Genomic DNA, 56,073 nt, shown 5'->3' with positions numbered 1-56,073 from the left:
CACGGCGGCGGTGTCGACGAGGTGGCCCATCCAGCCGTTCATCCGCTCGCCGATGAGGGGGTACAGCGCGCTGCGGACGCCGAGCGGGAGGCCGTGGCGGTAGCCGAAGTAGGCCAGGGAGGCACCGAGCACGGCGTAGACGGCCCACGGGCCGATTCCCCAGTGGTGGAAGGTCAGCACCATGGCGTCCTGGGCCGCCTCGGCGCTGCCGGGATCGGCCCGGGGTGGCTGGGCGAGGTGGGTGAGCGGCTCGGCGACCGCCCAGTAGACGAGGCCGATGCCCATGCCGGCGCTGAAGAGCATGGCGAACCAGGTGGCGTGGCCGTAGTCGGGGGTGGCGTCGTCCGGCCCCAGCCGTACCGATCCGTACGGTCCGACGATGAGCACCAGGCACAGCACCGCGAGGCCGGCCACGGTGGCGATGAGGAACCAGCCGAAGGTGTCGGTGACGAAGCCCAGCACGTCGGTCAACACTCGTTCGGAGGTGTCGCTGAAGGCCATGCTGAGCACCGAGAACACGACGATGAGCCCCGCCGAGAGCGGGAACACCACCGGGTGGATGCGTTGGCGCAGCCCGCTCACGGGTGCGACCGCCGTCGCCCGTGGCTGTCGCGCTGGGCTGGGTCGCCGGAACGGGAGCGCCGGCATCGTGGCGGTGTCGTCATGGGCTCGGCCTGCCTCAGGCTCGTGCGGAAGGGTGGTCCCGGTCCTCTCCGACCCTAGTGGTGCGCCTCCGAGGGCGACTGGGTGGCTCGCCGGAGCAGGAGCCCGGGGCCAGGGGAGAACGCGGTGCGGCGACAGGGGGCGGGCGACCCTCGACCTGCGCCCGCCCGCAGGTCGAGCCCCACATCACACGAGCGCCCTCGGCAGGATTCGAACCTGCGCACACGGCTCCGGAGGCCGATGCTCTATCCCCTGAGCTACGAGGGCTGGTGGGCCAGGAGGCCCGGCCGGCGGCCCGCAGGCCGTCGGGCAACGATAGCGCCTCGTTCGGTCGGCTCCGTCAGTGGTCCTTCGTCAGTGGTCCTCGACGATCTCGTTGCCGAAGGGCCACAGGGCCAGCACCGAGAGCTTGAACGCCTGGATGCCGAACGGGATGCCGATGACGGTCAGGCACAGGAGCAGGCCGCCGAGGATGTGGACGAGGAAGATCTCCCAGCCGAACAGCACCAGCCACACCACGTTGGCCACCGTCTCCAGGCAGCCTCCCCGGCGTTCCCGGGGCACCACGCGGCGGCCGAACGGCCACAGCGAGAACTGGGCGAGCTTGAAGGACTGGATGCCGAACGGGATGCCGATGATGGTCAGGCACATGAGCAGCCCACCGAGGGCGTACCCGAGCGCCAGCCAGAGCCCGGCGAACACGAACCACAAGACGTTGCCGATGGTCTTCACCCACTCAGCATCGCGTCGTCGCGGCCGCTACGGAAGGATCGATGCCATCGGGCGGGCTCGCCGCCGGGCGGGTGCCGAACGGCCTCGGGCCCGGCCGGGAGGCGACGGTAGGATCCCCCTCCGCCACACCCCCCGATCGTCGAAGGACACCCGTGATCCGCGACCACCTCGCCGGCGCCCTGCGAACGGCGCTCTCGACCCTCGAGGTCAATCCCCTTCCCGAGACGATCAACCTCGAACGTCCGGCGCGGCGAGAGCACGGCGACTGGTCGTCCAACGTGGCGCTGGTGGCGGCCAAGAAGGCCGGCTGGAACCCTCGCGACCTGGCCACCCGCCTGGCCCAGGTGCTCGAGGCCGACCCGCCGGCGCACGTCACCGCCGTCGAGGTGGCCGGACCCGGGTTCGTGAACTTCCGCCTGGCTGACTCGTGGCTCCACGACGTGCTCGGCGAGGTTCTCGAGGCCGGGGTCGAGGGCTACGCCCGCAGCGACATGGGTGGTGGCGCCCGGGTGCTGGTGGAGTTCGTGAGCGCCAACCCCACAGGACCGTTGCACGCCGGCCACGGTCGAGGCGCGGCCTACGGCGACTCGCTGGCCCGGGTCCTCGAGCGCACCGGGCACGTGGTGAGCCGCGAGAACTACCTCAACGACCGCGGCACCCAGATGCAGCTCTTCGTCGCCTCCCTGGCCGCTCGCCAGCGGGGCGAGGACGTGCCCGAGGGCGGCTACCAGGGCCAGTACATCGTCGACTGGGCGGCCGAGATCCCCGAAGGGGCCGACCTGCTGGAGTGGGGCGAGGCCCGGGCGGTCGAGGACCACCGCGAGACGCTGCGGCGCATGAACGTGCACTTCGACGTGTGGTTCAGCGAACGGTCGATGGTCGAGTCCGGCGCCATCACCACCACCCTGGCCGACCTGCGTGAGCGGGGGGTGGTGTACGACCACGACGGGGCGGTGTGGCTGCGCTCCACCGACTTCGGCGACGACAAGGACCGCGTCCTGGTCAAGAGCGACGGCGAGTACACCTACCTGCTGCCCGACATCGCCTACCACCGCGACAAGTTCGCCCGGGGCCACGACCTGCTCATCGACGTGTGGGGAGCCGACCACCACGGCTACGTGCCCCGCATGAAGGCGGCCATGCAGGCCCTGGGCCACGACCCCGGTGAGCTCGAGTGCGCCATCATCCAGCTGGTCAACCTGCTCAAGGGCGGGCAACCGGTGCGCTTCTCCAAGCGAGCCGGCGACATCGTGGAGCTGGCCGAGGTCCTCGACGAGGTCGGGGCCGACTCGGCCCGGCTCACCTATCTGCTGCAGTCCATCGACTCCACGCAGACCTTCGACTACGACGTGGTGAAGAGCCGGGCCATGGACAACCCGGTCTTCTACGTCCAGATGGCCTACGCCCGCATCCGCTCCATCCAGCGGGTGGCGGCCGAGCGGGGCGTGGCCACCTCGGCGCTGGCCGGCGTCGACCGCTCGCTGCTGGTGCACGAGCGCGAGCTCGATGTCCTGCGGGCCCTCTCCGAGCTGCCCGACACCGTCGTGGCCGCCGCCAACGACCGGGCCCCGCACCGCATCAGCACGTGGGTGCGCGAGCTGGCCGGCACCGTGCACGGCTTCTACCACGACTGCTACGTGCTGGGAGAGGGCGTCTCCCCGGAGCTCACCCAGGCCCGCCTGGCCCTGGTCGAGGCGGCGGCGGTGGGGTTGGCGATCGGGCTGGACCTGCTCGGCGTGAGCGCACCGGACCAGCTGTGAGCGTCCTGCCGTTCTCGTTGCTGCCCCAGACCGCCTCGGTGGGGGAGCAGGGCCAACTGCTCGTCGGTGGCTGCGACACCCTCGAGCTGGCCCGCGAGTTCGGCACGCCCCTCTTCGTCTACGACGAGGCCCACCTGCGAGCCCGGTGCCGTGAGGCGGTCGCCGCCTTCGGTCCCGGGGTCAACTACGCCACCAAGGCCTTCCTGTGCATGGCCATGGCCCGCCTGGCCAGCGAGGAGGGCTGCAACCTCGACGTCTCCACCGGTGGCGAGTACCACGTCGCCCGCGCCGCGGGGGTCGCGCCGGAGCGCCTCGTCCTGCACGGCAACAACAAGAGCGAGCCGGAGCTGCGACGGGCGCTCGAGGAAGGCGTGGGCCGGGTGGTGGTCGACTCCTTCGACGAGATCGCCCGCATCGAGCGCCTGGTCGCCGAGGGTCTCCCTCCGGCACGGGCGCTGCTGCGCATCACGCCCGGCGTCGAGGCTCACACCCACGAGTTCGTGCGCACCGGCCAGGACGACTCCAAGTTCGGTTTCGGGTTGAAGGTCGGCGACGCCGACCGGGCGGTGGAGGCGGTGCGGGCCTCACCCGCCTTCGACCTGGTCGGGGTGCACGCCCACATCGGGTCCCAGGTGTTCGAGGCCCGCTTCTTCGAGCTGGCGGTCGAGGCGCTGGCCCCGTTCGTGCAGCGCCACGACCTGCCGGAGCTGTCCCTCGGCGGGGGGCTGGGTGTGGCCTACGTGGAGGGCGAGGAGGCCCCTTCCATCACCGAATGGGGGGCCGCGGTGCGGCGCGCCGTGGCCGAGGCCGGCATCACCGCCACGGTGACGGCCGAGCCGGGCCGGGCGCTGGTGGCCCAGGCCGGGATGACGCTCTACCGGGTGGGCACCATCAAGGACATCCCCGGCATCCGCACCTACGTCTCGGTCGACGGGGGCATGAGCGACAACCCCCGCCCGGTGCTCTACGGCAGCGGCTACGAGGCGTTCCTGCCCCGCGCCGTGCAGGCCGAGCGGCCCCGGGTCGTCACCGTGGTGGGCAAGCACTGCGAGAGCGGCGACGTGCTCGTCCGCGACGCCCGGGTGCCGGCCGACCTCGTCGTCGGCGACGTCCTGGCCACGCCCGTCACCGGGGCCTACGGCCACTCGATGGGGTCCACGTACAACAAGGTCCCCCGGCCGGCGGTCGTGTTCGTGGCCGACGGCGACGCCCGGCTGGTGGTGCGTCGGGAGACCGCCGACGACCTCCTCTCCCTCGACGTCGTCTGACGCCCACGGTGACCGGCACCGAGGTCGTCCTCGTCGCCGTGGTGGTGGCCATGGCGGCCGGGGTGCAGACCGTCACCGGTTTCGGCTTCGCCCTGCTGGCCGTGCCGTTCATGTCCCTGGTCGTCCCGCCGGAGACGGCCGTGGTGATCGCGGCGACGCTCGGGGTGCTCACCAGCTCCGGTCAGGCGTGGGCCGAACGCGCCCACGCCGATCGGCGCACCGTGGCGTGGATGCTGGGTGGGGCGGCGGTGGGCGCTCCCTTCGGGTTCCTCGTCCTGGTCGTCACGACCGAGCGCCAACTACGGCTCGTCCTCGTCGGGGTGATCGTCACGTTCCTGGCAGTCGACCTGCTGGGCCGCCGACCGTCACGGGCCAGCCGTGGGGTCGACGCCGCGGCCGGTGCGGTCAGTGGGGCGCTCAACACGGCCCTGGCCACCAACGGCCCCCCGCTGGTCATGGCCCTGCACGCCCGGCACCTCCCCCCGCCGCGCTTTCGCGGCACGCTCACCGCGGTGCTGGCCGGCTCCGGCGTGCTCACCGTCGCGCTGTTCGCCCTCGGGGGGCGCTACGACGCTGACATCTGGTGGGCGCTGGCGGCCGCCCTCCCGGGCCTGGGGCTCGGGTTCGGTCTGGGGTTGCGCCACCGCGGTCGTGTGGGCCCCGAACGGTTCCGCCAGGTGGTCACCGTGCTGTTGGCGGTGACGGCCACCGTCGCCCTGGTGGGCGTCGTCCGCGCCTGACCCGACGGCGCCCACGCGGGACGGGCGGTCCCACCCGCCGGGGTGTCCAGCCCCCCGGCGGGCGGGCCGACCCTCGTCGACGGACCCTCACAGCCGTCGACGCGAGCTGGTCATGGGGGCGGGTACCCCTCGGACTCAGGCGAGCTCGGCCAGGACGTCGGTGTTGAGGCGGTAGGCGAGCAGCACCTCGTCGATGATGCGGGCCTTCTCCGGCTCGGTCCAGGGCGTGGCGTCGAGCCGGAGGCGGTACTGCTGCTTGAACGCCTTGGGGTCGACGCGGTCGAAGACGTAGAAGCTGGTGCCGGCGTGGTCGGCGATGTCGTAGGTGCGCTCGACGACCCGCCGGATGACCTGACCACCGGAGAGGTCGCCCATGTAGCGCACGTAGTGGTGGGCCACATAGGCGCCGGGGTCGGTGGCGGCCACGTCGCGGAGGCGGCCGCAGTAGGCGGCCGTGGCAGGCGTGGGCTCGATGCTGGATCGCCATCCGCGGCCCAAGAGGGCGTCGAGGTCGGCGTGCAGAGCCGGGAGGCGGTACAGCTCCGGGAAGACGAAGCGGGACCCGATGGGATCGTCGGCCATGCGCTGCGAGGCCGCCTCCAGGTCCCGGTAGGCGAAGTACTGCTGGGCGACGAGCCGGGCGTAGGCCGCCCGGTCGAGCCGCCCGGCCATGAGGTCCTGCATGTACCGGGAGTGCTCGGCGTGCTCGTGGACCTCCCAGGAAGCGGCCTTCACCGCCTCGGAGAACGCTGCCGTCGCGCCGTCGGTTCGATCCTGCTCGGTCGTGGACACGGTGTGCTCCTCCCCGCCGCCCGGCGGTGGTCGTCCAGGCCGTGGCGGTGACATCCGACCCGGGGGCCTGCTTGCCACCGCTCACCCATCGCTGGTTAGCTGTGTTGGCATCGGATGTTAGGCAGACCTATTACGAGCTGTCACGTCCGTGTCGCACGGGCAGGAGGAGGACCGGCGATGCGCACCGCACCGCAGAAGTCGACCACGAGACGCGAAGGCGTCGCAGCCCGCCGATCCGCTCTCGCCAGGCGGGGGCTGCTGGGCGTCGCCGTGGTCCTGGTGGCGATCGGGGCCTTCGCCGTCGGACCCTCCGCCGAGCCCGCGTCGGCCCAGGGCTGCGGCCCCGTGCTGACGGTGTCGAAGTCCCAGGGCCTCGACCCGAACGGCGAGACGGTCACCGTCACGGGCTCGTGCTTCGACGTGAACAAGGGGATCTACGTCGCCTTCTGCGTCGTCCCCCCGCCCGGGTCGCCGCCGTCGCCGTGTGGCGGCGGCGTGGCCGTGGAGGGCTCCGGCGGTCTCTCGCACTGGATCTCGTCGAACCCGCCGCCCTATGCGCAGGGGCTGACCGTCCCCTACGGACCGGGCGGATCGTTCTCGGTCACGCTGCGCCCGTCCGCCATGCTCAACCCCGACGTCGACTGCCGGGTGGTGCAGTGCGCCATCTCCACCCGCAACGACCACACCCGGGCCAGCGACCGCGGCCAGGACGGCATCGTGCCGGTGAGCTTCGCCGCCCCGGTCGCCCCTCCGGCGACGGAACCCCCGGCTGCCGTTCCGCCCGAGACCGTGCCGGAGACGGTCCCCGAGACGACGACCACCACGGTGCCGCCGGAGACCACCACGACCACCGAGGCCACCACCACCACCACCGGGGTCGAGGAGCGCTTCGACGAGGAGGCCGAGCTGGCTTCCGCCGACGGTGAGGGCAGCGGCGGACCAGGGGCCGGTGCGTGGGTCGGCATCGTCGTGGTCCTGGTGCTCCTCGCGGGGGGCGGCGCCGCGTTGGTCCTGCGCCGCCGGGACTCGTCGGCAGAGGCGTCCTGAGATGCGCCGCCACCGGTGCCGTCGCCTCTTCGCCGTGGCCGCGCTGCTCCTCGCGGTCACGCTCGGAGCCTCGGCGTGCGGTGCGGCCACCTCGATCGGGACCCCGGAAGGCGACGGGGTGGAGCTCTCGCCGGTCGCCACCGCGCCCACGCCCGTCCTTCCCGCCGAGGTCCGTTCCGCCGATGGCACCATCGTCACCGTCACCGACGCCTCTCGCATCCTGCCGTTGTGGGGCAACCTCTCCGAGATCGTGTTCGCCCTCGGCCTCGGCGACCGCGTCGTGGGGCGAGACGTGTCGGCCACCTTCCCCGGCACGGAGGACCTCCCGATCGTCACCCGGGCCCACGACGTGAGCACCGAATCGGTGCTGTCGCTCGAGCCGACGGTGGTGCTGGCCCAGACCGACACCGGTCCACCCGAAGCCCTCGACCAGATCCGCGCCGCCGGCATCGCAGTGGTGGTGCTCGAGATGCCGATGAGCATCGACGACATCACGCCGCGCATCCGCACCATCGCCGAGGCGCTGGGCGTGCCCGCCGCCGGGGAAGACCTCGTCGACCGGACCGAGCGGGAGATCGCCGACGCCCGCGACACCATCCCGGAAGGCTCCGAGCCCCTGGTCGCCTTCTTGTACCTGCGCGGCCAGGCAGGCGTGTACCTGCTCGGCGGAGAGGGGTCGGGTGCCGATTCGATGATCGCCGCAGCCGGCGGAGAGGACGCCGGCCGCGCCATCGGCCTCGACCGACCGTTCACCCCGATCACCAGCGAGGCCATGGTCGAGGCCGCGCCGGACGTGATCCTGCTCACCGGCAGCGGCCTCGAGTCGGTCGGCGGCATCGACGAGCTCCTGGCCATGCCCGGGATCGCCCAGACACCCGCCGCCGCGAGCCGGCGGGTGGTGACCGTCGAGGACGGCATCCTCTACAGCTTCGGCTCGCGCACCCCGCTCGCCCTCGCCGAGCTCATCGAGGCGATCCACACCGACGGATCGGCATCGTGACCGACCTGGCCGAGGCGCCGCCCGGGACCTCCGCCGAGCTGCCGGGCGGCTCCGACGGCGACGACCTCGAGGACGTCGTCGCCGCGACTCGGCCACTCCTGCACGGCCCCGTCCTCCTCGGCCTCCTGTCGCTGGCTCTCCTCGCCATGTCGGTGGCCGCTGCGGCCATCGGGTCGTTCCCGGTGTCGCCGCTCGAGGTGCTCTCCTCGGTGCTCGACCGCGTGGGACTCCAGGTGGGCACCGCCCCCACGGGCGTCGCCGAGTCGGTGCTCTGGGAGGTCCGCTTCCCGCGTGTCGCCCTCGCCGTGCTCGTGGGCGCCGCCCTGGGCTGTGCCGGCGCGGCCATGCAGGGCACCTTCGCCAACCCCCTCGCCGAGCCCGGCATCGTCGGGGTCTCCTCCGGAGCGGCCATGGGCGCGGTGGCCTCCATCGTGGTGGGCTTCACGGTGTTGGGGAACTGGAGCCTCAGCCTGGCCGCCTTCGTCGGCGGTCTGCTCACCGTCGTGGTGGTCTACCTGGCCTCTCGGGCCAACGGGCGCACCGAGGTGGTCACCCTGATCCTCACCGGCATCGCGGTGAACGCGCTCACCGGTGCGGTCATGGGGCTGCTCACCTACTTCTCCACCGACGCCCAGCTGCGCAGCATCACCTTCTGGCAGCTCGGCAGCGTGGCCCAGGCCACCTGGCCCAAGGTGGCGGCGGTGGCCCCGTTGGCGCTGTTGGGGGTGGTGCTGGCCGTCACCAAGGCCCACCAGCTCGACCTGCTCTCTCTGGGAGAGCGCTCGGCCCGTCACCTCGGCGTCGACGTCGAACGCCTCCGTGTGCAGATGCTGGTGATCGTGGCCGTGCTCACCGCCGCCGCGGTGGCGGTGTCGGGGATCGTCCTCTTCGTCGGCCTGGTCGTCCCCCACCTCGTGCGCATGGTCGCGGGGCCCTCCCACCGGTTGTTGCTGGTGGCGTCGGCCCTGGGTGGCGCCGTCATCGTCGTCGGCGCCGACCTGGCGGCGCGCACGGTGGCCGCCCCGGCTGAGGTGCCGCTCGGCGTGCTGACCGCGCTGGTGGGCAGCCCCTTCTTCTTCTGGCTGCTGCGTCGCACCCGGGCCCGCCAGGGCGGCTGGGCGTGACGGCCCTCCTGGCCCGGCTGGCCGGCGGAGGGCGCGGTCGCCGAGACAGGGACCTGGTGCCCGAGCGGGTGGGCCGGGGCGGGTCCCTGGTGGTGGCCCGATCCCTGCGCGTCGACCTCGGGGGCACCACGATCCTGCACGACGCATCGCTCGACGTCCGGGCCGGAGAGCTGGTGGCGCTGGTGGGCCCCAACGGCGCCGGCAAGTCCACGCTCCTCGGGGCGCTGGCCGGCGACGTGGCCGTGGTCGGTGGGGTCGTCGAGCTCGACGGGCGCGCCATCTCGGCGATGCCGCCGGGTGAGCTGGCCCGGCGTCGGGCGGTGTTGCTCCAGCAGGTGGCGGTCGCCTTCCCGTTCCGGGTCGTGGACGTGGTCCGGATGGGTCGGGCCCCGTGGGCCGGCCTGGGGGACGACGACCGCGACGACGCCGTGGTCCGGGCGGCCTTGGCCACGACCGACACGTCCCATCTGGCGGCGCGCACCTTCCCCACCCTCTCGGGTGGCGAGCGGGCCCGGGTGGCCCTGGCCCGGGTGCTGGCCCAGCAGGCCCAGTTGGTCCTGCTCGACGAACCCACCGCCGCGCTGGACCTGCACCACCAGGAGCTGGTGCTGGAGACGGCACGGCAGCGCGCCGACGCCGGCGACGGGGTGGTGGTGGTGTTGCACGACCTGGGGCTGGCGGCGGCCCACGCCGACCGGGTGGTGGTGGTCGCCGGTGGACACGTGGTGGCCGATGGCCCGCCCGCCGAGGTGCTCACGCCCACGCGCCTGGGGGCGGTGTACGACCACGACATCGAGGTCCTCCGCCACCCCGAGACCGGCGCTCTGCTCGTGCTTCCTCGCCGCGCTCTCCGCTGAGGCGATCGGGCCCGCCACGACGGTGGACCCGTCTTGCGCTCGTCGCCCGTGACTGCGTACCCTGACGCAGCGTAGTAGGCATACCTAATAACCTTGTGAAGGTTGTCCGACCCTCGAGGAGCGACATGGACACCGACGACACCTCCCAGCGGAGGTCCCCCACCAGAACGACGCGGCGAGCACTGTTGGCGTTCGTCGTGCTCGCCGCCGCGGCGATCGTGGCCAGCCCGGTGAGCGCCGACGACACGCCGGTGTGGGAGCCCGCGCTGTCGGTGTCGAAGACGACGGATCTGGACCGTGACGGGGAGACGGTGACGGTGACGGGCGCCGGGTTCGACCCGGCGGCCAACATCGGTTCTCGGCCGCCGGCGAACGGTCAGCCGGCCGGCGTGTACGTGGCGTTCGGCAAGTTCGCCGATGACTGGCGGCCATCGGAAGGGGCCGCCTCGTCGAGCCGTGAGGTGATCGCGCAGAGGTGGGCCGCCCCGGCCGCGCTGGCACCGGTCCTGTCGCCGACCGGGAGCTACGTGGAGCTGGCTCCCGACGGCACGTTCACCGCCCAGCTCCCGGTCGAGATGGCCGACGCCGTGGCCGGCAACTACGGCGTGTACACGTACCCGGCCAGCGGCGCGACCAACCCCGCCCAGGAGCTGTACGTCCCCATGTCGTTCGCGTCGGAGCCGACGCCGACCACGTCGACCACCGTCCCACCGCCCACGTCGACCACCGTCCCGCCGACCACGTCGACCACGTCGACCACCGTCCCGCCGACCACGTCCACCACCGTCCCGCCGACCACCGTCCCGCCGACCACGTCCACCACCGTCGCACCGACCCCGACCACGCCTCCCCCGACCATGCCTCCCACCACCGCCGCACCCACGGGGCCGCTGCAGATCGTGGGTGGCCACCTCGACTGGGGCGTCAAGGCCTCGTTCCACAGCTACGTCACCGGGGGCATCGCCCAGGGCTCGATCGCGACGACCGGCGGCGCCAGCACCAACCCCGACGGCACCTTCCGCTTCCCGGCCCAGCCGGGCGTGGGTGAGGTCGCCCCCGACGGCCAGCGCGTCGACGCCGGCTTCGGCGGAGCCGTGCGCTTCACCGGTCACGGCGGACAGCTCGACCTGCAGCTCTCCGACATCCGGGTCGACGTCGACGGTGTCACCGGTGTGCTCGTGGCCGACGTCGAGAGCACCCCGCTGGCCCCCGGCGCGCTCGGTGCCACGGTGCCCTCGTCGTTCACCTCGCTCCAGGCCGCCGAGGTCCACGACGACGTCGTGCTGGCCACCCTCAGCGTCGCGGGCACGCCCGGTCGGGTGGCCGCCACCGTGACCTGGCCCGCCATCGCCGCCAGCCTCACCGAGGCCGGGGTACCGGCGTTCTCGGACTTCTACGCCGCCGGTGACGCCCTGGATCCGCTCACCGTCGTGCTCGAGCTGAGCTCGGTGCCCGACGTCGCCGAAGGCCGGCCCACGACGGATGGCACCACCGGCGGGGTCACCGGCGTCGGCGGGGGAGCGACTCCCGTCGGTGTCGCCACCGGCACCCTGCCCTACACCGGCTCGGACTCGTCCGCCCTGTGGTGGACCGCCGCCGCCCTGCTGCTCGGGGGTGCCGGCGTGGCCGGTACGGCTGCGATCAGGCGCCGGGCCGAGGTGCGACCCGGCGGGGACGACCGCTAGGGCCCAGCCGGACCCCCAGGGCCCGCAGTACGAACGTGGTCGTGACCTCGATGCTCTCGGTGAGGGCATCGGGGTCACGGTCCTCGGCTGCGCCGCGGTCGATGCACGCGGTCACCAGCGGCATGGCGCCCTCGACGTCGTCGTCGGGCAGGTACCCCTCGGCGACGGCCTCGCGCAGGACCTGGCGCAGGATGCCCTCGAGCACGACCGCGTGCTGCGCGACCCGCTGGTAGGCCGCCGGAGAGATGGCCACGCGCAGGTCACGGCCCGGCGGGAGGTGGTGGCTGGCGAAGTAGCGCAGTTGCGACGCGATGAGCGCGCGCAGCCGGTCGACGGGGTTGTCGATCTCTTCGAGCTCGGCTCGCAGGGCCCCCGCGTAGGCGGTCGACTCGTGGTCGGCATAGGCCACCACCAAGGCGTCCTTGTCCGAGAAGTAGTTGTAGACCGATGTCCGCGACACCCCGGCCCGGGCCGCCACGTCGGCGAGGCTGATGGCGTCGTAGCCCTGCTCGTAGAGGAGCTCGGCGAAGGCGCCGAACAGCGCCTCACGACCCGCCTGGCGGGCGGAGTCCGGCGCGCCTGCCCCGCGTGGCACCTCAGTGCTCTTCGGCGGCGGGTCGCTCGATGCCCAGGGCCGCGCAGGCCCGCTCGTGCAGCTCGACGACGGCCACTCGCACCTGGGGGCGCTCGGTGATCCGTTCGGGCCACTCGATGCGCACCGCCGCGTCGCCGTCGGGGCCGGTGACCACGAAGTCGATGCCGTCGCCGTCGACCCCGGTCATCGTCGCGGTCTCGGCGTCCGGACGTCCGCCGAGACCCTGGCAGATGCGCACGTTGTCGTCGGCGTGGTCGTCGTTCATGTGGCGAGCGATGGCCTCCACGACCTCGGGCGGGAACGTCGGGGTGTCGGCGGTGGGCATGGCGCCCGAGGATAGGACGGCAAGCGGCCCTGCTCGTCGGCGGACGCCACGTCGGGCACCGGCCGGCGGCGCCGGTAGCCTCTCGCCGGTGAACGGACCCGTCGTGAAGGTCGGGGTGCTCGGATGCGGCACCGTCGGCTCATCGCTCATCAACCTCGTGGCCCGTCAGGGCGACTTCATCGAGTCCCGCACCGGCCTGCGCCTGGAGATCGCCCGGGTGGCGGTGCGCGACATGGGCAAGGCTCGCGAAGTCGACCTCCCCCCGGAGGTCTTCACCGGTGAGCCCGCCGCCATCGTGGCCGATCCCGACATCGACGTGATCGTCGAGGTGATGGGCGGTGTGGTGCCGGCCCAAGACCTGGTCCTGTCGGCCATCGCCGCCGGCAAGCCGGTCGTCACCGCCAACAAGGAGCTGTTGGCCGCGGTCGGGCCGGAGGTGTTCGCCGCCGCCGAACACGCCAAGGTCGACCTGTTGTTCGAGGCCGCCGTCGCCGGGGGCATCCCCTTCGTACGGCCGTTGCGCGAGTCGCTGCTGGGCGAGCCGGTGTTCCGGGTGCTCGGCATCATGAACGGCACCACCAACTACATCCTCACTCGGATGACCGAGGCGGGAGCCGACTACACCGAGGCGCTCGCCGAGGCCCAGGAGCTGGGGTTCGCCGAGGCCGATCCCACCGCCGACGTCGACGGCTTCGACGCCGGGGCCAAGATCGCCATCGTGGCCTCGCTGGCCTTCGGGGCCCGGGTGCGGGCCTCCGATGTCGATTGCGAGGGCATCCGCGGCATCACCGCCGATGACATCGCCTTCGCCGGCCGGCACGGCTTCGTCGTGAAGCTCCTCTCGGTGGCCGAGCGCTTCAGCGGCCCCGAAGGCAACCGCATCGTCGCCCGGGTGCACCCGGCCTTCGTGCCCGACACCCACCCGTTGGCCTCGGTGCGCGAGAGCTTCAACGCCATCTTCGTGCAGGGCAAGTCCGTCGGCGACCTCATGTTCTACGGGCGCGGGGCGGGTGGCGGCCCCACCGCCAGCGCCCTGCTCGGCGACCTCATCGACGCCGCGTCCAATCGCCAGCGCAACAACCACGCCAGCCTCGGCAGCTTCAGCGACATGCCCCTGCGGCCGGTCGACGAGCTCACCTCGGCGTTCTACGTGAGCATCGAGACCGCCGACCGGCCGGGCGTGCTGGCCGCCGTCGCCGGGGCCTTCAGCGACCACGGGGTCTCCATCGCCTCCATGGAGCAGGAAGCCCCGACGACCGACCCGACCGCCCCGCCGGTACGAGGGCAGGCCCGACTCGAGTTCGTCACCCATCTGGCCCGCGAGCGCGACCTCACCCAGACCCTGCAGGAGCTGTCCGACCTCGACATCGTGCTCAAGGTGGGCAGCGTGATCCGCGTCCTCAGTGACGAGAGCGGCTTCCGGTGAGCCCTCTGCACTACGTCTCCACCAGAGGGGCGGCACCCGAGCTCGACTTCGCCGATGTCCTCCTCGCCGGGCTGGCCCGCGACGGCGGGCTCTACGTGCCCGCGTCCTGGCCGACGCTGCCCGACGGCTCGCTCGAGCGGTTCGCCTCCATGTCGTACGCCGACGTTGCCGTCGAGGTGATGTGGCCCTTCGTCGAGGGCTCGATCGACGCCGACGTGTTCGCCGACATCGTCGCCGCGGCCTACGCCACCTTCGACGCGGCCGAGGTCGTGCCCCTCACCGACCTGGGCGACGGCCTCTGGCTGGCCGAGCTCTTCCACGGCCCCACGCTGGCCTTCAAGGACGTCGCCCTGCAGCTGGTGGGCCGGTTGTTCGACCACGTGCTGGGCCAGCGGGGCGAGCGCGTCACCATCGTCGGGGCGACATCGGGCGACACCGGTTCGGCGGCCATCGACGCCTGTCGCGACCGGGCCGCCATCGACATCTTCGTCCTGCACCCCCACGAGCGGGTCTCGGAGGTGCAGCGCCGCCAGATGACCACGGTGCTGGCCGACAACGTGCACAACTTGGCGGTGCGGGGCACGTTCGACGACTGCCAGGACCTGGTGAAGGCGTTGTTCGCCGACACCGAATTCCGTGATCGCCGCCACCTCTCCGCGGTGAACTCCATCAACTGGGCCCGGGTGATGGCCCAGATCGTCTACTACGTCACCACTGCCGCTCGCCTCGGGGCGGGCGGCAGCCGGCCGGTGGCGTTCTCGGTGCCCACCGGGAACTTCGGCAACGTGTTCGCCGGGTACGCCGCCCAGCGCATGGGCGTGCCCATCAGCCAGTTCGTGGTGGCCTCCAACCGCAACGACATCCTCACCCAGTTCCTGACCACCGGGGCGATGACCATCGGCGAGGTCCACCCCACCCTCAGCCCGAGCATGGACATCCAGGTCTCGTCCAACCTCGAGCGGCTCCTGTTCGAGCTGTTCGGCCGCGACGGCACGGCGGTGGCCGAGCTCATGTCGCGCTTCCGGGCCGAGGGCACCGTCGCCCTCGAACCAGACCGACTCGACCTGCTGAGCGAGCACTGGACCGGTACCCGGGTCGACGACGAGGGCACCACCAGGACCATCCGCGCGCTCCACGAGCGCACCGGGCTGTTCGTCGATCCCCACACCGCGGTCGGCCTGGCGGCGGCCGAACAGTCCCGCCGCGACGCCGACGTGCCCATGGTGGTGCTGGCCACCGCCCACCCGGCCAAGTTCCCCGACGCCGTCGAGGCGGCCACGGGCGTGCGCCCGCCGTTGCCGACGCACCTGGCCGACCTCTTCGATCGCCCCGAGCGCTACGACGTGGTCGATGACGACGTCGCCGTGGTCCGCGACGTCATCGACGACACGCTCGGCTGAGTCGGCCCCCGTAGGGGCTCACCGGGTTCGATGCCCCGGCCGGAGCGGCGTTGGGCCATCATCGAGGTCATGAAGTACGTGGTCTGCGTCCCCGACGGTTGTGCCGACGAGCCGGTGGCCGAGCTCGGAGGGCGCACGCCCCTCGAAGCGGCCGACCTGCCCAACCTGCGGGCGCTGGCCGCCCGCGGCGAGGTGGGGCGGGCGGCGGTGATCCCGGACGGGTTCCCTCCTGGCTCCGACGTCGGCAACATGTCGATCTTCGGATACGACCCGGCCCGCTACCACACCGGTCGCGCCCCCATCGAGGCGGCCGCCCTCGGCTTGAAGCTCGAGTCCGACCAGGTCGCCTACCGCTGCAACCTCGTGACCATCGGCGACGACGGGACCATGGTCGACTTCGCCGGCGGCCATCCCTCCACCGAGGAGGCCGCGGCGGTCGTCGAGTCGTTGCAGGCCGAGCTGGGGGGCGACGGCGTGTCGTTCCACCCCGGCGTGCAGTACCGCCACATCGTGGTGGCCCCCAAGGACTGGGTGGAGGCGGAGTGCACGCCTCCCCACGACCTCACCGGCCAGGCCGCCGTGTGGCCCACCGGGCCGGCCGCGCCCTCGCTGCAGCGGCTCATGGACGCCTCTCGCGCCATCGTGGGCCCCTCGCCCATCGGGGCCAACCAGATCTGGCTCTGGGGCCAGGGGTTCCAGCCCCAGATGCCCTCCTTCGCCGAGACCTACGGTCTCGACGCCGCCCTCGTGACCGCCGTCGACCTGGTGCGAGGGCTCGGCGTGCTCACCGACGTGCGGGCGGTCGACCTGCCCACGGCGACGGGCTGGTACGACACCGACTACGAGGGCAAGCGCGACTGCGCTCTCGAGGCTCTGGCCGGCGGGGCGGACCTGTTCATCCTCCACGTCGAGGCGAGCGACGAGGCCGGCCATGCCGGGGACGTCGAGGAGAAGGTGAAGGCTCTGGAGAACTGGGATCGTCGCATCCTGGCCGACCTCGTCCCGGGGCTCGACGCCATGGGACCGTGGCGGCTCCTGCTCCTGCCCGACCACGCCACCCCGTTGGCCACCCGCACCCACACCTCCGAGCCGGTGCCGTACCTGCTCGTCGACTCCGCCGTCGACGGAGCAGGCGGCACGTACAGCGAGTCGGGGGTCGAGGGGCTCGAGCCGGTTCCGGGCCACGAGCTCATGGCCCGCCTGATCCGGTCCTGACCGAGGCGGTCGACGCGCGGCAGAGGCCCGGCCGATGGCCGGGCCTCTGCGCGTGCCGGTCGGAGACCGGCGTCGACGGCGGGTGCCGAAGGGGTCAGCCGGTCACCGAGGGGACAGCGGCCACGGGAGCGGCATGGCTCGGAGCCGGGGCGGGCGCCGGGGCCGGAGCCGGAGCCGGGGTGACGGGGACGTCGAGCACCTGCTGGACCAGCCCGAGCGGGAAGTCGACGTTGCTCGCCGATCCCACCGCGTAGACGATGACGTTCTTGGCGGCCGGGATCTCGACGCTGCCAGGGGAGAGGGCGGGCAGCGGCGTGCCGTCGGTGAGCTGGACGGCGATGTCGTAGGTGCCGGCGGGCAGCACGGCCGAGGCCTGGGCGCCGGGGGCCAGGTCGGGGATGGCCACCTCGCCGTTCACCAGGACCTGCACGGCCGGGGCGTCGGCGGTGTGGCGCACGGTCACGCGGGACGAGCCCTCGGCCACCTCGCTCAGGTCGTTGGCGAAGGCCTGGAGGTTCGGGGTGCCTCCCTGGACGTTGGCCACGACCGACAGGTCGGCGCCGCCCGGGACGTCGAGGGTCTGGTCGATCACCTGGTTGGCGGGCACGGTCGGGTCGTCACCGGTGGCCACGACCACGACAGGGAGGGGGCCTTCGGGGATGGGGAGCGGACCGGCGGTGGCGCCCGGCTGGAAGTCGGTGAGGATCCGGTTGGCCTCGGCCGTGCCGCCGGCATAGACGTCGACGGGGACGCCGGGGATGCCGTGCACGATGTACACCTGGGAGTCGACGGCCGAGGCCCGGCCCACCCCGAAGGTGGGGATGGCCACGGCGATGGCGGCGAGGAGGGCGAAGGCGACGACGAGCGGCCTCCGGCGGATCGTGGTCATCGGTGGTGGTTCTCCTTGGGTCCCGTCCGGGAGTCGAGGCCACGGCGGCCTCTGGCGCCCTCCCGGGCAATTACCACTGATCGAGTGGTCGGCGGTTCTACGGCGCCGGGTCCGAGGGTGGATGACGAAGAGGTCCGAGATCGCCGTCGGTCCTCCTCGTCGACGGCCCGAAGGGGCGGGATCCGGCGTCGCCGACCCTCGAGCCGTCCCGGAACGCACCGGGGAGGACGGCAGGGGTTGCCCGGCGCCACCCCCCACCGGTACGGTTGGCCCGCCCGTCGACCGCCGACGGTGCTCCCCGAGCGCCCGACCGGTCGCCTCGGCGACGGCACACCGCACGTCCCGGACCGCTCCACCCGAGCGCACGACCGTGCGGTACCCGGCCCCGGCAGCCGCCGGCGCGGCGCTCCCGACCGACTCGTCGTCTCGACGAGCGCGAGCGGCCCAAGCCCTTCTCCCCACACGAGGTCCACACAGACATGAGCGCGGAGTCCCAGCAGCTCGAACGATCGGCGCTCGCCCGCAAGGACCGAGACGAGCTCATGACCATCGCCACGGCGTTGGGCGGCAAGCCCGGCTCGCGAGCCAAGAAGGCCGACATCGTCGACCTCATCCTCGAGCTGACAGGTGTCACCGAGGACCAGTCCGTCCCCGACGAGGCGAGCGAGACGCCGGCGTCGGTGTCGGCGAAGGACTCGTCCGCGAAGGGGACGTCGCGGGCAGGCTCCGAGAAGGCGGTGCCCGCGACGGACGGCGAGGCGGCCGCCCCCGACGAGGCGACGAGCTCGCAGGAGGCGCAGAGCGAGGACGCGGCGCCGCGGTCGCGTCGTTCGCGCCGTTCCAAGGCGGCCACCGAGGAGGCCGCCGCGTCGTCGGACACGTCGGGGACCTCCGAGAGCCGAGCGGCCTCATCGTCGCGGGGCCGTGGCCAGCAGGCCGGTGCCGGCCGGGCCGCGTCGAGCAGCGAGGACTCGGCCGACACCGCCGGTGGCTCGCGTGATCGCGCCGACGAGACCACCTCCGCCGGTCGTGGCGACACGGCCCGGAGCACCGACGACCAGGCGGGCGACGACCGAGCGGGCAGAGACCGAGCCGGCCCCGACCAGGCGGGCAACGTTCAGGCCGGCCACGATCAGGCCGGCAACGAGGGTGAGTCCGGCAGCCGCCGGCGCCGCCGCCGGGGCCGTGACCGTGGCGGAGACCGTGGTGAGCGAGGCGAGCGCAACGATCGTGGGGATCGGGGCGACGAGCCCTTCTCCGGTGAGCCGCTCGAGGCGGAGGGCTTCCTCGATCTGCGGGACGAGGGCTACGGCTTCATCCGCGTCCGGGGGTATCTCCCCAGCCGCGACGACGTCTACGTGTCGGTCAAGCAGGCCCGTCAGTTCTCGCTGCGGCCCGGTGACCTGATCAAGGGCACCAGCCGTCCGGCGACCCGCAGCGAGAAGAACCCGGCGCTGCTGCGCATCGAGTCGGTCAACGGCGTGGACCTCGACGCGGCCCGCCAGCGTCGCCGCTTCGAGGACCTCACGCCGTTGTTCCCGGACGAGCGGCTCCGCCTCGAACGGACGTCGAGCCCCTACGACATGACGGCCCGCATCATCGACCTCATCTGCCCCATCGGCAAGGGCCAGCGGGGGCTCATCGTGTCGCCGCCCAAGGCGGGCAAGACGACGGTCATGAAGCAGATCGCCAAGGCGATCGAGGCCAATGACCCGGAGGTGCACCTGATGGTGCTCCTCGTGGACGAGCGCCCCGAAGAGGTCACCGACATGCGTCGTTCGGTGAACGGCGAGGTGGTGGCGTCGACCTTCGACCGGCCCGTCGAGGAGCACACGGCCGTCGCCGAGCTCGCCATCGAGCGGGCCAAGCGCCTGGTCGAGGAGGGCAAGGACGTGGTGGTGATCCTCGACGGCATCACTCGCCTGGCCCGCGCCTACAACCTGGCCGCCCCCGGTACCGGTCGGGTGATGAGCGGAGGCATCGACACCGCCGCGCTCTACCCGCCCAAGAAGTTCTTCGGTGCCGCCCGCAACCTCGAAGAGGGTGGGTCCCTCACCATCCTCGCCACGGCGCTGGTCGAGACCGGCTCCAAGATGGACGAGGTCATCTTCGAGGAGTTCAAGGGCACGGGGAACATGGAGCTCCGCCTCGATCGACGCCTGGCCGAGCGGCGGATCTACCCGGCGATCGACGTCGACGGATCCTCGACCCGTCACGAGGAGCTCCTCTTCGAGCGCAAGCAGCTCGACAAGGTCTGGAAGCTGCGTCGGGTGCTGAGCGGCCTCGCCGCGGAGTCCGGCCGCGGTGGCGCCGGCCTCGAGATGCTCGTCGACCGCCTGGGCCAGTTCAAGACCAACGAGGCCTTCCTCGACGAGCTCGGCAAGGCCTGAGACCCGGTCCCCACACCCGTCGGATTGCGATTCCAGCTCGCGACCGGCACACTTGACAGTCCGTTCTTTCCCTCCGGAGTGCGCCATGAAGGCCGACATCCATCCCGACTACGCCGAAGCCACGGTGAAGTGCTCGTGTGGCAACACGTTCACGACGCGATCCACCAGGTCCGAGCTCACCTCGGAGCTCTGCAGTGAGTGCCACCCCTTCTACACGGGCAAGCAGAAGCTGGTGGACACCGGCGGGCGCATCGAGAAGTTCGAGAAGCGCTACGGCAAGCGCCGCGGCAAGTAGCACCGGTCCGCTCGCGGCCACTCGTCCCAAGGGGCCAGCCGTCTCCCTCGACCCGGAACAGCGTTCTCGCCTGCTCGCAGCCAAGTTGCGGGCGCTCATCTCCGACGCCATCGACCCGGCCCCGACGGACGACGTCGTCCCCGGGACCTTCCCCGGGGGGGCGACCCTGCGCGCCGGCGAACGGGGCTGGGTCATGCTCGACGAACGGCCCGGTGCCGGGCTCGGCCGAGCGCTGGTCTGGGCCCGACGGGAGCGACTCGGCGAGCTGCACCTCATCGTCGACGACGTCGAGGCGGCCGGGGTGCTCGCTCGCCGCGCCGAGCTGTTCGGTCGTCCACCTCGGGTGTGGCAGGTGGAGGGACGCTCCATCCGTCCGGCCGAACCGGTCGACCCGCCACCGGCCCTCGAGCCGCCGGCCATCGCCCGCGAGCAGGTGGCGTTGCTGCACGGTGCGGGGGTCGAGGTCGTCGTCGAGCGGGGCGAGATCCGCGGCGAGGTCCTCGGACTCGAGGTGGCTCGGGTCGTCGTCGACGACCGCGACGCCACCGGGGAAACGACGGCTCGCATCGAGGTGGGCGTCGGGCGACACGACCGCGAGGCCTTCGCCATGCTCCACGGCGAGGTCCCGACCGCCGAGGCCCTGGCCGGGGTGGTCGACCAGGTGCGACGCCACCGCGCCAGCGACGCCGAGGCGCACCCGCTCGGACGCCTGGCCGCCGAGCGGTGGCTGCGTTCGATCGTCATGGCCGACCCCGCCGCCGTCGGGGCCCGCCAACTGGCGCCGGCTGAGCCCACCATCGCCCGCGACGGGGTCAAGGACGTGGCGCCCGCCGTCGCGTTCGGCGACGACCCCGACGGCACGCCCGTCGTGGTGGCCTGCTCGGTGGGGATCGACCTCGACCTGGTGCCCGCGGCTGCCGATGCCCGCCAGGCGCTCCAGCCGGAGGCCCGCCTCGTCGTCGTGGTCCCCGAGCGAGACGCCCACCCGGTGACCCGCCGGTTGGTCGACGACCTCGCCCGTCCGGCCGAGCTCCACCCCGTGCCCGGCGACTGGCGCCACGGCCTGCGCGGCCGGCCCCGGCCCCGATGAGCCTCGTCGACCGCCTCGACGGCCTCGAGCGCGAGCTGGCCGAGGTCGAGCGATCTCTCGCCGACCCGGCGATCATCGCCGACCAGCGCCGCTACGCGGAGCTGAGCCGCCGCTATCGGGAGCTCGGCGGTCTCGTCGACCGTCTGCGTGAGCTGCGTCAGGCCTCGGCCGACCTGGCCACGGCCCGGGAGATGTACGGCGACGCCGACGGCGACGACCGAGTCATGCTCCGCGACGAGATCGACGCCGCCGAGGCGGCCATCGCCCGCCTCGACGAAGAGGTGAAGCTCCTGTTGCTGCCGAGCGATCCCAACGCCGGGCGCAACGTCATCGTCGAGGTGCGCGGGGCCGAGGGCGGTGAGGAGGCGAACCTCTTCGCCCGGGACCTGTTCGAGATGTACCGCGCCTTCGCCGCCCGCATGGGCTGGAGGTTCGAGATCATGGACGCCCAGGAGTCGGACCTCGGTGGCTACAGCGACATCACCTTCCGTCTGGCCGGCGACGGCGTCTGGACCCGCATGAAGCACGAGGGCGGCCCCCATCGGGTGCAGCGGGTCCCGGTGACCGAGAGCCAGGGCCGCATCCACACCTCGTCGGCCACCGTCACCGTGCTCCCCGAGGCCGACGAGGTCGACGTCGCCATCGACCCCAACGACCTGCGCATCGACGTCTACCGCTCCTCGGGGCCGGGAGGGCAGTCGGTCAACACCACCGATTCGGCGGTGCGCATCACCCACCTGCCCACGGGCGTGGTGGTGGCCATGCAGGACGAGAAGAGCCAGATCCAGAACCGCGAGAAGGCGCTGCGCGTGCTGCGCAGCCGGTTGCTGCAGGCCGAGCAGGAACGCCAGGCGTCGGAGGCGTCGGGCGCCCGTCGCGCCCAGGTCGGCGGCGGCGGCCGCTCCGAGAAGGTGCGCACCTACAACTTCAAGGAGAACCGGGTCACGGACCACCGCATCGGGCTCACCCTCTACAAGCTCGACAAGGTGCTGGCGGGGGAGCTCGACGAGGTGGTCGACGCGCTCGTGGGCGACGAGCGCGCCGCGCAGCTGGCCGAGCACGACTGAGGGCATCGATGGCCGGGGCCCCCGAGGGAACCGTCTCGTGGCGACAGCTGAGGGCCGAGGCCCGGCGCCGTCTCGCCGACGCCGGGCCGGCCGACAGCGACCCGGTCCTCGACGCCCGGTGCATCGTGGAGCGGGCCTCCGGGTTCGAAGGCGCCGAGCTGGTGCTCGGGCTCGACGAGCCCGCCACCGAACGAGGTGTGCACTTCTTCGACCTCATGCTCGAGCGTCGCCTCCGCGGGGAGCCGTTGCAGTACGTGCTCGGTCGCTGGGGCTTCCGCACCCTCGATCTGTTCGTCGACGCTCGGGTGCTCATCCCCCGGCCGGAGACCGAGACGGTCGTGGACGTGGCGCTGGCCGAGCTCGATCGGTCCATCCCGGCGGCCCGGCACGAGGGCCGGACGCCGTGCGTCGTCGACCTGGGCACCGGCTCGGGGGCCATCGCCTTGTCGGTGGCCGTCGAGCGCCGCACGGTGGAGGTCTGGGCCACCGATGCCTCGTCCGAGGCCCTCGAGGTGGCCCGCGCCAACCTCGCCGGCCTGGGCGCGGCCGCGGCCCGGATCCGGCTGACCGAAGGATCGTGGTTCGAGGCGCTGCCCACTGACCTGGCCGGCACCGTCGACCTCCTCGTGTCGAACCCGCCCTACGTCGCCGACGGCGACGAGTTGCCGGCGGTCGTGCGCGACTGGGAGCCGGCGGGTGCGTTGTTCGCCGGATCCGACGGTCTCGACGACATCCGCCACATCGTGGCCGACGCACCCCGGTGGCTGGCCGCCGAGGGGTCGCTGGTGGTGGAGCTGGCCCCCGACCAGGCCGACGTGGCGCTGGCCCTGGCGTCGGCGGCCGGACTGGTCGAGGCACGGATCGCAGTCGACCTGGCGGGGCGGGCCCGAGCTCTGGTCGCTCGCCGTTCCTGATCGGATCCGCCTCGCGGGACACCGACCCCGACGGCTGTGGGACGATGCCCTGCGGATCTGTCGCACTCGAGCGCCACCGTGAAGGCGGTCGACCGCGACACCTTCGCGGTGAGGGTGCCACCCGTCTCGGCGGGAGGCACCGGCGTTCGGAGAGGTGAGGGGGAAGGTCGATGACGCAGACCGAGGGCCGTACGGCACCGGCGGTCCACGTGCAGGTGCACTCCACGGGTGGCGCCCTCGGCGCCGAGGTCCACGGGCTCGACCTGCGCTCGATCGACGACCGCGGGTTCGAGACGGTGCGATCGTTGTTGCTCGACCACCTGGTGCTGTTCTTCCCCGGCCAGGATCTCACCCCCGACGAGCACGTGGCCTTCGCCACCCGCTTCGGTGAGGCCGAGATCCACCCGTTCATCCCGAAGCTCGACGACGACCACCCCGAGATCGTGGTGCTGCGGGCCGACGACGGCTACGTGGCCGACGTGTGGCACACCGACGTCACCTTCGATGCCTCGCCGCCGCTCTGCTCGGTGCTGCAGGCCCACACCATGCCCCGCTCCGGTGGCGACACGATGTGGTCGAACCAGTACCTGGCGTACGAGCGCCTGGCGGAACCGATGCGGGCGATGCTCGACGGGCTCACCGCGATCCACAGCGCCGCCAACTACGGCCACCCCGAACGACAGGCCGAGCACCCGGTCGTTCGCCGGCACCCCGAGACCGGCCGACCGTGCCTGTTCGTGAACCGACAGTTCACCCGACGCATCCCGCAGCTGGGCCGCGACGAGAGCGAGGCCCTGCTGGCCTTCCTCTTCGACTGGAGCAGCCAACCGCACTTCACCTGCCGGTACTCGTGGGCGCCGGGCACGATCGGGCTGTGGGACAACCGCTGCACCCAGCACCTCGCCGTGAACGACTTCGAGGAGCCGCGCATGATCAGTCGGGTCACGATCCTGGGCGACGTCCCCGAGGCGGCCTTCGGCGCGCCCCGGTGGGAGCCACACCAGCCGCGGCGCACCTCCGCCGCCGCCTCCGGGCTCGACCGGGCCTGATCGTCGAACCGGCGACGCCGGCCGGCCAGCCCGACCGGCGCGCCTACACGAAGGTGAACCCGTTGACCAGGCGGGAGAACTGGGGATGGTCCGGGTAGATCGATCGGCTCTGCAGGATCACGAGCTGCTCCCCCCGGCGGATCAACAGGGCCTCGGCCGTGGCCCGTTCGTCACCCTGGCGCAGGTCGGTGATGGTGACCCGACGAGCCGGGAGCCCCTGGAAGCTGGCCTCCTCGTTGCTCGACGTCGGGCCGCCCACCTGCTGGGCCCAGGCCTCACCGGCCGAGGCCAGTGACTGCTCGATCTGCTCGTCCTCGGGTGCGGGCACGGTGGTCCACAGGATCGAGAGCTCGGTGTCGGGGGTCGTGGACGTGCCGCCCAGGCGGGAGATCCACTGGCGGGCGGAGCCCGTGTCGGCGGTGGGGAAGGCGAGGGACTCCTCCGTGCGGTCGACGGGCAGCTCGCCCTCCCACGAACCCGAGGGCTCCTCGAACGACGTCCAGCCGTCGCTCGGCGACTGCCCGACGAGCGGGAGCTTGTTGCGGGCGTCGGACAGCCACTGAGGCCCTTCGACCACACCGAAGGCGAGGGCCAGCACCCCGAGTCCGACGACGGCGAACACGGCGATGAGGACCAGGCCCGACAGCCGGGCGCTGCGCATGACCTCGCTGCCCGGCTGGGGCATGGTGAGAGGCCGCTCCGAGGTCTCGCGCAGGTCCTGGCCGCAGATGCGGCACTTGCGGGCCTCGCCGTCGTTCTTGGCCCCGCAGGCGGGGCAGCGCACCTTCGTCGTCGCCATGGCTCAATGGTCGGCCGGTCGAGGCCCCGACGTGAGCAAGATCAGAGATTCCCGCCCGGCGAGCGCCATCAGTACATCCAGGGGAACGAGGACCAGTCGGGGTCGCGCTTCTCGAGGAAGCTGTCGCGGCCCTCGGCGGCCTCGTCGGTCCCGTACGCCAGCCGGGTGGCCTCACCGGCGAAGACCTGCTGGCCCATGAGGCCGTCGTCGACGAGGTTGAAGGCGAACTTCAACATGCGCTGCGCGGTGGGGCTCTTGGCGTTGATCATGCGCCCCCACTCCAGCGCGGTGGCTTCGAGCTCGGTGTGGGGGACCACCTCGTTGACGGCACCCATCCGGTGCATCTGGTCGGCCGTGTACTCGCGGCCGAGGAAGAAGATCTCCCGGGCGAACTTCTGGCCCACCTGGCGGGCCAGGTAGGCGGACCCGTAGCCCCCGTCGAAGCTGGCCACGTCGGCGTCGGTCTGTTTGAAGCGGGCGTGCTCGGCGCTGGCCAGGGTGAGGTCGCAGACCACGTGCAGCGAGTGGCCGCCGCCGGCGGCCCAGCCGGGCACGACGCAGACCACGACCTTGGGCATGGTGCGGATGAGGCGCTGCACCTCGAGGATGTGGAGGCGTCCGGCCCGCCCGGGGTCGATGGACTCGGCGGTCTCGCCCTCGGCGTACCTGTAGCCGTCGCGACCCCGGATGCGCTGGTCGCCACCCGAGCAGAACGCCCAGCCGCCGTCGCGGGGGGAGGGGCCGTTGCCGGTCAGCAGCACACAGCCCACGTCGGTGCTCTGACGGGCGTGGTCGAGCACCCGGTAGAGCTCGTCGACGGTGTGGGGGCGGAAGGCGTTGCGGATCTCGGGTCGGTCGAAGGCCACTCGCACCGTGCCGTGCCCGACGGCACGGTGGTAGGTGATGTCGGTGAGGCCCTCGAAGCCGTTGACGGGCCGCCAGGCCTGGGGGTCGAAGAGCTCGGAGACCATGGGGGGCGAGGCTAGTGCTGCGTCCGGGAGCGCTCGTGGGCTCGGCACCGCCGCGGCCCGGGATCCCAGCCCGTGCGACCCCGGGCGCGCCTACGATCGGCCCCGGTCGCTGACGGCAGGGTCAGCGGGCACGAGCCGGGGGGCGCGGGTGGTGCGACGACGGGAACGAGCCGTGGACGGGGCGGCACGGTTGCGAGGGGTCGAGTTCTTCGCCGGCTTCTCCGAGGACGAGCTCGACCGGGTGTCCCGGCTGGCCGACGACCTGCAGGCCGAGAGCGGCGCTCTGCTGACCGAGCAGGGCCGGGTGGGCCAGGAGTGCTTCGTCATCGTCGACGGCCAGGCCAGCGTGTACGTGGGCGACGACTTCGTCGCCACGGTGGGTCCGGGCACCATGGTGGGCGAGATGGCGCTGCTCGAGCACCGCCCGAGAGCGGCGACGGTGGTGGCCGACACCCCGATGCGGATGTTGGCCTTCGACACGAAGCGGTTCCGCACCCTGCTCGACGAGATGCCCAAGGCGGGGGAGCGGGTCAACGCGCTGCTGGCCGCCCGGATCCGGGCCAACCGCGCCCGCTGACGCCCCGGGTCCCACCTCGAAAGGCGCGCCGGTGCCGTCGGATGGGTGTCCGAGAGGGAACGACCAGGGGGGCCGGGCCTACAATCGCCCTCATCGACGTCCTCTGTGTCTGCACCGGCAACGTGTGCCGTTCCCCCATGCTCGAGGTCATGCTCGACGCCGCGCTGCGCGCCCGTGGCGTCGACGCACGCGTCCACTCTGCCGGTGTGTGGGAGCCCGGGCACGCCGCCTCGGCCCACTCGGCGAGCGAGGTCGCCGACCGAGGCCTCGACCTCAGCGGGCACCGGTCCCGGGTCATCGACACCGATCTGGTGGAGCGGGCCGACCTCGTGCTGGCTCTCGCTCGCGAGCACGTGCGGGAGGTCGCCGGGCTGGTGCCCGCCGCATTCGGACGCACCTTCACCATCAAAGAGCTCGTGCGCCGGGGTCGAGAGGTCGGTCCCCGCGCCGAGGGCGAGTCGCTGGCGGACTGGCTGGCGGCGGTCGGGCGCGGTCGCACCGCGGCCACCTACCTGCGCGCCGACCCCGACGACGACGTCGCCGACCCCATCGGCGGACCCCGATCCCAGTACGCCCGTACCGCCGTCGAGCTCGAGTCGCTGGCGCTGGCGCTGGCCTCGCTGCTCGATCCGCCGGCGCTCGAGTCGTTGTCGCTCGACTTCGGTTCCGCCCACCCCTCGTGACCCTGCGCCTGCGAGCGCACCCCCAACCAGGAGCTCGTGCCCATGTGGCCTGCCGACGACGACCGTGAACTGTTCGACCTCATCGACGCCGAGGTCGAACGCCAGAACACCACGCTGCAGCTCATCGCCTCGGAGAACTTCACCTCTCCTGCGGTGATGCGGGCCACCGGTTCGGTGCTCACCAACAAGTACAGCGAGGGGTACCCGGGCAAGCGGTACTACGGCGGCAACCTGGTGGTCGACGAGGTCGAGGACCTGGCCCGCGATCGGGTCAAGGCCCTCTTCGGCGCCGACCACGCCAACGTCCAGCCCCACTCGGGGGCCAACGCCAACCTCGGCGTCTACCTGGCCCTGCTCGAGGCCGGCGACACCGTCATGGGCCTGAGCCTCGACCACGGCGGCCACCTCACCCACGGCTCGCCGGTCAACATCTCGGGCCGCTTCTACGACTTCGTGGCCTACGGCGTCACCCCCTCGGACGAGCGCCTCGACTACGACCAGATGCGCGACCTCGCCGTCGAGGCCCGCCCCAAGATGATCATCGCCGGGGCCACCGCCTACCCGCGCATCATCGATCCCGAGCCGCTGCGCACCATCGCCGACGAGGTCGGCGCGCTGTTGATGTTCGACGCCGCCCACATCGCCGGGCTCATCGCCGGCGGGGCGCACCCCAATCCGGTGCCCTACTGCGACGTGGTCACCTTCACCACCCACAAGACCCTCCGAGGCCCCCGTGGGGGCTGCATCCTGAGCACGGCCGAACACGCCGCCGCCATCGACAAGGCGATGTTCCCGGGTCTGCAGGGCGGCCCCCTCGAGCACGCCATCGCCGCCAAGGCCGTGGCCTTCCGCGAGGCCTCGCAACCAGAGTTCGGGACCTATGCGGCGCAGATCGTGCGCAACGCCCAGGCGCTCTCCGCGGCGCTGGCGGCCGAGGGCTTCCGCCTGGTCTCGGGCGGCACCGACAACCACCTCCTGCTCGTCGACCTGCGCACCTTCGACGCCGACCTCACGGGCAAGGAGGCCCAGGCGTCGCTCGACCAGGCCGGCATCACCCTCAACAAGAACACCGTACCGAACGACCCCCGCTCCCCGTTCGTCACCAGCGGGGTGCGCATCGGCACGCCGGCGGTCACGACCCAGGGCATGACCGAGCCCGAGATGGCCCAGATCGCCGGGCTCATCGCCCGGGCCCTGCGCCACAGGGGCGACGATGCCGAGCTGGCCGCCGTGCGGGACGACGTGGCCACGCTGTGCTCCAAGTTCACGCCCTACAGCTGAGCCGGCCGGTCGTCTGACTCGTGCCCGAGCTCGACGCGTACCTGGTGGTGCTGGCCGTCGTGGCCGTCACCACCTTCGCGTCCCTCTTCGTGGTCCGGCGCGTGGCCGTGCGCATCGGCGCCGTCGTGCGCCCCGACGAGCGGAGGGTGCACGACCGCCCGACGCCCACCCTCGGTGGTGTGGCCATGCTGGTGGGCCTGCTGGTGGGGATGGGCACGGCCTGGGCGATGGGCGACTTCGCGACCGTGTTCCGGGCCAGCACCGAGCCGGTCGGGTTGGTGCTCGCCGCAGTGATCATGCTCGTCGTCGGGGTGGTCGACGACCTCCGTGAGGTGTCGGCGCCGGCCAAGCTGGCGGGCATGGTGCTGCCGGCCAGCGTGCTGGTCATCTCCGGCATCGCCATCTTGGTGCTGCGCATCCCGTTCCTCGGGGTCTTCGTGCTGTCCACCGACTGGTCCTACCTGCTGTCGGTGCTCTGGGTCGTGGGCATGGCCAACGCCATCAACCTGATCGACGGCCTCGACGGGCTCGCCGGCGGCATCGTGGCCATCGCCGCCGGCAGCTTCTTCCTGTACTCCCTGCAGCTCAGCGATCAGGGCCTGTTGCCCGACGGCAACATCGGCCCGCTGATCGCCGTGCTCGTCCTGGGCATGTGCGTCGGCTTCCTCCCCCACAACGTCCACCCGGCGCGGATCTTCATGGGCGACGGCGGCGCGCTCCTCCTCGGGCTGTTGCTGGCGGCGTCGACGATGGTGGTCGGCGGGCGCATCGACCAGCAGTTCAGCGGCCAGTCGTTCTTCTTCTTCGCTCCGCTGCTCATCCCGCTGGTCATCCTCGGGGTGCCCGTGCTCGACACGCTCTACGCCATCGTTCGCCGAGCCACGAAGCGCTCGGGCATCGCCGAGGCCGACAAGGGCCACCTCCACCATCGCCTCATGCGCCTGGGCCACGGGCACCGCCGCAGCGTGTTCATCCTGTGGGCGTGGACGGCGCTGCTCTCGGGCTTCGTGCTCTATCCCACCTACACCGGCACCGGCGATGCCATCGTCCCCATCGGCATCGCCGCCATCTTGCTGTCCCTCTTCACCATCTTGCACCCCGTGGCCCGGGGTCGCCGTCGAGCAGGTGCCGGCACCGATGCTCCGGCGACCGACGAGGGGCCCGAACCGACGACCGACGGCGACCGGCAGCACCCCGACGACGACCAGCCGGTGGTGGGTCCCTTCGCCCACCGGCCGAGGTCGACGCCGGCCGACCCCGCTCCCCGCGACGGTGGCGCCCACTGAAGTTGCGGGCTCGGCGGGCCCCCAACTAGTTTGCGAAACGCTTCACAAGCCCCCGGGAACGCTTCGGGGGACCCAGCCAGCCCGCCGGTGGATCGCACCGGCGGCGACGAACGACAGGTCACGTCGGTGGACGTTTCGCAACGGCGCGAAGTCTCACAACACATGTACAAGCAGGCCGGTGGCTGGGAGCTCGCTCTCTCGCCGGTGCTCCTCGCGCTCGTGGGCTACGGGCTCGATCGCCTCTTCGGCATCGTCCCGCTGCTCACCGTCGTTTTCGCCGTGGTGGGCCTGGCCGGCGCCGTGACCAAGCTCTACTTCGGCTACCGCACCGAGATGGAAGCCCACGAGGCGGCCGGACCGTGGGCCAAGTGATGCTCGAGCAGCCCGCCTCCGCGGTCGACGGGCCGGCCCCCGAAGGGGTCATCGCCCGCGACATGCTGAAGCGGGCGGCCATGGTGGGCCCAGCGCTGGTGCTCGTGTTCGGCCTCATCTGGGGTCTCGACGGTGCCGTGTCCACCCTCTACGGGCTGGCGATCGTGCTGGTGAACTTCACCCTGGCCGCCGCCATGCTCTCCTACGCGGCCCGCATCTCCCCGGCGCTGCTCATGTTCGCCGCGCTGTTCGGTTTCCTGATCCGCCTCACGCTCGTGTTCGCCGCCGTCTGGTTCGTGGTCGACGCGTCGTGGGTCGACCTGGTGCCGCTCGGCATCACCATCATCATCACCCACCTCGGCCTCTTGCTCTGGGAGACCCGCTACGTCTCGGCGTCGCTGGCCTTCCCCGGCCTCAAGCCCGGGCCCAGCCCCGCCTCGAAGGAGTCGTCCGCCCCGTGATCCTCGGACTCGAGTTTCCGACCATCGAACAGCTCGTCGAGTGGCCCAACGCCTTCGGTGACGGTCAGTGGTACGCCTTCAACAAGATCGCGCTGATCAACCTGATCGCCCTGGCGGCCACGACGATCTTCTTCCTGCTGGCCCGCAAGGGTGCGATGGTGCCACGAGGCGTGCAGAACCTGGCGGAGTCGTCGGTCGCGTTCATCCGTGACGGCATCATCATGCAGACGGTGGGCCCCGACGGCATCCGCTACCTGCCCTACCTCGCCAGCCTCTTCTTCTTCATCTTCATCGGCAACCTGTTCGAGGTCATCCCGTTCTTCCACATGCCGGCCAACGCCCGCATGGCCGGGCCGGCCTTCCTGGCCCTGCTCACCCTCGTCTTCTTCGTCGCCGTGGGCGTCAAGCACCAGGGCCCCAAGTACTTCTGGAACGCCGTGGCACCCCCTGGTGTGCCCAAGGCCCTGTACATCCTCGTGGTGCCCATCGAGATCCTCTCGACGTTCCTGGTGCGGCCCTTCTCGCTGGCCGTCCGTCTCTTCGCCAACCTGCTCGCCGGCCACATCCTGCTGGTCACCTTCAGCGTGCTCTGCATCACGCTGTTCTCGGCCACGCTGCTGGCGGTCGTGCTGCCCTTCTCCTTCGCCATGCTGGTCGGCCTCGTCGGCTTCGAGATCATGGTGGCGTTCCTGCAGGCCTACATCTTCACCATCCTCGCCTCCGTGTACATCGGCGGCGCCATGCACCCCGACCACTGATCGAAGATCCGGGCGTCCGCCCGGGTCGTCAACCCGTGTCGTCATCGGCCCACCCGGTGGCGCAACCCCGACAACAGGAGACCCACCACCAATGAGCATCCTTGCGCAGGCCGAAGCCGTCGTCTACGAGGCCGGCGACGCCCAGAACATCTCCGCTGCCGGGCAGGCCGGTCTCGCCTACGGCCTCGCCACCCTCGGCCCGGGCATCGGCATCGGCTACCTGGTCGGCCAGTCCGTGCAGGCCATGGCCCGCCAGCCCGAGGCCGCCGGCATGGTGCGCACCACCATGTTCCTCGGCATCGCCTTCACCGAGGCCCTGGCCCTCATCGGCTTCGTCGTCTTCATCCTCCTCAAGTTCGTCTGATCCGTCGGGGTTGCGCACCGGCCGCCTCACGGGGCGGCCGGTGACCCACCCGACGCGACGACGTCCTCGTCCGATCCCTTCCAACCCGCACACGCAAGGAGACCCTGAGTGGTCCTGCTGAGCACGGTCCTCGCCGCCGCCGCCGAAGCTGGTGACGCGGTCGCCGAGGAGACCAAGAACCCGATCCTGCCCGAGATCAGCGAGATGTTCTGGGCGGCGCTCTTCTTCCTCGCGCTGTGGGCGCTCATGAAGTTCGTCCTGCTCCCGCCGATCCTGCGCACCATGAACGATCGCGACGCCAAGGTCCGCGACGACCACCAGGCCGCCGAGCGCGCCGAGGTCGAACGGGTCACCAAGCTCGAGCAGTACGAGGCCGGCCTGGCCGGTGCCCGAGCCGAAGCCGTCCGCCTCATCGAGGACGGCCGGGCCGAGGGCGAGGCGCAGCGGCGCGAAGCCGTGGCCGCCGCCGAGGCCGACGTGGCCGCCCAACGAGCCGCCGCCGCCGAGGAGATCGCCGCGGCCAAGGCCCGGGCTCGGGCCGAGCTCTCCGGCAGCCTGGCCGACATGGCTGTCGGCGCCGCCGAGGCCGTCGTGCAAAAGCCCATCGACCGCGCTGCGCAGACGCAGGTGGTCGAGGACTACGTCAACCGCGCCGGCGCGCAGAACTAGCGCCGGACCCGACAGGAGACGCACATGTTGACCCGAATGGTCATCGCTGCCGCAGATGCGGAGAACGGCTTCATCCTCCCCCACAAGATCGAAGAGGTCTTCTGGGGTTCCCTCGCCTTCTTCATCGTGGTGGGCCTCATCGTCTGGAAGGGCGGTCCGGCCATCAAGACGATGTGGAACGATCGCATCGACCGGATCCGCACCGACCTCGAGACCGCCGAGACCGCCCGGACCAGCGCCGAGGCCAAGCTCACCCAGGTCGAGGCCAGCATCGCGGATGCCGACAACGAGCGGGCCCGCATCCTCGCCGAGGCCACCGAGACGGCCCAGGCCGTCAAGGCCCAGCTCATCGAGCGGGCGTCGACCGACGCCGCCGAGGTCCGCGCCCGGGGCGGCGCCGACATCGAGTCGTCCAAGGCCCAGGCCACCAGCGACCTGCAGTCCGAGATCGGCGTACTGGCCCTCGGTGCCGCCGAGGCCGTCGTGGTCAACACCCTCGACGACGCCACCCGCAGCGAGCTCATCGACGGCTACATCACCCGGGTGGGGGCCCAGTCATGAGCGACCGCATCGACTACTACGCCCAGGCGTTCCACAACATCCTCCTGGCCGAGGGCAGCAGCAACGAGGTCACCGACGAGCTGTTCCGCTTCGCTCGCATCCTCGAAGGCAACGACGAGCTGCGCACCACCCTCTCGGACGTCCACCTCCCGGTGGAGCGGCGCCAGCAGATCGTCGAGGACCTCCTCGGCGGCAAGGCCACCCCCACCACCACCGCCCTGGTCGCCCTCACGGTGGCCACCGGTCGGGTCCACAGCCTCACCGACATCGTCGGTCGGCTGCTCGACCGCACCGCGGCCACCGACAGCCGGGTCATCGCCCAGGTCCGCTCGGCGGTCCCCCTCACCGAGGACCAGAAGGCCCGCCTGGCCGAGGCGCTCGCCAAGAGCATCGGCAAGGAGGTCGACATCGTGGTGATCATCGACCCCGAGGTCCTCGGTGGCCTCGTCACCCAGATCGGCGACACGGTCATCGACGGCTCCGTGCGCCAGCGCTTGTCCCAGCTCCGTGAGTCGTTCTGAACGCTTCGAAGGAAGACGCAATGGCTGAACTGACCATCAACACCGGCGACATCGCCGCCGCCCTCCAGAAGAACCTGGCTGGCTTCACTCCCTCGCTCGAGGCCACCCAGGTCGGGCGGGTCCTCGAGGTCGGTGACGGCATCGCCCGCGTCTCGGGCCTGCCCGACGTGGGCGTCAACGAGCTGCTCGAGTTCGAGGGCGGCACCGTGGGCCTCGCCTTGAACCTCGACGAGGACTCCATCGGTGCGGTGGTGCTCGGCGACGCCGAGTCCGCGGCCGGCGTGGAGGAAGGCGCCGCCGTCAAGGCCACCGGCCGCATCCTCTCGGTGCCCGTCGGTGACGCCCTGCTGGGCCGGGTCGTCAACGCCCTCGGTGTGCCGATCGACGGCAAGGGCCCCATCGTCGGCGCCCAGATGCGCCGCATGGAGGTGCAGGCCCCCGGCATCACCGGGCGCAAGCCGGTGCACGAGCCGCTGCAGACCGGCATCAAGTCCATCGACGCCATGACCCCCATCGGTCGAGGCCAGCGCGAGCTCGTCATCGGCGACCGCAAGACCGGCAAGACCACGGTGTGCGTCGACACGATCCTCAACCAGAAGGGTCTGGGGGTGAAGTGCATCTACGTCGCCATCGGCCAGAAGGCGTCCACCGTCGCCCAGACGGTGAACACCCTCACCGAGCACGGCGCCATGGACTACACCGTCGTGGTGGTGGCCCCGGCCTCCGACCCCGCCCCCTTCAAGTACCTCGCCCCCTACGGCGGCTGCGCCATCGGCCAGCACTGGATGGACAACGGCGAGCACAGCCTCATCGTCTACGACGACCTGTCCAAGCAGGCCGAGGCCTACCGTCAGCTCTCACTGCTGCTGCGTCGCCCGCCGGGCCGTGAGGCCTATCCCGGCGACGTGTTCTACCTGCACAGCCGCCTGCTCGAGCGTGCCGCCAAGCTCTCCGACGACCTCGGGGCCGGTTCGATGACCGCCCTGCCGGTCATCGAGACCAAGGCCGGCGACGTCTCGGCCTACATCCCCACCAACGTGATCTCCATCACCGACGGCCAGGTGTACCTCCAGGACGACCTGTTCAAGGCCGGTGTGCGGCCCGCCGTCGACGTGGGCATCTCGGTGTCCCGCGTGGGCAGCGCCGCCCAGATCAAGGCCATGAAGAAGGTGTCCGGCACCCTCAAGCTCGACCTGGCCCAGTTCCGCGAGCTGGAGGCGTTCGCCACCTTCGGTTCCGAGCTCGACAAGATCTCGGCCGCCCAGCTCGAGCGGGGCTACCGCCTCACCGAGCTGCTCAAGCAGGGCCTCAACTCGCCGATGCCGGTCGAGGAGCAGGTGGTCGTCATCCACGCCGGCACCACCGGCTACCTCGACGACATCCCCGTCGCCGACGTCAAGCGGTTCGAAGCCGACCTCCTCGACTTCATGCGGGGACGCTACGGCGCCCTGCTCGACGACATCCGCACCACGGGCGACATGCCCGCCGGCCTCGACGACGCCGTCGCCGCCTTCAAGGCCGAGTTCGCCGCCAGCACCCCCGGCGGCGGCACCATCCCCGACGCCGAGGACCAGGGCGAGGCCGAGCTGGCCCGAGCCGGCGGACTCGCCGAAGCCACGCTGCCCGAGACCGAGGTCCGGCGCGAGGAAGAGGCCTGATCCATGGCAGGAGGCCAGGAGCGGATCCTTCGCCGGCGCATCAAGAGCGTCGAGTCCACCAAGAAGATCACGCGCGCCATGGAGCTGATCGCCGCCACCCGAGTGGTGAAGGCCCAGGACCGGGCAGCGGCCTCGCGCCCCTACGCCGAGGAGATCACCGCGGTCATCCTCGACCTCGTCCGCGCCGGGGCTGCTCGGGAGAGCACCCTGTTGCAGTCCTACGACGATGCTCGCACGTCGGCGCTCGTGGTGATCACCTCCGACCGTGGGCTCTGCGGCGCCTACAACTCCACGGTGATCCGCAACGCGGAGCGTGAGATCCTCGACCGTCGGGCCGACGGGCTCGACTACGCCCTGTACGTGGTGGGCAAGAAGGCGCAGTCGTACTTCAACTACCGCGGCTACAAGATCGAGGAGAGCTTCCTCGGCGTCACCGACCAGCCCGACTACGAGCAGGCCCGTGCCATCGCCGAGGCGGTGCGCCAGCGCTTCGAGGCGGGCGAGTTCCGTGAGGTCGACCTGGTCTACTGGCGCTTCCTCTCGGCGGGCACCCAGGAGCCGGTCATCCGCCGCTTCCTGCCGTTGCAGGTCGACGACGGCGGCGACGCCGACGGCGAGCCCACCAGCGACCTCGAGTACGAGCCGAACCCCACGGTCATCCTCGACGAGCTGCTCCCGCGCTACATCGAGTCGCGCATCTACTCGGCCCTGCTCGACGCCTCGGCCTCCGAGCACGCCGCCCGGCAGCGGGCCATGAAGGCTGCCACCGACAACGCCGAAGAGCTCAAGATCACCCTCGCCCGGGTGATGAACCGAGCCCGCCAGGACGCCATCACCACCGAGATCATGGAGATCGTGGGCGGCGCCGAAGCCCTCAAGGGCGACAAGGCCACGAGCGAAGAGCTCCTGCCGTCGCTGCTGAACCCCGCCCACATCTTCCCCGACCACCTCGACCGGCTCGACCAGTCGGTGTCGGGCCACTGAGTCCGACGCGAGTACAGGAGACACCACGCCGATGACCGTCACCGAGAACGCCACCCCCCTGAAGGAAGGCCGCGTCGTCGCCATCGCCGGCCCCGTGGTCGACGTCGAGTTCCCTCGCGGCTCCCTTCCCGAGATCAACACCGCCCTCGAGCTCGACCTCACCATCGAAGGCGGCACCGTCACGGTGGTGGCCGAGGTGGCCCAGCAGATCGGCGACAGCCGGGTGCGGGTGGTCACCATGAAGCCCACCGACGGCCTCACCCGCGGCACCCCGGTGCGCAACACCGGGCGCGGCATCACGGTGCCCGTCGGCGACGCCGTGCTCGGCCACGTGTTCAACGTGATCGGCGAGCCCCTCGACTCCCCGCTGACCGACGCCAACGTCGAGCGCTGGGAGATCCACCGCGAGCCGCCGGCGTTCGACACCCTCGAGCCCAAGGCCACCCTGTTCCCCACGGGCATCAAGGTCATCGACCTGCTCACGCCCTACCTCGCCGGCGGCAAGATCGGCCTGTTCGGCGGCGCCGGCGTGGGCAAGACGGTGCTCATCCAGGAGATGATCAACCGGGTCGCCTCCCAGCACGGTGGTGTGTCGGTCTTCGCTGGAGTGGGCGAGCGCACCCGTGAGGGCACCGACCTCTGGCTGGAGATGGAGGAGTCCGGGGTCATCGACAAGACCGCCCTGGTCTACGGCCAGATGGACGAGCCGCCCGGCGTGCGCCTGCGCGTCGCCCTGTCGGCGCTCACCATGGCCGAGTACTTCCGCGACGTGCAGAACCAGGACGTGCTGCTCTTCGTCGACAACATCTTCCGGTTCGTGCAGGCCGGGTCCGAGGTGTCCACCCTCCTCGGCCGTATGCCGTCCGCGGTGGGCTACCAGCCCACCCTGGCCGACGAGATGGGCGAGCTGCAGGAGCGCATCACGTCGACCCGAGGTCGTTCCATCACCTCGCTGCAGGCCGTGTACGTGCCCGCCGACGACTACACCGACCCGGCGCCGTTCACCACCTTCACCCACCTCGACGCCACCACCGAGCTCTCCCGCAACATCGCCTCGCTCGGCATCTACCCGGCGGTGGACCCGCTGTCGTCGACCTCCAGCATCCTCTCGCCCGAGAGCGTCGGCCAGCGCCACTACGACGTCGCCCGCCGGGTGCAGGAGGTCCTCCAGCGCTACAAGGAGCTCCAGGACATCATCGCCATCCTCGGCCTCGACGAGCTCTCCGAAGAGGACCGCATCACCGTGAACCGGGCCCGCAAGGTCCAGCGGTTCCTGTCCCAGCCCTTCTTCGTGGCCGAGGTCTTCACCGGCATGCCCGGCATCTTCGTGTCGGTGGAGGACACGGTCGAGTCGTTCGAGCAGCTCGTCAACGGCGACCTCGACGACCTGCCCGAGCAGGCCTTCCTCAACGTCGGCGACGCCGACGGCGCCCGGGCCAAGGCCCGCGAGCTCGAGGCCGGCTCCTGATGCCACTGCACGTCGAACTCGTGTCGCCCGAGCGCACGCTGTTCGCCGGGGACGCCACCATGGTGCGCGCCCGCACGGTCGGCGGTGGCGACATCGCCTTCCTGCCCGGCCACGCGCCGTTCGTGGGGGCACTGGCCACCTGGACCCTCGAGATCGCCCTCGTCGACGGCGGCACCGAGCTGGCGGCCGTGCACGGTGGCTTCATCGAGGTGAGCAACGACCAGGTGAAGATCCTCTCGAACCTCGCCGAGATGGCCAGCGCCATCGACGCCGACCGGGCCCGTCAGGCCAAGGAGCGCCACGAGGCCGCCGTGGCCAAGGGCGAGGACGTCGAGGCCGAAGCCGGCCTGCGTCGGGCCCACGCCCGACTGGTGGCCACCGGCCAGACCGTCGGCTGAGAACCCGTCGGGGCTCCATGCCCCGAACGGGAGCACTGACCAGCGACACGGGGGAGCACCTGCGGGTGCTCCCCCGTGTCGCGTTCAGTCCTCGATGCGGATGTTCTCGATGCCGTCGATGGGATCGGGGTAGCTCATGTCGAGGTCCTCGAGGGCGTTGATGAGGACCTGGGAGACCACCAGGTTGCGGTACCACTTGCGGTCGGAGGGGACGATGTACCAGGGGGCCCCCACGGTGGCGCTGGTGGTGATGGCGTCCTCGTAGGCCGTGGTGTAGTCGTCCCAGTGGGCCCGCTCGCTGATGTCGCCGTGCTCGAACTTCCACTGCTTGGCCGGGTTCTCCAGCCGTTCTTCGAGCCGTTCCTTCTGCTCGGAACGCGAGATGTGCAGGAAGAACTTCACGACGACGGTGCCCTCGTCCACCAGCATCTGCTCGAAGTTGCGGATGTGCTCGAAGCGGGGCCGCCACACGTCGTCGGGCACCATGTCGTGGACGCGGACGATGAGCACGTCCTCGTAGTGGCTGCGGTTGAAGATGGCGATGCGACCGTTGCGGGGAGCGTGGGTGTGGACCCGCCACAAGAAGTCGTGGGCCAGCTCGACCTCGTTGGGCTTCTTGAAGTTGGCGACCTTGACCCCGAGGGGGTTGATGGTCTTGAAGACGTGCTTGATGGTGCCGTCCTTGCCGGACGTGTCCATCCCCTGGAGCACCACCAGCATCTTGTGCTTGCCCTCGGCGTAGAGCAGCTGCTGCAGGTCGGTGAGGCGGAGGTTGAGCTCCTCCAGGCAGGCCTTGGCGTCGGCCTTGCCGCCGTCGAAGCCGTTGGTGGTCTTGGTGGGCCAGTCGGGGAGGTGCAATCTCGTGCCCGGTTGGACCCGGTACTGCTCGGTGTCGATCACGGCGGCCATGGCCCATTCTGCCCTGCCCTGGCGGCAGGGCCGGTGATCGCGGCGACCCGTCGCTACGGTGGCGTCCGTGCCTCGGCTGCGCCTCGGGGTGGCGCTGTTGGTGCCCGCCCCCCTCGACTCGGAGATCGACGGGTTGCGGCGCGCGCTCGGCGACGGCGCCCTCGAGAGGGTTCCTCCCCACCTCACGCTCGTGCCGCCGGTCAACGTGCGGGTCGAGGACCTCCCCGAGGCCCTCGCCGTACTGCGGCAGGCGGCCGCCCGGCACTCGCCGTTCGTGGCGCGCCTCGGACCGCCCACGACCTTCGCCCCCGCCACCGCCACGGTGCACCTCGGCGTGCACGAGGACGAGGGCGGCGAGATCGTGCGCCGACTGCGCGACGACGTGTTCGTCGGTCCCCTCGAGCGGACCTTGACCTTCGGTTTCGAACCCCACGTCACCCTGGCCGACGACGCCCTCGACGATCGCCGGGCGGCCGCCCTCGTCGCCCTGTCCGACTACGTGGTCGAGGTGCCCTTCGACCGGGTCCACCTCCTCCAGGAGCAACGCCACGGCGACGCCCACCGCCGCTGGGTCCCCGTGGCCGATGTGCCCTTCGGCCCGCGCCGTGTCGTGGGGCGGGGTGGGGTGGAGCTCGAGCTGGTCGTCTCGTCTCTCCTCGATCCAGAGGCCGCTGCGTTCGAATCGGGGGAGTGGCCCGACGACGAGCCACACTCGGCGGCCACCGCGGTCCCGGCGGGATGCCGGCCGGTCGTCGTCACCGCCCGGCGGCGAGGCGAGGTGGTGGGCGTGGCCCGCGGCGGGGTCGGCCCCGACCGCCGCGAGCTGTGCTCGGTGCTCGTGGCCCGGGACCAGCGGGCCCAGGGGGTGGCCCGGCAGCTGCTGGCGGCCTTCGGGCACGAGGCGGACCAGGCGTCGGCCGGGGGCGACCTCCACGACGAGCCGGACGGCACGGCCGTCGGAGGTCGGGCGCAGGAGCACGACCGAGGCGACGCCCGCGGCCCCTGACGCCTCAGAGCAGACCCTGTACCGCCCCGCCGTCGACGGGCAGGGCGTGGCCCGTGATGTGACGGGCGTGCTCGCTGCACAAGAACGCGACCACGGCGCCGAAGTCCTCGGGGCGGCCGACCTCGCCCACCGGGACGGTGGCGCCGAGCCCGGCGGTGTCGCCGCCGCGCAGGGCACGGAGGCGATCGGTGTCGTGGAGGCCCGGTAGCACCGAGTTCACGGTGACCCCGTCGGAGGCCACCTCGAGGGCGAGGGTCTTGAGGAAGCCGGTCACCCCGGCCCGGGCCGTGTTGGACAAGATGAGCTCGGCGACGGGTTGGCGCACGGCCACCGACGTGATGGCCACCACCCGCCCCCAACCACGTTGTTGCATCGACGGGACCAGCGCCTTGCACATGGCCACGGTCGACAACAGGTTGAGGTCGAGCGCCGGGGCGTAGGCGTCGAGGTCGGTGCTGGCGAACGTGCCGGGCGGGGGTCCCCCGGCGTTGGGGACGACGATGTCGACCCCGCCGAGGGTCGCCGCCGCATCGAGCGCCCACTGGGTGGCGCCGTCGGGCGTGCCCACGTCGCCGACAACGCCGGTGAGCGCCCCGTCGCTGGCGGCTACGGCGTCTCCGAGGCGCTGCTCGGACCGTCCCCCGACGACGACCCGGGCCCCTTCGGCGGCCAGGGCCCGGGCACAGGCCAGCCCCAGGCCGGAGGACGCCCCGGCCACGACCGCTCGCTTGCCGACGAGTCCCAGGTCCATCAGCCCTCCTCGTGTCGTCGTCGTCGCTCCGCCAGCCGGCGGCCCAGCATGGCGCCTGCCACGCGGGCGGTCGCGTCGACCCTCGGTGGGGTCGCCGCCGGGGTGGCGGGCGCGTTGTCGGCGGAGGCCGTGGGCGTGGTCTCCGCGGGGCTCCCCGGCTCGGTGGCGTGGCCGGGGTCAGGGGCAGCCGAAGGGGTACGGGCCGCCCGGGTGGCGCGCAGCGCCTGGCCCACGACCGCGCCGGCGGCCCGGCCCGTCGCCTCGAAGTCGTGAGGCACCGGCGCGTCGCCCCCGGGCGCGCCACGGTGCTCGCCGGATGTGCCGCGCAGGCCCTCCTGGAAGGTCCGCGACGACGTGACCCCCATGCCGAGCAGGCGGAACGACAGCAGTGCCACGAGCAGGCCGAGCACCGCCGGACGCAGCCAGTCCAGCGGCTGGTCGGGCAGCCCGGTCAGCAGCACCACCAACGCCACGAACACCACCGTGACCAGCACCGAGGACGCGGCGACGAGGAGGAAGAGCCGATCCCGGTGCAGGGGCCGCTCGTAGTGACGCATGACGCCCCGTCGACGACGAGGGCGCGCAGTGTCGGATCGTCGGGCCACGGTGGCACGGTACCCGGCGCCCGGCGTCTCGCCCCTCCGGTCCGGTGCACTCACCGCACGAGGGCGAAGAGCACCGATGCGGCGATCACCACGACGGTGATCGCCACCACCACCCGGGTCGTCAGCTGTGCCCTCATCGCGGACTCTCCCTCATGCGAAGACGAACTCCTCGTTGTGGATCTGTTCGAGGTCCAGACCGAGGGCGAGCAGATCGTGGGTGACCGCGTCCATCATCGGCGCCGGTCCGCAGAGGAAGCACCGCACCCGGTCGGGACGCTCGGGGAGGTTGGGCTCGAGGATCTCGTGGGTGACGAAGCCGGCTTCACCTTCCCAGTCCTCGTCGGGTTCGGCCAGGACGTGCACGACGCGCAGCTCCAGGCGCTGCTCGAGATCGGCGAGCTCGTCGGCGAAGGCCACGTCGTCCCACGTCTGGTTGGCGTAGACGAGGGTCATGCGCCGGCGATCGCCCAGGTCGGCGAGGGTGCGCAGGATGCTCATGATCGGCGTGACGCCGATGCCGCCGGCGACGAACAGGAAGCCGGCGCCTTCGTTGCGGATGGGGGTGAAGACGCCGTAGGGGCCGTCGACGAACACGCGCGTGCCGGGCTGGATCTCGCCGACCGTCGAGGTGAAGTCGCCCGCGGCCTTGATGGTGAACTCCAACAGATCGGGCTCCTCGGCGCTCGACGACATCGAGAAGGGATGCTCGGTGACCCGCAGCGGCGAGCGGCCGACCGTGATCCAGGCGAACTGGCCGGGGTCGAAGCGAAGGCCGTCGTGACCGACGGGACGCAGGCGCAACGACCACACGTCGTCGGCCCGCTCGACGACCTCGTCCACCACCCAGGGGCGACGCCGCATGGCCAGCGGCTTGATCAGACGGATCCAGGCGAGCACACCGAGGATGCCGAGCGACATGACCGCCCACAGCACCTGTCGCCAGGTGCCGGCCACGTAGTGGCCCACCAGCTCCACGTGGAGCAGGGCGGCCACCATGATCACGACGGCGAGCAGGTCGTGGCTGAGCCGCCACACCTCATAGGACAGGCGCAGCTGGAGCCGCCACAGCGAGGTGGCCACGATGGCGAGCAGAGCCAGCACGGAGAGCACGCCGAAGCGGGCCCTCCACGGTGCGTCGAACACGTTGAGCAGGCCCCAGGGGGCGGCGTCGGTGACGAAGAGGATGATGGGATGAGCCAGCACCAGACCCAGCGCCACCATGGAGATCTGGCGATGGAAGCGCAGGACCACGTCGTGGCCGTAGGGGGCGTCCACGCCGTTGGAGCGGGCGCTGACGGCGAACTGCAGTCCGAGCAGGGCCAGCCCGACGAACCCGAAGGCGACCGACAGCTCGGTCCAGAACGCTCGCGCCGGGGGAGGGTCGGCGAGCAGGGCGAAGAGCAGCGGCGCCACGGCCAGGGCCAGGTACAGCGAGATCCAGAGCACTGCCGATGTGATGAGCCGCATGGGCGGCGCCCTCCAACGCCGTTGCGGTGCCTACCCGCGACGATGGCCCGGCAGACGTCGCCGGGCCATCGTCGTCGCAACCGACATGAGGGGTCGCCAGGGCGGCGATCGCCCACCGCCGGTTCGCCCGGCCGAGGGTCGTCTCAGTCGAGATCGAGGCTCAGCATGCGGATGGCGTTGCCGCGGGCCAGCTTGTAGACGTCCTCGTCGGAGAGGTCGGTCACCATGTCGGTGAAGACCTGCTTGGTGTCGGGCCAGGTGGAGTCCGAGTGGGGGTAGTCGGTCTCGAAGGTCACGTTGTCCACGCCGACGTCGGTGAGGTTCTTGAGCCCGAAGTTGTCGCGGAAGAAGCAGGCGAACACCTGGCGCTTGAAGTAGAAGGACGGCGGCTCCGGCACGGCCTCCTTGTCGAAGGCCCAGCCCCGGAACTCCCTCCACACGCTGTCGGCGCGCTCGAGGGCGTAGGGGATCCAGCCCATCTGGCCCTCGGAGTAGGCCAGCTTCAGCGTGGGGTAGCGCACGAGGATGCCGGAGAAGATCCAGTCGGCCAGCGAGCCCATGGCGTTGTTGAAGCTGAGGGTGGCCTGCACGCCGGCGGGCGCGTCGGGTGAGGTGGCCGGCATGCGCGACGACGAGCCGATGTGCATGTTGATGACGGTGTCGGTCTCGGCGCAGGCCTGGAAGAACGGGTCCCAGTAGCCGGTGTGGATGCTCGGCAGGTCGAGGAACGGCGGGATCTCCGAGAAGGTGACGGCGCGCACGCCGCGAGCGGCGTTGCGGCGGACCTCCTCGGCGGCGAGGTCGGCATCCCACAGGGGCACGATGATCAACGGGATGAGGCGGCCCTGGCCGGCACCACCGCACCACTCCTCGACCATCCAGTCGTTGTAGGCCTTGACGCACAGCAGAGCGAGCTCGCGGTCCTTGGCCTCGGTGAACGTCTGCCCGCAGAAGCGGGGGAAGGTCGGGAAGCAGAGCGACGCCTCGGTGTGGTTGACGTCCATGTCCTCGAGGCGAGCGGTCTGGTCCCAGCAGCCCTTGCGCATCTCTTCGTAGGTCACGGGCAGCAACGTGCGCTCTTCGGGGGGGAACCCGACGGCGGTGATGATGCGCCGCATGGGGACCTTGAGGTCCTCGTAGCACCAGAAATCGGCCCACTTCCCCTCGGCGGAGTCCCCGTCGACGATGTCGAAGCTGTACTGCATGCCGTTGAACTGCAGGTTGGCCACCCGCAGGCGTTCGAGGCGGGGGCCCACGGCCTTGTACTTCTCGGGCAGGCGGTCCTGCCACACCCCGGCGGGCTCGATGATGTGGTCGTCGACGCTGACGAACCGGGGGATGGTGCGGGTGCTCTCGGTGGCGGTGGGCTCGGGGGCGGTGAGCGTCACGGGGTCTCCTGGTTCGTGTCGGTGGCCGGGGCCGTACGGGGGGCCGGTGAGGGCCGTCCCGGGCGTGGACCACAGTGTAGGAGAAAACCTGACGACCCGTCAGGTCGTGACGGATCGCACACCGGGCCGGGTGCCCGCCGAGTGCCCGTGGGATCTGACCGTTCGTCAGATGGTGCCCTACGATCGCCGATGACCCCACGAGGGACTGCGACACCCAGCGGAGCGCGCCATGGACCTGAACTTCACCGACGCCGAGGAGGCCTTCCGGGCCGAGGCTCGAGCGTGGCTCGAGGCCAACGTGCCCCACGGCCTTCCGTCGGGTGACACCCGCGAGGGTTTCGACCTCCACGTCGAGTGGGAGAAGAAGCTCTTCGACGCCCGCTGGTCAGTGGTGTCGTGGCCCGAGGAGTACGGCGGACGGGGCGCCACGCTGTGGGAGTGGTTGATCTTCGAAGAGGAGTACTACCGCGCCGGTGCCCCGCAGCGGGTCACCCAGAACGGCATCTTCTTGCTGGCCCCCACCATCTTCGAGTTCGGCACCGACGCGCAGAAGTCCCGGTTCCTGCCGGCCATGGCCGCGGCCGACGACCTCTGGTGCCAGGGGTGGTCGGAGCCCGACGCCGGCTCGGACCTGGCCGGCATCAAGAGCCGCGCCGTGCGTGACGACGCCGCCGGCGGGTGGCGCATCTCCGGGCAGAAGACCTGGACCACCCGCGGCGCGTTCTGCAACTGGCTGTTCGGGCTGTTCCGCACCGACCCCGAGGCCGAGCGCCACAAGGGCATGACGTACCTCATGGTGCCCCTCGACGCCGACGGGGTCACCGTGCGGGGGGTCGGGCGACTCGACGGCGACGAGGGCTTCGCCGAGGTCTTCTTCGACGACGTGTTCGTCGCCGACGACCTGGTGCTCGGCGAGGTCGACCAGGGCTGGGGCGTGGCCATGGCCACCACCTCGTCCGAGCGGGGTCTCACGCTGCGCTCGCCCGGTCGGTTCTGTGCCGCCGCCGACCGCCTGGTCGACCTGTGGAAGCGCCGCTCGGCGCTGGCTGCGTCGGGCGACCCCGCCGCGGTGGCGGCCGGTGATCCGGCGCTGCGGGAGGACGTGGCCCAGTCCTGGATCGACGCCGAGGCGTACCGGCTGGCCACCCTGGCCGACGTCACCGGCATCGTCGAGGGGCGTCCGCAGGGGGCCCGCTCGAGCCTCACGAAGATCTTCTGGTCCGAGCTCGACGTGCGCCTCCACGAGACCGCCCTGGCGCTGCTCGGCCCGTCCGCCGAACTGGTCGACGACTCCCCGAGCGCGGTCGACGGCGGGGCCTGGATGAAGGGCTACCAGTTCTCGTTGTCGGGCCCCATCTACGCCGGCACCAACGAGATCCAACGCAACGTCGTCGCCGAGCGCGTGCTCGGCCTTCCCCGAAAGTAGGCGCTGTGCGCTTCGCCTTCACCGACGACCAGCTGCTGTTCCGCGACGCCGTCGCCGACCTGCTGGCCAAGGAGTGCCCGCCCGACGTCGTGCGAGGCGCCTGGGACGACGAGACCGGCCGCCGCCCCGAGCTGTGGGCCGCGCTGGCCGAGATGGGGGTGGTCGGCCTCACCGTGCCCGAGGCCCACGGCGGCTTCGGGCTCTCCGAGCTGGACCTGCTCCCGATCCTCACCGAGACCGGACGGTTCGCCTTCCCCGGCCCGCTGCTCGAGACCACCGCGGTGGCCGCCCCCCTGCTGGCCGAGAACGCCAGCGCCGACATCGCCCAGCGCTGGTTGCCCGGCATCGCCTCGGGTGAGGTCGTCGCCACCGTCGCGCTGGCCGGGCAACCCTTCGTCCCCGACGCCCAGCTGGCCCACGTGCTGATCGCCCAGCGTGACGACCGGTTGGTGGCGGTGGCCACCGATCGTCTGCGCCTCACCCCGGAGACGTCGGTCGACGGGGCCCGCCGCCTGTCCCGGGCCGACTGGGACGTGGCCGACGAGGCGCTGATCATCGACGGTGAACCCGGTTGGCGAGCCGCCAACCGCGCCTTCGATCGCGGAGCCGTCGCCGCCTCGGCGCAACTGCTGGGCCTGGCCGAGCACCTGTTGGCCGTCACCGTCGAGTACGTGGCGGCCCGCAAGCAGTTCGGGGTGCCGATCGGGACCTTCCAGGCGGTCAAGCACCACCTCGCCGACTGCGAGCTCAAGCTCTCCTTCGCCCGGCCCCTCGTGGCCAGGGCCGCCTACTCGCTGGCGCACGACCTCCCCACCATCGAGCGCGACACCTCGGCGGCCAAGGCCATGGCCTCCGACGCCGCCGCCTTCGTCGCCCGCCAGGCCCTCCAGTGCCACGGCGCCATCGCCTACACCGTCGAGTACGACGTGCACATGTGGCTGAAGCGCATCTGGGCGCTCACCGCCGCCTGGGGCGACGCCGCGTGGCACCGCCGGCGCGTCGCCCACCTCCTGCTCGACGACTGACACGGCCGTGATCCGCCCCGCTCGGCGCGACGACCTCGCCACCATCGGCGAGCTCATCCGAGCGCTGGCCGACTACGAGGACATGGCCGCCGACGTGGTCTGGACCCTCGACCAGCTCGACGAGCACCTCTTCGGCCCGCAACCAGCGGCCCAGGTCACCCTGGCCTGCGACGACACCCACGGCGGGGTGGTCGGCATGGCCCTGTGGTTCCGGACCTTCTCGACCTTCCTGGGGCGCCCCGGCATCTGGCTCGAGGACCTCTTCGTGCGCCCCGAGGCGCGCGGACGAGGCCACGGCCTCGCCCTGTTGCGCCACCTCCGATCCCTCACCGACGGACGGGTCGAGTGGTCGGTGCTCGACTGGAACACCCCCTCGATCGAGCTCTACGAGCAGCTCGGGGCCCGGCCGCTCGAGGGGTGGACCACCTACCGTTGGCTCGGCGATGGCCCCGGTGGCGCCTGATCACCTCAGGGCTCGTCCGCTCCCAGCACGACGTGGGCCAGCTCGGCGGGCACCCCGGGGGTGTCGTCGTAGTCGGTGCCCGAGCCGCTGCACGGCGGCCCCTGGCCGGAGTTGCGGCCCAGCTCGTCGGTGAGCTTGGGGTTCTTGGCGCTGAACACCCCCCACGGGCTCTCGCACCCGGGCACCACCCAGGCGTGGGCCATCCAGGCCCTCGAGCCGTCGTTCTTGATGCCGCCTCGCGCCGCGCACTCCTCGCTGGACGTGCCCTCGCCGCCCACGACCAACGACCCCCGCACGCAGAGGCCGATGTGGCGGTGGTAGTCGGTGTTGCCGCCGGCGAAGCCGGCCGTCGGCGGCGTGTCGGCGCTGCCGATGAGGTAGTAGCTGAGCCCGACCAGCTGGGCGTCGTCGCCGTTGCCGTCGTAGAGCAGCATCTCCGGCGCGCCGACGTCGAACGTGGTGTCGACGAGCCCGAAGTTCATCCAGTGCGAGGCGATGCCCGGGATGTAGGTGGTGACCATCACGTAGCCGGCGTCGCGGGCGTCGGCCGCGGTGGGGTGGCGGGCCGCCACCGCGGAGGCCTCGGCCAGCTCGGTGCGCAGCTGTTCGCAGACCTGGGGATCGGTGATGGGGGTCCAGGCCTGCGGGCCGTCGTGGTCGTGGTCCTCGGCAGGGGCGGTGGTCGGGCCCGGGTCGGCCCCGGCGACCTCGCCCTCACCGATGCCGGCGGCCGGATCGGCGCCGGCGTGATCGTGATCGATCGCACCGCCGTTGAGGTCGACCCCGTGCATCACCGCCTCGCGGTAGTAGGCCGCCGGGTTCACGTCGAGATCGCAGCGCGGTGCCTCGGCGGCGACGGTGGTGGCGTCGTGGTCGTGGTCCGGGTTCGGGTCCGGCGAGCTCGACGCAGGGGCACCGGCGAGGCTGGACGAGCCGGCGCCGACCAGCCCTCCGACCACCAGCGCCATCGCCACCGCGGGCGCCCCGAACTGGGCCAGGCGGCGCCCCGGGCCGGTGTCGCCCGTCGTGGCGTACAGGCGAGGGCCGAGGAGGGCCAGCACCGCGCCCAGGCCGACGGCGACGAGACCGGCGACGAAGAGCAGGTGACCCACGTCCTGCGTCCCGAGCACGCCGTCGGGGCCGCGACCGTCGGCCGCATGGCTCCAGGCGTCGAGCGCCAGCCCGCCCACCTGGGCGGCCGCGCCCGCGCCAACCATCGTCAGGCCGATCCTGCGTGGGTCCATGGACGTCGCCCCCAGGGCTCGCGGACCATTCGAGGGTAGTGGCTCTTCCCCGCCGGTGGCTCGCGTCGGAGCGGCGCCTGCGCCGAGCGCCGCGATACTGGGGCCGTGCCCACGCCCCCGACCGTCGCCGATCTGCTCGCTCGATGCCTGCTGGCGCAGGGGGCCCGCCGGGTCTTCTGTTCCTGGGCGCACCCTCCGGCGCCGCTGCCCGGCCTCGACGTCATCGAGGTTCCCAGCGACGCGCTGGCCACCGTGCTGGCCGACGCCGACGGGCGGTCGGTCACCGGGGACGCCGCGGGCCCCGGCGTCGCCCTGCTCTCCGACGCCCGGTTGCGCCTGACGTCCCAACCCGGCCTGGTCGTCGAGGCTCATCCGGTCGCCGACCCATCCGAGCTCCCGCTGCTCGTGGCCGGGTGGAGCCTCGGCGAGGTGCTCACCGCCTCCGAGATCGACCTGGGCGGCCTCGACCTCACCGCCCCGGCTCCTGAAGGGGTCGAGCCGCTCGACGTCTCGGCCGCCTCGGACCAGCTGGTGGCCCTGTCCCCCTCGCTCGCCGGCTTCTCGATGGTGCTGCTCGTCGGGCCCGGTGTGGTCCGGGCCGGCCAGGCGCCGGCCGTGGCCGAGGCGGCGAGGCGCACCGGCGCGGGGGTCGTGGCCACCCCCGGGGCGGTGGGCGTGCTGCCCCTCGACGACCCGGCCTGGCTGGGGGTGGTGGGACTCCAGGCCGACGACGCCGTGCGCAGCGGACTGGCCGACGCCGAGCTGGTGGTGACCGCGGGCATCGACCCCGCCGAGGCCCCGCCGCTGGCCGACACCGTGCAGGTGCTCGAGGTCGAGCCCTGGCACCTGGCCTTGATGGCCCGCCACTGGCCCGAGGTGGCCGAGCGGGCTCCGGGAGGATCCGACCTCACCCGGGTCCTCGCCTCCCTCGTCGACCACGCCTCCGACGCCGCCGGTGGTCTGGTCGCCACCTCGGCGGAGACCCTCGGGCTGCTGCCCGTAGGTGGGGTCGTGGCCGCCGATGCCGGGCCGGCCGGCCTGTGGCTGGCCCGGGGCCTGTTCCCCGGCGCGGCCACGGTGGTGGTGCCCGCCCGCCCGTGCGACGGGTTCGCCGCGGCCACCGCGTTCGTCGCCGCGCTCGACGATCGCCCGGCCCTGGCGGTCACCGCCGCACCGGTGACCGACCTGACCAGAGCCGTGGTGGACCTGGCGGCGGAACGGGACCTCCCCCTCGTCGTCGAGGTGTGGGGTGGCGCCCCCGCTGGAGGGGACGGGCGCCTCGTCGACCGGCTGGAGGAGGCGGCCCGGTCCGGCGGACGGTCCTGTGCCGCCGTGCCGGTCGATCTCTCCGGCAGCGAGGTGCTGGTCGAGGCCCTCGGTCCGGTCTCGGCCTGGCGGGAGCACGGGGGCTGATCACGGACGCGACGAGGGGCCGGCACGGAGCCGGCCCCTCGACGGTCGTCCTGTGGCGGCCTCGGCCGCCGAGTGTCAGCCTCCGATGGGAAGGTCGATGCCACCGGGGAGCGAGATGGTCTTGTCCTCGCAGAAGGCGTGGATGCCCTCGGGGCCGAGCTCACGGCCGATGCCGGAGTTCTTGAAGCCGCCGAAGGGGCCGTTGAAGTCCATGCCCTGGGTGGTGTTCACCGCGAAGGTGCCGGTGCGCACCTTGCGGGCCACGTCGATGCCCTTGGCGATGTCGGTGGTGTACACCGCGCCGGCCAGGCCGTAGTCGCTGTCGTTGGCGATGGCGATGGCGTCGTCGAGGGTGTCGTAGGCGATGAGCGACAGCACCGGGCCGAAGATCTCCTCGCGGGCGATCGTCATCGAGTTGTCGACGTCGGCGAACAGCGTCGGGGCCACGAAGTGGCCTTCCCCGAGGCCTTCGGGAAGATCGCCGCCCACGACGACGGTGGCGCCTTCCTCGCGGCCCTTGGTGATGTAGCCCTCGACCCGGACCTTCTGGCGGTCGGCGATGAGCGGGCCCACCAGGTTGTCGGGGTTGGTGGGGTCGCCCACGACCTGAGCCGACACGGCGGCGGCGAGGGCGTCGCGGATCTCGTCGTAGCGGCTCCGCGGGGCCAGCACGCGGGTGAGGGCGACGCAGGCCTGGCCGTTGTTCATGAGGCCGCCACCGATCAGGTGCGGGATGGTCTCCTCGAGGTCGGCGTCCTCGCACACGATGGCGGCGGACTTGCCGCCGAGCTCGAGGGTGCAGCGCTTGAGCTGCTCGCCGCAGATGGCGCCGATCTTGCGGCCGGCGGCGGTGGAACCGGTGAAGCTCACCTTGTCGACGTCGGGGTGGCGCACCAGGTGCTCGCCCACCTCGCGGTCGGCGGCGACGATGTTGACGACACCGGCGGGCACGCCCGCCTCGACGAGGATCTCGGCGAGCACGTTGGCGTCGAGCGGGGTCTCGGGAGCGGGCTTGAGCACGATGGTCGAGCCCGAGGCCAGCGTCGGGCCGAGCTTCAGGCAGGTGATGAACAGCGGCACGTTCCAGGGGATGATCCCGGCGGCCACGCCGACCGGCTCGCGGCGCACGATGATCTGGCCGCCGAGGGCGCCGTCGCGGCGCTCCTCGAAGGCGAAGGTGCGGGTGTGGGCGGCGAAGGCCTCGAGGATCATCGCTGCGGCGAGGACCTGGCCGAACATCGAGAAGTAGAACGGCGAACCGACCTCTTCGGTGATGAGGCCGCTGAAGTCCTCCTGGCGGGCCTTGATGCCGTCGGCCACCCGCTGGATCAGGTCGGCGCGCTGCTCTTGGGTCCAGGTGGACCACTCGCCGGTCAGGGCCTCCTTGGCGGCGGCGACGGCACGGTCCATGTCGGCGGGGGTCGACACCGGCACGGAGCCGACGATCTCGCCGGAGCTGGGCGAGGTGACCTTGAGCGTGTCGGAGCCGGCGGGATCGACCCACTCGCCCCCGATGAAGAACTTGTCATAGGTGTGCATTGCATTCCCCCTGTGTCGGCGGCCGGGTGCCGCCGTGGTGGCGTGTGGTGGAGTGGGTGGCGTGCCGGCCACCCGTGGGTGGCACTCGACACACGTTCGTCACTGTAACGCCGCTACGCCCGGGGTGTCCCCCCGGGCGACGGGCGGGTGCGGTCAGCTCGCCGCTTCGGCCAGCTTCTTGGCCCACGGGTAGTCGGGCTTGCCGCTGGGCGAGCGCTGGATGCTGTCGACGAGGTGGAGGGTGCGGGGCACCTTGTAGCCGGCGAGGTGCTCGCGGGCGTGGGCGGCCAGCTCCTCGAGCTCCAGGCTCGCACCCTCGCGGGGTTGCACGACGGCGGTCACCTTCTGGCCCCAGCGGTCGTCGGTGATCCCCACGACCAGGCAGTCGTACACCGCCGGGTGGGACTTGAGCACCTGCTCGACCTCCTCGGGGTACACCTTCTCGCCGCCGGTGTTGATGCAGACCGAGCCGCGGCCGAGCAGGGTGATGGTGCCGTCGGCCTCGATCGTGGCGAAGTCGCCGGGGATGGAGTAGCGGTTGCCGTCGGGGCCGATGACGAAGGTCTCGGCGGTCTTCTTCTCGTCCTTGTAGTAGCCGAGGGGGATGTTGCCGCCCCGGGCCAGGCGACCGATGACCCCGGAGCCGGGCTCGACCATGTTGAGGTCGTCGTCGAGCACGTGGGTGTCGTTCATGGCGTTGACGTTGAGCCCGCCGCTCTTGGCCCCCACCGTCTTGGGCGGCTCACCCTTGGTGACGACGATGGTGCCGTTGAACCCGCCCTCGGTGGAGCCGATGGAGTCGGTGATGATGAGGTTCGGGAAGGTGTCGAGGTAGCGGTCCTTCACGGTCTGGCTGAAGATCGCCGCCGTGGAGGAGATGGCGAACAGCGACGAGATGTCCGGGGTCTCGCCCTTGGCGTCCATGTCCTCCCACGCCTCGATCATGGGGCGGGCCATGGCGTCGCCCACGATGAGGATGGCGTTGACCTTCTCGCGCTCGATGGTGCGCCAGACCTCGTAGGGGTCGAACTTGGGCAGCAGGACCGCGGTGTTGCCCTGCAGCATCTGGCCGATGGTGCCCACGAAGGCGGCCCCGTGCATGAGCGGGGGGATGTTCATCATCACCGTCGGGGTCTTCTCGGGCGCCTGGCGGGCGTGGTGGTACTCGTCGGGCACCCGTTCGCGGGTGGCCATGTCGATGCCGCCGGCGAGGGCGTAGAAGATGTCCTCGCTGCGCCACATCACGCCCTTGGGCATGCCGGTCGTGCCGCCGGTGTAGATGATCACCTGGTCGTCGCCGCTGCGTTCGCCGAAGTCCCGCTCGGGGGAGTTGGCGGCCAGGGCGTCGGCGAGGTCGGTGGCGCCCAGCTCGTCGGTGGTGCCGCTGCCGTCGTCCATGCGCACGAGGGTCTTGAGGAGGGGCAGCTCGTCGCGGACGTCGGCGACGAGGGGTCCGAACTGGGCGTCGTAGAACAGCGCCACCAGGTCGGCGTTGTCGAACAGGTAGCGCAGCTCGTCGGCCACGTACCGGAAGTTGATGTTGACCGGGACGGCTCGGGCCTTGATGACCCCCAGCAGGGCCTCGACCCACTGGATGCTGTTGAGTCCGTAGATGCCCACGTGGTCGCCCGGCTGGACGCCGGCGGCGATGAGGTGGTGGGCGAGGCGGTTCCCGGCGTCCTCGAGCTGGGCCAGCGTGCGGTGCTCGCCCTCGCACGCGATGCCCACCCGGTCCGGCACCGTGTCGACGGTGTGCTCGAACATGTCAGCGAAGTTGTAGGCCATGCGGCCGATCGTACGACACTGTGGCCGGGGTCACGCCAGGCTGCGTCACGCCCCCGTTCGTGACGCGCCCCCGCCGGGGAACGCCGGATCCGGCCCGCCGGGTCGTCAGGCCAGGCCGACGGCCTGGCGCAGCGCGGCGTAGGCCGCTTCGACGTGCTCGACGACCTCCCACGCGTCGGGGACGAGGGCGCTGGCGGTGAGCAGGCCGATGTCGAGGTGGCCGTCGTAGCTCATGACGGTGAGGTTGAGCCCCATCGACTCGGCCACCGGGCCCATCGGGTAGAGCCGCAAGGCCTTGGCCCCACCCAGGTAGATGGGCACGGGCGGACCCGGCACGTTGGAGACCACGGCGTTCACCGCCGGTCGGTGGCGGTCGGCCATGCCCGCCCGCGAGTAGAGGTCCCACACCATGCCGGTCGTGAGGGGGTCGACCATCTCGGTGAGCTGGACGAGGGTCGACTTGCCGACGATCTGCTGCTCGCGCTTGGCCGCGGCCGAATCGGCGGTGGTGAGCTCGAGGCGTCGGCGGGGGTCGGCGACCTCGGTGCGCAGCGGCTCGAACATCACCGCCACCATGTTGTTGAGGTCGCCGAACTGGTCCTCGCGCCGCACGGACACGGGCACGGCGGCCACGAGCGGCTGGTCGGGGAGGGCATCGAGGTCGAGCAGGTGGGCACGGAGGGCCCCGGCGGTGATGGTGAGCACCACGTCGTTGAGCTTGGCGCCGGTGGCCTGGCGGATCTCCTTGACGCCGTCGAGGGGCAGGCGGCCGAAGGCCATGGAACGGCCGGCCGTGATGGCCCCGTTGTAGGGCGTCGGGGGTGCGGTCATCGGCGTGCCTCCCGCCGGCTCGCCTTCGAGGCGGAGCCGCCGGATGGCGTCGGTGGCCCAGCCCACCCGCCCCAGCGCTCCGATCCCCGCCACCGTGCCTCGCACGCGGTCGGCGATCGACCACCCGAGCAGCTCGAGCTCGCCCGGGAGGGTGGCGGACGGGGTCTGCGGGGGCTCGATGGGCTCGGGCTCGGGGGCCAGGCCGAAGAAGGCCGGCATGAGGTCGGCGCCGGACACGCCGTCGACCACGCAGTGGTGGACCTTGCCGGCGAGAGCGATGTGCCCGCCCTCGAGGCCTTCGACGACCCAGAACTCCCAGAGGGGTCGGCGACGGTCGAGGGGGCGGCTCACCAGGTCGGCCACGAAGTCGGCGAGGGCCCGCTCGTCGCCGGGCGGATCGAGCCGGGCCAGGTGGATGTGGTGCTCGGGCCGATAGTCGGCGTCGTCGACCCAGACCGGATGGTGGATCCGGAACGGGACGTCGACGACCTTGCGCCGGAGCTTGGGGACGAGCGGCACACGGGCCGCGATGTGGCTGCGCATCTCCTCGAACGAGTAGCCCCCGGGCACCGTGGACGGGTCCAGCACCGCGGTGAAGGCCACGTTCATCGGCATGGACCGCGTCTCGAAGTACAAGAAGGCGGCGTCGAGACCGCTGAGTCGCTGGGGCATCGGTGCCTCGCTCGGCGACGGAGGGATGGGAGGCGCAGTCTTGCACCGGGAGCGCGTCGTCGCCGGGCCGGCGGGCGACCCGAGCGAAACGCCCCCACCCGAGGGCACACTGGGGTGATGTGGGCATCGTGGTTGCTCCTCGTGCTCAGCGTCGTGGCGGTGGCCTTCACCGTGAACGCCTTCCGTCCCATACGCCGCAACCGGCTCCTCTTCGTCCCCTCGTTCTTCGCGTCGGCCGTGACCATCGAGCTCTCCGCGCTGTTCCTGCCGGTGGGGCTGGTGCTCACCGGCGCGCTGGTGTGGGCCGGTGCCCTCCAGCACTGGGCCGGCTGGGTGGGGCTGGTGCTGGCGGCGGTGAACTGGGTGGCGATGGTGGTCATGGTGCTGCGCAGCTGGGGTACTGCCGGGGTGGCCTCGGAGGCGTTGGCCGCGCTCACCGACGAGGCCCCCGAAGCGGGCCGCCTGGCGATCCGCCGACGCAAGGACATCCCCTTTCGCCGCGTGGCCGGCCGCGTGCTGCGCCTCGACGTGTTCGAGCCGGTCGATCCGCCGCCCCCGGGTGAGCGTCGTCCGGCGCTGCTGCAGATCCACGGCGGGGCCTGGGTGATCGGGGACAAGCGGGAGCAGGGCATCCCCCTGCTCAAGGCCATGGCCAAGCGGGGCTGGGTGTGCTTCAACGCCAACTACCGGCTGAGCCCGGGTGCCACCTGGCCCGACCACCTCATCGACCTCAAGCAGGCGCTGGCCTTCATCCGCGAGCACGCCGACGAGTACGGCGTCGACCCCTCGTTCGTGGCCGTCACCGGCGGCTCCGCGGGTGGGCACCTCGCCTCCATGGTCGCCCTGACCCCGAACGACCCCCGGTACCAGCCCGGCTTCGAGGACGCCGATACGTCGGTGCAGGCGGCGGTGCCCTTCTACGGGGTCTACGACTTCACCAACCGCGACGGCACCATGCCCGACGAGTTCGTGCAGTGGTTCCTGCAGCCCATGATCGTCAAGGCGTTCCTCGACGAGGAGCCCGAGAAGTTCGCCTCGGCGTCCCCGCGGGACAACCTCCGTGGTGATGCGCCGCCGTTCCTCGTCATCCACGGCGACTACGACACCCTGGCGCCGGTCCAGGATGCCCGTCGCTTCGTCGACGAGCTGGCGGCGGTCTCCGACAACCCGGTGGTCTACATCGAGCTGCACGGCGCCCAGCACGCGTTCGACCTGGTGACCACCATCCGCAGCCGTCGGGTGGTGAGGGCGGTGGACAAGTTCCTGTCCACCCTGTGGGTGCGCCATCAGGCCGGTCACGAGCCCGACGACGCCGAGGCCGGCGAAGAGGGCCTCCCCGGCCCGGCCGAGGGCGCCGACGTGGTGGCCAACGGCTGAGGGGCGATGGGAAGAAGTTCCCATCGACGAGACGCCGC

At 71.8% G+C, this 56,073-nt stretch carries 55 protein-coding genes and 1 tRNA gene (1 of these 56 only partly in view); 38 read left to right on the top strand and 18 right to left on the bottom strand.

Features of this window, described 5'->3' with window-relative positions:
- From LUW87_RS14600 to LUW87_RS14590, 3 genes are all read right to left on the bottom strand, one after another.
- Positions 1-582 carry the 5' end (the start) of a BCCT family transporter gene (locus LUW87_RS14600; RefSeq protein ID WP_232671926.1) on the bottom strand. The gene continues 1,074 nt to the left of window position 1, outside the view, so only the first 582 of its 1,656 coding nucleotides appear in the window; it begins with the start codon at positions 580-582; its stop codon lies beyond the left edge, outside the window.
- Between the two features lie 276 nt (positions 583-858).
- Positions 859-930 (bottom strand) — tRNA-Arg (locus LUW87_RS14595).
- 87 nt (positions 931-1,017) lie between these two features.
- Positions 1,018-1,395: a YccF domain-containing protein gene (locus LUW87_RS14590; protein ID WP_232671925.1), complete on the bottom strand. Its 378-nt coding sequence runs from the start codon at positions 1,393-1,395 to the stop codon at positions 1,018-1,020.
- Between the two features lie 152 nt (positions 1,396-1,547).
- Between LUW87_RS14590 and argS the strand changes: the two genes are divergently transcribed.
- Genes argS through LUW87_RS14575 form a run of 3 tightly spaced genes read left to right on the top strand, consistent with a single transcriptional unit; the run spans position 1,548 to position 5,163 of the window.
- The gene (gene argS, locus LUW87_RS14585; protein ID WP_232671924.1) at positions 1,548-3,155 is read left to right on the top strand and encodes an arginine--tRNA ligase; all 1,608 of its coding nucleotides are present in this window, start codon (positions 1,548-1,550) and stop codon (positions 3,153-3,155) included.
- A complete protein-coding gene (gene lysA, locus LUW87_RS14580) occupies positions 3,152-4,423 on the top strand; it encodes a diaminopimelate decarboxylase (RefSeq protein WP_232671923.1) in 1,272 nt (423 codons plus the stop codon). Before argS ends, lysA begins: the two co-directional genes overlap by 4 nt.
- A gap of 8 nt (positions 4,424-4,431) precedes the next feature.
- Positions 4,432-5,163, top strand: coding sequence for a sulfite exporter TauE/SafE family protein (locus LUW87_RS14575; protein WP_232671922.1), 732 nt, complete (start codon positions 4,432-4,434; stop codon positions 5,161-5,163).
- A 135-nt stretch (positions 5,164-5,298) separates the two neighbouring features.
- On the opposite strand, the gene LUW87_RS14570 is transcribed toward LUW87_RS14575, so the two are convergent.
- On the bottom strand, positions 5,299-5,955 hold the full coding sequence (locus tag LUW87_RS14570) for a biliverdin-producing heme oxygenase (RefSeq protein ID WP_232671921.1): 657 nt from the start codon (positions 5,953-5,955) through the stop codon (positions 5,299-5,301).
- 177 nt (positions 5,956-6,132) lie between these two features.
- Here LUW87_RS14570 and LUW87_RS14565 point away from each other — a divergent pair, with 177 nt between their 5' ends.
- From LUW87_RS14565 to LUW87_RS14545, 5 genes are all read left to right on the top strand, one after another.
- The gene (locus LUW87_RS14565; RefSeq protein WP_232671920.1) at positions 6,133-7,002 is read left to right on the top strand and encodes a hypothetical protein; all 870 of its coding nucleotides are present in this window, start codon (positions 6,133-6,135) and stop codon (positions 7,000-7,002) included.
- Position 7,003: 1 nt separating this feature from the next.
- Positions 7,004-8,002 (top strand): heme/hemin ABC transporter substrate-binding protein, encoded by a 999-nt coding sequence (locus LUW87_RS14560; RefSeq protein ID WP_232671919.1) that lies wholly within the window; start codon positions 7,004-7,006, stop codon positions 8,000-8,002.
- Positions 7,999-9,126 carry a FecCD family ABC transporter permease gene (locus tag LUW87_RS14555; RefSeq protein ID WP_232671918.1) on the top strand — a complete coding sequence of 376 codons (1,128 nt, stop codon included), beginning with the start codon at positions 7,999-8,001 and terminating at the stop codon, positions 9,124-9,126. The genes LUW87_RS14560 and LUW87_RS14555 overlap by 4 nt, the downstream gene beginning before the upstream one ends.
- Positions 9,123-9,983, top strand: coding sequence for a heme ABC transporter ATP-binding protein (locus LUW87_RS14550; protein WP_232671917.1), 861 nt, complete (start codon positions 9,123-9,125; stop codon positions 9,981-9,983). The genes LUW87_RS14555 and LUW87_RS14550 overlap by 4 nt, the downstream gene beginning before the upstream one ends.
- A 125-nt stretch (positions 9,984-10,108) precedes the next feature.
- Positions 10,109-11,668: an HtaA domain-containing protein gene (locus LUW87_RS14545; protein WP_232671916.1), complete on the top strand. Its 1,560-nt coding sequence runs from the start codon at positions 10,109-10,111 to the stop codon at positions 11,666-11,668.
- On the opposite strand, the gene LUW87_RS14540 is transcribed toward LUW87_RS14545, so the two are convergent.
- Both LUW87_RS14540 and LUW87_RS14535 read right to left on the bottom strand, forming a co-directional pair.
- Complete coding sequence (locus LUW87_RS14540) at positions 11,625-12,263, bottom strand: TetR/AcrR family transcriptional regulator (RefSeq protein WP_232671915.1); 639 nt, start codon at positions 12,261-12,263, stop codon at positions 11,625-11,627. The genes LUW87_RS14545 and LUW87_RS14540 overlap by 44 nt on opposite strands.
- A 1-nt stretch (position 12,264) precedes the next feature.
- On the bottom strand, positions 12,265-12,588 hold the full coding sequence (locus LUW87_RS14535; RefSeq protein ID WP_232671914.1) for a DUF2470 domain-containing protein: 324 nt from the start codon (positions 12,586-12,588) through the stop codon (positions 12,265-12,267).
- Positions 12,589-12,676: 88 nt separating this feature from the next.
- Here LUW87_RS14535 and LUW87_RS14530 point away from each other — a divergent pair, with 88 nt between their 5' ends.
- Genes LUW87_RS14530 through LUW87_RS14520 form a run of 3 tightly spaced genes read left to right on the top strand, consistent with a single transcriptional unit; the run spans position 12,677 to position 16,629 of the window.
- The gene (locus LUW87_RS14530; protein WP_232671913.1) at positions 12,677-14,014 is read left to right on the top strand and encodes a homoserine dehydrogenase; all 1,338 of its coding nucleotides are present in this window, start codon (positions 12,677-12,679) and stop codon (positions 14,012-14,014) included.
- A gap of 5 nt (positions 14,015-14,019) precedes the next feature.
- Complete coding sequence (gene thrC / locus LUW87_RS14525) at positions 14,020-15,414, top strand: threonine synthase (protein WP_249420454.1); 1,395 nt, start codon at positions 14,020-14,022, stop codon at positions 15,412-15,414.
- A 30-nt stretch (positions 15,415-15,444) separates the two neighbouring features.
- Complete coding sequence (locus LUW87_RS14520) at positions 15,445-16,629, top strand: cofactor-independent phosphoglycerate mutase (RefSeq protein ID WP_232671911.1); 1,185 nt, start codon at positions 15,445-15,447, stop codon at positions 16,627-16,629.
- Positions 16,630-16,723: 94 nt separating this feature from the next.
- Here LUW87_RS14520 and LUW87_RS14515 read toward each other — a convergent pair whose 3' ends face one another.
- Positions 16,724-17,518, bottom strand: a complete 795-nt coding sequence (locus tag LUW87_RS14515; RefSeq protein ID WP_232671910.1) for a DUF4397 domain-containing protein — start codon at positions 17,516-17,518, stop codon at positions 16,724-16,726.
- 479 nt (positions 17,519-17,997) lie between these two features.
- Here LUW87_RS14515 and rho point away from each other — a divergent pair, with 479 nt between their 5' ends.
- The 6 genes from rho to LUW87_RS14485 all read left to right on the top strand — a co-directional run bounded on the left by rho (position 17,998) and on the right by LUW87_RS14485 (position 24,323).
- On the top strand, positions 17,998-19,908 hold the full coding sequence (gene rho / locus LUW87_RS14510; protein ID WP_232671909.1) for a transcription termination factor Rho: 1,911 nt from the start codon (positions 17,998-18,000) through the stop codon (positions 19,906-19,908).
- Between the two features lie 85 nt (positions 19,909-19,993).
- Positions 19,994-20,203, top strand: coding sequence for a 50S ribosomal protein L31 (gene rpmE / locus LUW87_RS14505; RefSeq protein ID WP_232671908.1), 210 nt, complete (start codon positions 19,994-19,996; stop codon positions 20,201-20,203).
- Positions 20,204-20,288: 85 nt separating this feature from the next.
- Positions 20,289-21,293, top strand: coding sequence for a hypothetical protein (locus LUW87_RS14500; protein WP_232671907.1), 1,005 nt, complete (start codon positions 20,289-20,291; stop codon positions 21,291-21,293).
- Entirely contained in the window at positions 21,290-22,360 is a 1,071-nt protein-coding gene (gene prfA / locus LUW87_RS14495) for a peptide chain release factor 1 (protein WP_232671906.1), read from the top strand. Before LUW87_RS14500 ends, prfA begins: the two co-directional genes overlap by 4 nt.
- An 8-nt stretch (positions 22,361-22,368) precedes the next feature.
- Positions 22,369-23,274, top strand: coding sequence for a peptide chain release factor N(5)-glutamine methyltransferase (prmC, locus tag LUW87_RS14490; RefSeq protein ID WP_232671905.1), 906 nt, complete (start codon positions 22,369-22,371; stop codon positions 23,272-23,274).
- Between the two features lie 170 nt (positions 23,275-23,444).
- Positions 23,445-24,323, top strand: a complete 879-nt coding sequence (locus tag LUW87_RS14485; protein ID WP_232671904.1) for a TauD/TfdA dioxygenase family protein — start codon at positions 23,445-23,447, stop codon at positions 24,321-24,323.
- A gap of 43 nt (positions 24,324-24,366) precedes the next feature.
- On the opposite strand, the gene LUW87_RS14480 is transcribed toward LUW87_RS14485, so the two are convergent.
- Together LUW87_RS14480 and LUW87_RS14475 are read right to left on the bottom strand one after the other, a co-directional pair.
- Positions 24,367-25,122: a zinc ribbon domain-containing protein gene (locus LUW87_RS14480; RefSeq protein WP_232671903.1), complete on the bottom strand. Its 756-nt coding sequence runs from the start codon at positions 25,120-25,122 to the stop codon at positions 24,367-24,369.
- A 68-nt stretch (positions 25,123-25,190) separates the two neighbouring features.
- Positions 25,191-26,093 (bottom strand): 1,4-dihydroxy-2-naphthoyl-CoA synthase, encoded by a 903-nt coding sequence (locus LUW87_RS14475; protein ID WP_232671902.1) that lies wholly within the window; start codon positions 26,091-26,093, stop codon positions 25,191-25,193.
- 148 nt (positions 26,094-26,241) lie between these two features.
- Here LUW87_RS14475 and LUW87_RS14470 point away from each other — a divergent pair, with 148 nt between their 5' ends.
- From LUW87_RS14470 to LUW87_RS14400, 15 genes are all read left to right on the top strand, one after another.
- Positions 26,242-26,670, top strand: a complete 429-nt coding sequence (locus tag LUW87_RS14470) for a cyclic nucleotide-binding domain-containing protein (protein ID WP_232671901.1) — start codon at positions 26,242-26,244, stop codon at positions 26,668-26,670.
- Positions 26,671-26,711: 41 nt separating this feature from the next.
- On the top strand, positions 26,712-27,353 hold the full coding sequence (locus LUW87_RS14465; RefSeq protein WP_283251147.1) for an arsenate reductase/protein-tyrosine-phosphatase family protein: 642 nt from the start codon (positions 26,712-26,714) through the stop codon (positions 27,351-27,353).
- Positions 27,354-27,395: 42 nt separating this feature from the next.
- Positions 27,396-28,634 (top strand): serine hydroxymethyltransferase, encoded by a 1,239-nt coding sequence (locus LUW87_RS14460; RefSeq protein WP_232671899.1) that lies wholly within the window; start codon positions 27,396-27,398, stop codon positions 28,632-28,634.
- A gap of 20 nt (positions 28,635-28,654) precedes the next feature.
- The gene (locus tag LUW87_RS14455) at positions 28,655-29,920 is read left to right on the top strand and encodes a glycosyltransferase family 4 protein (RefSeq protein ID WP_232671898.1); all 1,266 of its coding nucleotides are present in this window, start codon (positions 28,655-28,657) and stop codon (positions 29,918-29,920) included.
- Between the two features lie 162 nt (positions 29,921-30,082).
- On the top strand, positions 30,083-30,292 hold the full coding sequence (locus tag LUW87_RS14450; RefSeq protein ID WP_232671897.1) for an AtpZ/AtpI family protein: 210 nt from the start codon (positions 30,083-30,085) through the stop codon (positions 30,290-30,292).
- The gene (locus tag LUW87_RS14445) at positions 30,292-30,753 is read left to right on the top strand and encodes an ATP synthase subunit I (protein ID WP_232671896.1); all 462 of its coding nucleotides are present in this window, start codon (positions 30,292-30,294) and stop codon (positions 30,751-30,753) included. The genes LUW87_RS14450 and LUW87_RS14445 overlap by 1 nt, the downstream gene beginning before the upstream one ends.
- Entirely contained in the window at positions 30,750-31,511 is a 762-nt protein-coding gene (gene atpB, locus LUW87_RS14440) for a F0F1 ATP synthase subunit A (protein WP_232671895.1), read from the top strand. The genes LUW87_RS14445 and atpB overlap by 4 nt, the downstream gene beginning before the upstream one ends.
- Positions 31,512-31,602: 91 nt before the next feature.
- On the top strand, positions 31,603-31,875 hold the full coding sequence (gene atpE / locus LUW87_RS14435) for an ATP synthase F0 subunit C (RefSeq protein ID WP_249420388.1): 273 nt from the start codon (positions 31,603-31,605) through the stop codon (positions 31,873-31,875).
- Positions 31,876-31,983: 108 nt separating this feature from the next.
- The gene (gene atpF, locus LUW87_RS14430; RefSeq protein WP_232671894.1) at positions 31,984-32,544 is read left to right on the top strand and encodes a F0F1 ATP synthase subunit B; all 561 of its coding nucleotides are present in this window, start codon (positions 31,984-31,986) and stop codon (positions 32,542-32,544) included.
- A gap of 24 nt (positions 32,545-32,568) precedes the next feature.
- Complete coding sequence (atpF, locus tag LUW87_RS14425; RefSeq protein ID WP_232671893.1) at positions 32,569-33,105, top strand: F0F1 ATP synthase subunit B; 537 nt, start codon at positions 32,569-32,571, stop codon at positions 33,103-33,105.
- Complete coding sequence (atpH, locus tag LUW87_RS14420; RefSeq protein ID WP_232671892.1) at positions 33,102-33,626, top strand: ATP synthase F1 subunit delta; 525 nt, start codon at positions 33,102-33,104, stop codon at positions 33,624-33,626. The genes atpF (LUW87_RS14425) and atpH overlap by 4 nt, the downstream gene beginning before the upstream one ends.
- A gap of 20 nt (positions 33,627-33,646) precedes the next feature.
- Complete coding sequence (gene atpA / locus LUW87_RS14415; protein WP_232671891.1) at positions 33,647-35,284, top strand: F0F1 ATP synthase subunit alpha; 1,638 nt, start codon at positions 33,647-33,649, stop codon at positions 35,282-35,284.
- 3 nt (positions 35,285-35,287) lie between these two features.
- The gene (locus tag LUW87_RS14410; RefSeq protein WP_232671890.1) at positions 35,288-36,268 is read left to right on the top strand and encodes a F0F1 ATP synthase subunit gamma; all 981 of its coding nucleotides are present in this window, start codon (positions 35,288-35,290) and stop codon (positions 36,266-36,268) included.
- A 31-nt stretch (positions 36,269-36,299) separates the two neighbouring features.
- Positions 36,300-37,736: a F0F1 ATP synthase subunit beta gene (gene atpD, locus LUW87_RS14405; protein ID WP_249420387.1), complete on the top strand. Its 1,437-nt coding sequence runs from the start codon at positions 36,300-36,302 to the stop codon at positions 37,734-37,736.
- Positions 37,736-38,134: a F0F1 ATP synthase subunit epsilon gene (locus tag LUW87_RS14400; RefSeq protein ID WP_232671889.1), complete on the top strand. Its 399-nt coding sequence runs from the start codon at positions 37,736-37,738 to the stop codon at positions 38,132-38,134. The genes atpD and LUW87_RS14400 overlap by 1 nt, the downstream gene beginning before the upstream one ends.
- Positions 38,135-38,218: 84 nt before the next feature.
- On the opposite strand, the gene LUW87_RS14395 is transcribed toward LUW87_RS14400, so the two are convergent.
- Positions 38,219-39,043 (bottom strand): polyphosphate kinase 2 family protein, encoded by an 825-nt coding sequence (locus LUW87_RS14395; RefSeq protein ID WP_232671888.1) that lies wholly within the window; start codon positions 39,041-39,043, stop codon positions 38,219-38,221.
- Positions 39,044-39,110: 67 nt separating this feature from the next.
- Here LUW87_RS14395 and LUW87_RS14390 point away from each other — a divergent pair, with 67 nt between their 5' ends.
- On the top strand, positions 39,111-40,049 hold the full coding sequence (locus LUW87_RS14390) for a GNAT family N-acetyltransferase (RefSeq protein WP_232671887.1): 939 nt from the start codon (positions 39,111-39,113) through the stop codon (positions 40,047-40,049).
- 4 nt (positions 40,050-40,053) lie between these two features.
- Here the strand turns inward: LUW87_RS14390 and LUW87_RS14385 are convergent, their stop codons facing one another.
- From LUW87_RS14385 to LUW87_RS14370, 4 genes are all read right to left on the bottom strand, one after another.
- Positions 40,054-40,800: an SDR family oxidoreductase gene (locus tag LUW87_RS14385; RefSeq protein ID WP_232671886.1), complete on the bottom strand. Its 747-nt coding sequence runs from the start codon at positions 40,798-40,800 to the stop codon at positions 40,054-40,056.
- The gene (locus LUW87_RS14380; protein ID WP_232671885.1) at positions 40,800-41,357 is read right to left on the bottom strand and encodes a hypothetical protein; all 558 of its coding nucleotides are present in this window, start codon (positions 41,355-41,357) and stop codon (positions 40,800-40,802) included. The genes LUW87_RS14385 and LUW87_RS14380 overlap by 1 nt, the downstream gene beginning before the upstream one ends.
- Positions 41,358-41,555: 198 nt before the next feature.
- A complete protein-coding gene (locus LUW87_RS14375) occupies positions 41,556-42,872 on the bottom strand; it encodes a ferredoxin reductase family protein (RefSeq protein WP_232671884.1) in 1,317 nt (438 codons plus the stop codon).
- 143 nt (positions 42,873-43,015) lie between these two features.
- Positions 43,016-44,260 carry an amidohydrolase family protein gene (locus LUW87_RS14370; protein ID WP_232671883.1) on the bottom strand — a complete coding sequence of 415 codons (1,245 nt, stop codon included), beginning with the start codon at positions 44,258-44,260 and terminating at the stop codon, positions 43,016-43,018.
- A 229-nt stretch (positions 44,261-44,489) separates the two neighbouring features.
- Here LUW87_RS14370 and LUW87_RS14365 point away from each other — a divergent pair, with 229 nt between their 5' ends.
- The 3 genes from LUW87_RS14365 to LUW87_RS18495 are packed head-to-tail and all read left to right on the top strand — an operon-like array spanning position 44,490 to position 47,174.
- On the top strand, positions 44,490-45,686 hold the full coding sequence (locus LUW87_RS14365) for an acyl-CoA dehydrogenase family protein (protein ID WP_232671882.1): 1,197 nt from the start codon (positions 44,490-44,492) through the stop codon (positions 45,684-45,686).
- A 5-nt stretch (positions 45,687-45,691) separates the two neighbouring features.
- On the top strand, positions 45,692-46,711 hold the full coding sequence (locus LUW87_RS14360; RefSeq protein WP_232671881.1) for an acyl-CoA dehydrogenase family protein: 1,020 nt from the start codon (positions 45,692-45,694) through the stop codon (positions 46,709-46,711).
- Positions 46,712-46,718: 7 nt separating this feature from the next.
- On the top strand, positions 46,719-47,174 hold the full coding sequence (locus LUW87_RS18495) for a GNAT family N-acetyltransferase (RefSeq protein ID WP_232671880.1): 456 nt from the start codon (positions 46,719-46,721) through the stop codon (positions 47,172-47,174).
- A gap of 5 nt (positions 47,175-47,179) precedes the next feature.
- Here the strand turns inward: LUW87_RS18495 and LUW87_RS14350 are convergent, their stop codons facing one another.
- Complete coding sequence (locus LUW87_RS14350) at positions 47,180-48,391, bottom strand: hypothetical protein (RefSeq protein WP_232671879.1); 1,212 nt, start codon at positions 48,389-48,391, stop codon at positions 47,180-47,182.
- A gap of 132 nt (positions 48,392-48,523) precedes the next feature.
- On the opposite strand from LUW87_RS14350, the gene LUW87_RS19345 reads away from it, so the two are divergent.
- On the top strand, positions 48,524-49,831 hold the full coding sequence (locus LUW87_RS19345) for a hypothetical protein (RefSeq protein ID WP_232671878.1): 1,308 nt from the start codon (positions 48,524-48,526) through the stop codon (positions 49,829-49,831).
- A gap of 75 nt (positions 49,832-49,906) precedes the next feature.
- On the opposite strand, the gene LUW87_RS14340 is transcribed toward LUW87_RS19345, so the two are convergent.
- From LUW87_RS14340 to LUW87_RS14330, 3 genes are all read right to left on the bottom strand, one after another.
- Positions 49,907-51,370 carry an aldehyde dehydrogenase gene (locus LUW87_RS14340; RefSeq protein WP_232671877.1) on the bottom strand — a complete coding sequence of 488 codons (1,464 nt, stop codon included), beginning with the start codon at positions 51,368-51,370 and terminating at the stop codon, positions 49,907-49,909.
- Positions 51,371-51,523: 153 nt separating this feature from the next.
- Complete coding sequence (locus tag LUW87_RS14335; protein WP_232671876.1) at positions 51,524-53,155, bottom strand: acyl-CoA synthetase; 1,632 nt, start codon at positions 53,153-53,155, stop codon at positions 51,524-51,526.
- A gap of 105 nt (positions 53,156-53,260) precedes the next feature.
- Positions 53,261-54,658, bottom strand: a complete 1,398-nt coding sequence (locus LUW87_RS14330; protein WP_232671875.1) for a WS/DGAT/MGAT family O-acyltransferase — start codon at positions 54,656-54,658, stop codon at positions 53,261-53,263.
- Between the two features lie 117 nt (positions 54,659-54,775).
- On the opposite strand from LUW87_RS14330, the gene LUW87_RS14325 reads away from it, so the two are divergent.
- Positions 54,776-56,035 carry an alpha/beta hydrolase gene (locus tag LUW87_RS14325; RefSeq protein WP_232671874.1) on the top strand — a complete coding sequence of 420 codons (1,260 nt, stop codon included), beginning with the start codon at positions 54,776-54,778 and terminating at the stop codon, positions 56,033-56,035.
- The last annotated feature ends 38 nt before the right edge of the window (positions 56,036-56,073 follow it).

Origin of the sequence: Rhabdothermincola salaria (assembly GCF_021246445.1) — a bacterium.
Taxonomy (GTDB): domain Bacteria; phylum Actinomycetota; class Acidimicrobiia; order Acidimicrobiales; family Acidimicrobilacustridaceae; genus Rhabdothermincola_A; species Rhabdothermincola_A salaria.
This window is presented reverse-complemented; position numbering and strand designations above follow the sequence as displayed.

Bases quoted from the DNA above. Each gene is read 5' to 3' on its own strand.
- LUW87_RS14350 (WP_232671879.1), bottom strand. From the start codon at position 48,391: ATGGTTGGCGCGGGCGCGGCCGCCCAGGTGGGCGGGCTGGCGCTCGAC.
- rpmE (WP_232671908.1), top strand. From the start codon at position 19,994: ATGAAGGCCGACATCCATCCCGACTACGCCGAAGCCACGGTGAAGTGC.
- LUW87_RS14565 (WP_232671920.1), top strand. From the start codon at position 6,133: ATGCGCACCGCACCGCAGAAGTCGACCACGAGACGCGAAGGCGTCGCA.
- LUW87_RS14365 (WP_232671882.1), top strand. From the start codon at position 44,490: ATGGACCTGAACTTCACCGACGCCGAGGAGGCCTTCCGGGCCGAGGCT.
- atpA (WP_232671891.1), top strand. From the start codon at position 33,647: ATGGCTGAACTGACCATCAACACCGGCGACATCGCCGCCGCCCTCCAG.
- prmC (WP_232671905.1), top strand. From the start codon at position 22,369: ATGGCCGGGGCCCCCGAGGGAACCGTCTCGTGGCGACAGCTGAGGGCC.
- LUW87_RS14325 (WP_232671874.1), top strand. From the start codon at position 54,776: ATGTGGGCATCGTGGTTGCTCCTCGTGCTCAGCGTCGTGGCGGTGGCC.
- LUW87_RS14465 (WP_283251147.1), top strand. From the start codon at position 26,712: ATGGGTGTCCGAGAGGGAACGACCAGGGGGGCCGGGCCTACAATCGCC.
- LUW87_RS14400 (WP_232671889.1), top strand. From the start codon at position 37,736: ATGCCACTGCACGTCGAACTCGTGTCGCCCGAGCGCACGCTGTTCGCC.
- LUW87_RS14340 (WP_232671877.1), bottom strand. From the start codon at position 51,370: ATGCACACCTATGACAAGTTCTTCATCGGGGGCGAGTGGGTCGATCCC.
- LUW87_RS14410 (WP_232671890.1), top strand. From the start codon at position 35,288: ATGGCAGGAGGCCAGGAGCGGATCCTTCGCCGGCGCATCAAGAGCGTC.
- LUW87_RS14450 (WP_232671897.1), top strand. From the start codon at position 30,083: ATGTACAAGCAGGCCGGTGGCTGGGAGCTCGCTCTCTCGCCGGTGCTC.
- LUW87_RS14475 (WP_232671902.1), bottom strand. From the start codon at position 26,093: ATGGTCTCCGAGCTCTTCGACCCCCAGGCCTGGCGGCCCGTCAACGGC.
- LUW87_RS14445 (WP_232671896.1), top strand. From the start codon at position 30,292: ATGCTCGAGCAGCCCGCCTCCGCGGTCGACGGGCCGGCCCCCGAAGGG.
- atpF (WP_232671893.1), top strand. From the start codon at position 32,569: ATGTTGACCCGAATGGTCATCGCTGCCGCAGATGCGGAGAACGGCTTC.
- LUW87_RS14545 (WP_232671916.1), top strand. From the start codon at position 10,109: ATGGACACCGACGACACCTCCCAGCGGAGGTCCCCCACCAGAACGACG.
- atpD (WP_249420387.1), top strand. From the start codon at position 36,300: ATGACCGTCACCGAGAACGCCACCCCCCTGAAGGAAGGCCGCGTCGTC.
- LUW87_RS14515 (WP_232671910.1), bottom strand. From the start codon at position 17,518: ATGACCACGATCCGCCGGAGGCCGCTCGTCGTCGCCTTCGCCCTCCTC.
- LUW87_RS14380 (WP_232671885.1), bottom strand. From the start codon at position 41,357: ATGCGTCACTACGAGCGGCCCCTGCACCGGGATCGGCTCTTCCTCCTC.
- LUW87_RS14375 (WP_232671884.1), bottom strand. From the start codon at position 42,872: ATGCGGCTCATCACATCGGCAGTGCTCTGGATCTCGCTGTACCTGGCC.
- prfA (WP_232671906.1), top strand. From the start codon at position 21,290: ATGAGCCTCGTCGACCGCCTCGACGGCCTCGAGCGCGAGCTGGCCGAG.
- atpE (WP_249420388.1), top strand. From the start codon at position 31,603: ATGAGCATCCTTGCGCAGGCCGAAGCCGTCGTCTACGAGGCCGGCGAC.
- LUW87_RS14560 (WP_232671919.1), top strand. From the start codon at position 7,004: ATGCGCCGCCACCGGTGCCGTCGCCTCTTCGCCGTGGCCGCGCTGCTC.
- LUW87_RS14385 (WP_232671886.1), bottom strand. From the start codon at position 40,800: ATGGACCTGGGACTCGTCGGCAAGCGAGCGGTCGTGGCCGGGGCGTCC.
- LUW87_RS14485 (WP_232671904.1), top strand. From the start codon at position 23,445: ATGACGCAGACCGAGGGCCGTACGGCACCGGCGGTCCACGTGCAGGTG.
- LUW87_RS14335 (WP_232671876.1), bottom strand. From the start codon at position 53,155: ATGGCCTACAACTTCGCTGACATGTTCGAGCACACCGTCGACACGGTG.
- LUW87_RS14535 (WP_232671914.1), bottom strand. From the start codon at position 12,588: ATGCCCACCGCCGACACCCCGACGTTCCCGCCCGAGGTCGTGGAGGCC.
- LUW87_RS14460 (WP_232671899.1), top strand. From the start codon at position 27,396: ATGTGGCCTGCCGACGACGACCGTGAACTGTTCGACCTCATCGACGCC.
- LUW87_RS14330 (WP_232671875.1), bottom strand. From the start codon at position 54,658: ATGCCCCAGCGACTCAGCGGTCTCGACGCCGCCTTCTTGTACTTCGAG.
- LUW87_RS14480 (WP_232671903.1), bottom strand. From the start codon at position 25,122: ATGGCGACGACGAAGGTGCGCTGCCCCGCCTGCGGGGCCAAGAACGAC.
- LUW87_RS14395 (WP_232671888.1), bottom strand. From the start codon at position 39,043: ATGGCCGCCGTGATCGACACCGAGCAGTACCGGGTCCAACCGGGCACG.
- atpH (WP_232671892.1), top strand. From the start codon at position 33,102: ATGAGCGACCGCATCGACTACTACGCCCAGGCGTTCCACAACATCCTC.
- rho (WP_232671909.1), top strand. From the start codon at position 17,998: ATGAGCGCGGAGTCCCAGCAGCTCGAACGATCGGCGCTCGCCCGCAAG.
- LUW87_RS14520 (WP_232671911.1), top strand. From the start codon at position 15,445: ATGCCCCGGCCGGAGCGGCGTTGGGCCATCATCGAGGTCATGAAGTAC.